General features: G+C 43.8%; 49 protein-coding genes. 42 read left to right on the top strand and 7 right to left on the bottom strand.

Annotation, left to right across the window (positions count from 1 at the left end; translation table 11 throughout):
• Window positions 1-137: 137 nt before the first annotated feature.
• Window positions 138-737: a DNA-3-methyladenine glycosylase I gene (locus CWC03_RS15730; RefSeq protein ID WP_138582697.1), complete on the bottom strand. Its 600-nt coding sequence runs from the start codon at window positions 735-737 to the stop codon at window positions 138-140.
• Window positions 738-973: 236 nt separating this feature from the next.
• Here CWC03_RS15730 and CWC03_RS15735 point away from each other — a divergent pair, with 236 nt between their 5' ends.
• From CWC03_RS15735 to CWC03_RS15875, 29 genes are all read left to right on the top strand, one after another.
• Entirely contained in the window at window positions 974-2074 is a 1101-nt protein-coding gene (locus tag CWC03_RS15735; protein WP_138582698.1) for a sensor histidine kinase, read from the top strand.
• The gene (locus tag CWC03_RS15740; RefSeq protein WP_138582699.1) at window positions 2071-3450 is read left to right on the top strand and encodes a sigma-54-dependent transcriptional regulator; all 1380 of its coding nucleotides are present in this window, start codon (window positions 2071-2073) and stop codon (window positions 3448-3450) included. Before CWC03_RS15735 ends, CWC03_RS15740 begins: the two co-directional genes overlap by 4 nt.
• A gap of 257 nt (window positions 3451-3707) precedes the next feature.
• Window positions 3708-4040, top strand: a complete 333-nt coding sequence (fliE, locus tag CWC03_RS15745) for a flagellar hook-basal body complex protein FliE (protein WP_138582700.1) — start codon at window positions 3708-3710, stop codon at window positions 4038-4040.
• A 20-nt stretch (window positions 4041-4060) separates the two neighbouring features.
• Window positions 4061-5779, top strand: coding sequence for a flagellar basal-body MS-ring/collar protein FliF (fliF, locus tag CWC03_RS15750; RefSeq protein WP_138582701.1), 1719 nt, complete (start codon window positions 4061-4063; stop codon window positions 5777-5779).
• Complete coding sequence (gene fliG / locus CWC03_RS15755; RefSeq protein WP_138582702.1) at window positions 5772-6812, top strand: flagellar motor switch protein FliG; 1041 nt, start codon at window positions 5772-5774, stop codon at window positions 6810-6812. The genes fliF and fliG overlap by 8 nt, the downstream gene beginning before the upstream one ends.
• Before the next feature lie 3 nt (window positions 6813-6815).
• On the top strand, window positions 6816-7631 hold the full coding sequence (gene fliH, locus CWC03_RS15760) for a flagellar assembly protein FliH (RefSeq protein WP_138582703.1): 816 nt from the start codon (window positions 6816-6818) through the stop codon (window positions 7629-7631).
• A 72-nt stretch (window positions 7632-7703) separates the two neighbouring features.
• The gene (gene fliI, locus CWC03_RS15765) at window positions 7704-9035 is read left to right on the top strand and encodes a flagellar protein export ATPase FliI (RefSeq protein WP_138582704.1); all 1332 of its coding nucleotides are present in this window, start codon (window positions 7704-7706) and stop codon (window positions 9033-9035) included.
• Window positions 9035-9481, top strand: coding sequence for a flagellar export protein FliJ (gene fliJ / locus CWC03_RS15770; RefSeq protein WP_138582705.1), 447 nt, complete (start codon window positions 9035-9037; stop codon window positions 9479-9481). Before fliI ends, fliJ begins: the two co-directional genes overlap by 1 nt.
• 142 nt (window positions 9482-9623) lie before the next feature.
• The gene (locus tag CWC03_RS15775; protein WP_138582706.1) at window positions 9624-11681 is read left to right on the top strand and encodes a flagellar hook-length control protein FliK; all 2058 of its coding nucleotides are present in this window, start codon (window positions 9624-9626) and stop codon (window positions 11679-11681) included.
• Between the two features lie 43 nt (window positions 11682-11724).
• Complete coding sequence (gene fliL / locus CWC03_RS15780; RefSeq protein ID WP_010369126.1) at window positions 11725-12249, top strand: flagellar basal body-associated protein FliL; 525 nt, start codon at window positions 11725-11727, stop codon at window positions 12247-12249.
• Window positions 12250-12259: 10 nt separating this feature from the next.
• Window positions 12260-13354, top strand: coding sequence for a flagellar motor switch protein FliM (gene fliM / locus CWC03_RS15785; protein WP_069018760.1), 1095 nt, complete (start codon window positions 12260-12262; stop codon window positions 13352-13354).
• Between the two features lie 72 nt (window positions 13355-13426).
• Window positions 13427-13825: a flagellar motor switch protein FliN gene (gene fliN, locus CWC03_RS15790; protein WP_069018761.1), complete on the top strand. Its 399-nt coding sequence runs from the start codon at window positions 13427-13429 to the stop codon at window positions 13823-13825.
• On the top strand, window positions 13825-14283 hold the full coding sequence (fliO, locus tag CWC03_RS15795; protein WP_138582707.1) for a flagellar biosynthetic protein FliO: 459 nt from the start codon (window positions 13825-13827) through the stop codon (window positions 14281-14283). The genes fliN and fliO overlap by 1 nt, the downstream gene beginning before the upstream one ends.
• Window positions 14276-15013 carry a flagellar type III secretion system pore protein FliP gene (fliP, locus tag CWC03_RS15800; RefSeq protein WP_138582708.1) on the top strand — a complete coding sequence of 246 codons (738 nt, stop codon included), beginning with the start codon at window positions 14276-14278 and terminating at the stop codon, window positions 15011-15013. The genes fliO and fliP overlap by 8 nt, the downstream gene beginning before the upstream one ends.
• 1 nt (window position 15014) lies before the next feature.
• Window positions 15015-15284 (top strand): flagellar biosynthesis protein FliQ, encoded by a 270-nt coding sequence (gene fliQ / locus CWC03_RS15805; RefSeq protein WP_138582709.1) that lies wholly within the window; start codon window positions 15015-15017, stop codon window positions 15282-15284.
• A gap of 2 nt (window positions 15285-15286) precedes the next feature.
• Window positions 15287-16066: a flagellar biosynthetic protein FliR gene (fliR, locus tag CWC03_RS15810; protein WP_138582710.1), complete on the top strand. Its 780-nt coding sequence runs from the start codon at window positions 15287-15289 to the stop codon at window positions 16064-16066.
• 9 nt (window positions 16067-16075) lie between these two features.
• Window positions 16076-17206 carry a flagellar biosynthesis protein FlhB gene (flhB, locus tag CWC03_RS15815; RefSeq protein ID WP_138582711.1) on the top strand — a complete coding sequence of 377 codons (1131 nt, stop codon included), beginning with the start codon at window positions 16076-16078 and terminating at the stop codon, window positions 17204-17206.
• A gap of 81 nt (window positions 17207-17287) precedes the next feature.
• Window positions 17288-19390, top strand: a complete 2103-nt coding sequence (flhA, locus tag CWC03_RS15820) for a flagellar biosynthesis protein FlhA (protein ID WP_138582712.1) — start codon at window positions 17288-17290, stop codon at window positions 19388-19390.
• Window positions 19391-19409: 19 nt separating this feature from the next.
• Window positions 19410-20885, top strand: coding sequence for a flagellar biosynthesis GTPase FlhF (gene flhF / locus CWC03_RS15825; RefSeq protein WP_138582713.1), 1476 nt, complete (start codon window positions 19410-19412; stop codon window positions 20883-20885).
• Window positions 20878-21738: a MinD/ParA family protein gene (locus tag CWC03_RS15830; RefSeq protein ID WP_010369106.1), complete on the top strand. Its 861-nt coding sequence runs from the start codon at window positions 20878-20880 to the stop codon at window positions 21736-21738. The genes flhF and CWC03_RS15830 overlap by 8 nt, the downstream gene beginning before the upstream one ends.
• Before the next feature lie 2 nt (window positions 21739-21740).
• Complete coding sequence (locus CWC03_RS15835) at window positions 21741-22475, top strand: RNA polymerase sigma factor FliA (protein ID WP_010369105.1); 735 nt, start codon at window positions 21741-21743, stop codon at window positions 22473-22475.
• A 42-nt stretch (window positions 22476-22517) separates the two neighbouring features.
• Complete coding sequence (cheY, locus tag CWC03_RS15840) at window positions 22518-22901, top strand: chemotaxis response regulator CheY (RefSeq protein ID WP_010369104.1); 384 nt, start codon at window positions 22518-22520, stop codon at window positions 22899-22901.
• A gap of 19 nt (window positions 22902-22920) precedes the next feature.
• Window positions 22921-23697: a protein phosphatase CheZ gene (locus CWC03_RS15845; RefSeq protein ID WP_138582714.1), complete on the top strand. Its 777-nt coding sequence runs from the start codon at window positions 22921-22923 to the stop codon at window positions 23695-23697.
• 13 nt (window positions 23698-23710) lie between these two features.
• Window positions 23711-25942 (top strand): chemotaxis protein CheA, encoded by a 2232-nt coding sequence (locus CWC03_RS15850; RefSeq protein ID WP_138582715.1) that lies wholly within the window; start codon window positions 23711-23713, stop codon window positions 25940-25942.
• Between the two features lie 74 nt (window positions 25943-26016).
• Entirely contained in the window at window positions 26017-27162 is a 1146-nt protein-coding gene (locus tag CWC03_RS15855) for a protein-glutamate methylesterase/protein-glutamine glutaminase (RefSeq protein ID WP_138582716.1), read from the top strand.
• A 128-nt stretch (window positions 27163-27290) separates the two neighbouring features.
• Window positions 27291-28061, top strand: a complete 771-nt coding sequence (locus tag CWC03_RS15860) for a ParA family protein (RefSeq protein WP_010369100.1) — start codon at window positions 27291-27293, stop codon at window positions 28059-28061.
• Window positions 28062-28069: 8 nt separating this feature from the next.
• The gene (locus tag CWC03_RS15865) at window positions 28070-28831 is read left to right on the top strand and encodes a chemotaxis protein CheW (RefSeq protein ID WP_138582717.1); all 762 of its coding nucleotides are present in this window, start codon (window positions 28070-28072) and stop codon (window positions 28829-28831) included.
• A gap of 24 nt (window positions 28832-28855) precedes the next feature.
• Window positions 28856-29353, top strand: a complete 498-nt coding sequence (locus tag CWC03_RS15870) for a chemotaxis protein CheW (RefSeq protein WP_010369098.1) — start codon at window positions 28856-28858, stop codon at window positions 29351-29353.
• The gene (locus CWC03_RS15875; RefSeq protein ID WP_138582718.1) at window positions 29354-29785 is read left to right on the top strand and encodes a DUF2802 domain-containing protein; all 432 of its coding nucleotides are present in this window, start codon (window positions 29354-29356) and stop codon (window positions 29783-29785) included.
• Between the two features lie 33 nt (window positions 29786-29818).
• Here the strand turns inward: CWC03_RS15875 and CWC03_RS15880 are convergent, their stop codons facing one another.
• Both CWC03_RS15880 and fliK read right to left on the bottom strand, forming a co-directional pair.
• A complete protein-coding gene (locus CWC03_RS15880; RefSeq protein ID WP_010369096.1) occupies window positions 29819-30115 on the bottom strand; it encodes an EscU/YscU/HrcU family type III secretion system export apparatus switch protein in 297 nt (98 codons plus the stop codon).
• Window positions 30116-30120: 5 nt separating this feature from the next.
• Window positions 30121-32571: a flagellar hook-length control protein FliK gene (gene fliK / locus CWC03_RS15885; RefSeq protein WP_138582719.1), complete on the bottom strand. Its 2451-nt coding sequence runs from the start codon at window positions 32569-32571 to the stop codon at window positions 30121-30123.
• 103 nt (window positions 32572-32674) lie between these two features.
• Between fliK and ccmA the strand changes: the two genes are divergently transcribed.
• From ccmA to CWC03_RS15935, 10 genes are read left to right on the top strand one after another with little or no spacing between them, the layout of a single operon-like run.
• On the top strand, window positions 32675-33298 hold the full coding sequence (ccmA, locus tag CWC03_RS15890) for a cytochrome c biogenesis heme-transporting ATPase CcmA (RefSeq protein ID WP_081489968.1): 624 nt from the start codon (window positions 32675-32677) through the stop codon (window positions 33296-33298).
• Window positions 33298-33984 (top strand): heme exporter protein CcmB, encoded by a 687-nt coding sequence (gene ccmB, locus CWC03_RS15895; RefSeq protein ID WP_010606377.1) that lies wholly within the window; start codon window positions 33298-33300, stop codon window positions 33982-33984. The genes ccmA and ccmB overlap by 1 nt, the downstream gene beginning before the upstream one ends.
• Window position 33985: 1 nt before the next feature.
• Window positions 33986-34723, top strand: a complete 738-nt coding sequence (locus tag CWC03_RS15900) for a heme ABC transporter permease (protein WP_138582720.1) — start codon at window positions 33986-33988, stop codon at window positions 34721-34723.
• Between the two features lie 2 nt (window positions 34724-34725).
• A complete protein-coding gene (ccmD, locus tag CWC03_RS15905) occupies window positions 34726-34929 on the top strand; it encodes a heme exporter protein CcmD (RefSeq protein ID WP_099030292.1) in 204 nt (67 codons plus the stop codon).
• A complete protein-coding gene (gene ccmE, locus CWC03_RS15910; protein WP_128727857.1) occupies window positions 34926-35405 on the top strand; it encodes a cytochrome c maturation protein CcmE in 480 nt (159 codons plus the stop codon). The genes ccmD and ccmE overlap by 4 nt, the downstream gene beginning before the upstream one ends.
• A 1-nt stretch (window position 35406) precedes the next feature.
• Window positions 35407-37365 carry a heme lyase CcmF/NrfE family subunit gene (locus CWC03_RS15915; protein WP_138582721.1) on the top strand — a complete coding sequence of 653 codons (1959 nt, stop codon included), beginning with the start codon at window positions 35407-35409 and terminating at the stop codon, window positions 37363-37365.
• A gap of 1 nt (window position 37366) precedes the next feature.
• Complete coding sequence (locus tag CWC03_RS15920; protein WP_138582722.1) at window positions 37367-37939, top strand: redoxin family protein; 573 nt, start codon at window positions 37367-37369, stop codon at window positions 37937-37939.
• A complete protein-coding gene (locus tag CWC03_RS15925; RefSeq protein WP_138582723.1) occupies window positions 37936-38400 on the top strand; it encodes a cytochrome c-type biogenesis protein in 465 nt (154 codons plus the stop codon). The genes CWC03_RS15920 and CWC03_RS15925 overlap by 4 nt, the downstream gene beginning before the upstream one ends.
• A 26-nt stretch (window positions 38401-38426) precedes the next feature.
• Window positions 38427-39680, top strand: coding sequence for a c-type cytochrome biogenesis protein CcmI (ccmI, locus tag CWC03_RS15930; RefSeq protein ID WP_502705373.1), 1254 nt, complete (start codon window positions 38427-38429; stop codon window positions 39678-39680).
• Entirely contained in the window at window positions 39681-40412 is a 732-nt protein-coding gene (locus CWC03_RS15935; protein ID WP_138582725.1) for an MlaA family lipoprotein, read from the top strand.
• A gap of 46 nt (window positions 40413-40458) precedes the next feature.
• Here the strand turns inward: CWC03_RS15935 and CWC03_RS15940 are convergent, their stop codons facing one another.
• Window positions 40459-42477, bottom strand: coding sequence for a TonB-dependent copper receptor (locus tag CWC03_RS15940; RefSeq protein WP_138582726.1), 2019 nt, complete (start codon window positions 42475-42477; stop codon window positions 40459-40461).
• 89 nt (window positions 42478-42566) lie between these two features.
• A complete protein-coding gene (locus CWC03_RS15945) occupies window positions 42567-43787 on the bottom strand; it encodes an EAL and HDOD domain-containing protein (RefSeq protein WP_138582727.1) in 1221 nt (406 codons plus the stop codon).
• Between the two features lie 319 nt (window positions 43788-44106).
• Between CWC03_RS15945 and putP the strand changes: the two genes are divergently transcribed.
• A complete protein-coding gene (gene putP / locus CWC03_RS15950) occupies window positions 44107-45588 on the top strand; it encodes a sodium/proline symporter PutP (RefSeq protein WP_138582728.1) in 1482 nt (493 codons plus the stop codon).
• Between the two features lie 82 nt (window positions 45589-45670).
• Here the strand turns inward: putP and bcp are convergent, their stop codons facing one another.
• A complete protein-coding gene (gene bcp, locus CWC03_RS15955) occupies window positions 45671-46144 on the bottom strand; it encodes a thioredoxin-dependent thiol peroxidase (protein WP_138582729.1) in 474 nt (157 codons plus the stop codon).
• 9 nt (window positions 46145-46153) lie between these two features.
• Entirely contained in the window at window positions 46154-46687 is a 534-nt protein-coding gene (locus tag CWC03_RS15960; protein WP_010369065.1) for a glycine cleavage system transcriptional repressor, read from the bottom strand.
• Between the two features lie 332 nt (window positions 46688-47019).
• On the opposite strand from CWC03_RS15960, the gene bamC reads away from it, so the two are divergent.
• Both bamC and CWC03_RS15970 read left to right on the top strand, forming a co-directional pair.
• A complete protein-coding gene (bamC, locus tag CWC03_RS15965; RefSeq protein WP_138582730.1) occupies window positions 47020-48078 on the top strand; it encodes an NlpB/DapX family lipoprotein in 1059 nt (352 codons plus the stop codon).
• A 64-nt stretch (window positions 48079-48142) separates the two neighbouring features.
• Window positions 48143-49513 carry a YjiH family protein gene (locus CWC03_RS15970; RefSeq protein WP_138582731.1) on the top strand — a complete coding sequence of 457 codons (1371 nt, stop codon included), beginning with the start codon at window positions 48143-48145 and terminating at the stop codon, window positions 49511-49513.
• The last annotated feature ends 242 nt before the right edge of the window (window positions 49514-49755 follow it).

Genomic DNA, 49755 nt, shown 5'->3' on the forward strand with positions numbered 1-49755 from the left:
AAAACCTGGCCTATTGCAAGCAAATTTAACGCAGTAGTAAGGGATAACAGCTGCTAGAGAACAAGTTGTTATTCCAAGTTCAGGTTACCGGCTCAACTCAACAAGGCCGCTTAATACGCGGCCTTGTGCTTTATTGCTCAAAGTCGAGTAAAATCCAAGTCTTGATAACTGGCGATAATGATTTGTTTGCAAAAACAGTTATCGGCATGGTCGTTAACCATGCCGCAAGCCTGCATATGTGCATACACGGTGGTTGAACCTAAAAACTTAAATCCACGTTTTTTTAAGTCTTTGGCAAACTTGTCGCTAAGTTCACTGGTGGCAACGGCATCGTGTTTGTCACGCATGGGGTTGATAACTGGCTTGTAATTAACAAATTGCCACTGGTATTTTGCAAAGCTGCCAAACTCTTGCTGAATTTCAATAAATCGCTTAGCGTTGTTTATCGTTGCTGCGATTTTTGCGCGGTTTCTGATAATTCCGTCAAATGCTAATAGCCGCTCCACATCTTGCTCTGTCATCTGGCTCACTTTGTGTACATCAAAATCGTGGAATGCTTTTCTATAGCCTTCACGTTTTTTCAAAATGGTATACCAGCTTAAGCCAGCTTGTGCAGATTCCAATGTGATAAACTCAAACAAGCTCTGGTCATCTAGTACAGGTCTTCCCCATTCCTTATCATGGTATTCAACATAATCGGGTTTGCTCTCGTCCACCCAGCCGCATCGTACTGTCATTGTTGGCTCTCTTCTATCTAATTGTGAATATGAATAAGCTAAATGATTTATTACGCCAACTACTCATTGCGGCATCACATTTGGCTTTCAAAAACTCTAGCATAGTGCTGTATATAAAAACAGTGTCAATAAATTGATATTGTTTAGTGTTATGTAACTATATGTTTTAAATGGAATATAAAGTTGGATCGTTTTTTGCTTTTATCCATTGAGTTTATTTTTAAGAGAGCGGAAAAATGGCATTAGCACATGTTATTAATCCACAATTTGTACCAACGACGAATCGCTACAACCCCTGTTTGCTGCAAGAAGCTTATGTCGGTGAATTAAGCGACCTTAGGCAGCAGGCGAGTTGGTTAAGTCACCTTGTTGATACTATGCCTGCAGGTGTCGTGGTACTCGATGGTCAAGGTATGATTGCCAAGGCAAATCAAATCGCGATGGATATGTTGGGTGAACCACTCGAAGGCGAAAAGTGGTTTAGCATTATTCAGCGTTCATTTCGACCACAGCAGGACGACGGTCATGAAGTCTCTCTTAAAGATGGCAGAAGAATTAAGCTAGATATTACTGCGCTAACACCAGAACCTGGCCAGCTCATTTTGATGACAGATCTCACCGAGACGCGGAGGCTTCAAAGTCGTGTTGCGCATATGCAAAGATTGAGTGCGTTGGGAAAAATGGTTGCCTCACTGGCCCACCAAGTGCGTACGCCGTTATCGGCTGCGATGTTATATGGTGCAAACCTAGGTGCAGCTAACCTTCCTTCGGCTTCTCGAGAAAAGTTTCATGACAAGTTGATGTCTCGCCTAAAAGACTTAGAAAGCCAAGTTAATGACATGCTGTTGTTCGCTAAAAGTGGTGAACAGCAAGTCGTTGAGCGAGTGTCAATGCAACAGTTATTGAGTGAAGTCAAAGCGGGTGCTGACGCTATGGTTGAGCTTAACCAAGCAAAGTTGGAAGCATTTTTACCCGAGCCAGATATCGAAATATTAGGTAATCGTACTGCGCTTGCAAGTGCGATCCAAAACCTGATCCACAACAGTATTCAAATTATTGGCAGTGCGGCACACATTGAACTTAATGCAGAGCGCGAGCCGTGTGGCGAGTATGTACGTATCTCAGTTGTTGATAATGGGCCTGGCATTGACGAAACCTTAGTAGACAAGTTGTTTGAACCATTTTTTACAACTAAGTCGCAGGGGACTGGGCTAGGACTTGCGGTGGTTAATTCGGTTGCTAACGCGCATAAAGGGTTTGCGCAGGCAGACAATATTGAAGGTAAGGGTGCGCGTTTTAGCTTGGTACTACCACTAATTGAGGCGGAGGAACTATGAGTAACAGAGTTTTAGTTGTTGAAGATGATGCTGGTTTAAGAGAAGCACTCATTGATACATTGCAGCTTTCAAATATTGAGTGCGTAGAAGCAAGTTGTGCGGAACAAGCCGTTTTATTGCTAAAGCAGGAAACCTTTTCTTTGGTGGTGAGTGACGTGCAAATGGGTGCCATGAGTGGGCTTGACTTATTAAAGACTATTAAACTCAACTATCCAGAATTACCAGTATTGATGATGACAGCATACGCAACCATTGATGATGCGGTTGAAGCGATGAGATTGGGCGCTATCGACTATATGGCCAAGCCATTTGCACCTGAAGTATTGCTCAATATGGTTGGACGCTACTTACCTGAGAAGGAAAAAGAGACTGACGGCCCCATTGTTGCCGATCCAAAGAGTATTAAACTACTTGAACTGGCTGCAAAAGTAGCTAAGTCGGATGCCAGCGTTATGGTACTTGGGCCAAGCGGTTCAGGTAAAGAAGTGTTGGCTCGCTATATTCACGATAAATCAGACAGAGCAGACGAGCCTTTTATCGCAATTAACTGCGCTGCAATTCCAGAGAATATGCTTGAAGCAACCCTATTTGGCTACGAAAAAGGGGCGTTTACAGGTGCCATTCAAGCGTGTCCTGGAAAATTTGAGCAAGCGCAAAAGGGAACCATTTTGCTTGATGAGATCACTGAGATGGATTTGGGCTTACAAGCAAAACTACTTCGTGTGCTACAAGAGCGCGAGGTAGAGCGTCTAGGCAGCAGAAAAACCATTTCACTGGATGTCAGAGTGTTGGCAACCAGTAACCGCGATTTAAAAGAAGCGGTGGATGATGGGGTATTTAGAGAAGATTTATATTACCGTCTCAATGTTTTCCCGATAGAGTGGTTGCCATTGAAAGACAGAGCGGGTGATATCGCTGTGTTAGCTGAGCATTTGTTGGTAAGGCATACGCAAAAAGCAGGCAAGTCAACACCTATACTAAGCAGCGGTGCAAAGCGTAAGCTCAGTTCGCACACTTGGCCAGGAAACGTACGGGAGCTAGACAACGTTATTCAACGCGCCCTAATTTTGTTCCAAGGTAATGAAATTCAAGAAGATGACATTTTTATCGAAAATTTCTCATCGATGGCTTTGGTTGAGTCATCTCCAATTATAAACCATGAGGCATCAGTTTTAATGGAGCGCTCGCAAGGTGATGATGAGATCATTAGCTACAAAGATGAGTTGCAGGATAAAGAGCACCAAATTATTTTAGATACGCTGGCGAAGTTTAATGGTAAACGTAAAGAGGTAGCGGAGGTATTGGGTATGAGCCCTCGCACACTTCGCTATAAGCTGGCGAAAATGCGAGATTTAGGAATTGCGCTACCCGTTTAACCTAAATTACCTGAGCTTAAAAGCAATGAGTTAACTCATTCCTTATCCATACCTCAAGTTAAATTTTATCTGCTAATTCAAGTTTAATTAGGTGCCTATAAAGATCAGGAGATCTTAGGCACCTAGTTTTCACTTCTATGTACTGCCAATTTTTCGACATGCAAAAATCTCCTTAACATCCTGAAAATTAAGTACTTTAAGTTGGCACGTTTTCTGCTTTACTTTAGGTAACTAAGAGTTATTTTGAGTAAAGCATCATGAAAGTACAATCATCAGCGCTATTTCAAGAAATGCAGGCAATGGCTGCAGAAGCGACGAGAAACACACAGCCAACAGTGCAGCCAGTTAAGACGGCAGCATCTTCGTCGGCTCAGTTTGGCGATTTACTCTCAGACGCACTTAATACAGTTCATGGCTTACAACAAGAAGCAAAACAAAAAGTCACCGCAGTTGAAATGGGTGACAGAAGCGTTTCTCTTGCAGAAGCCATGATAGCGAAACAAAAATCGTCGGTCGCTTTTGAGGCTACAGTGCAAGTTCGTAATAAACTTGTTGAGGCCTATAAAGAAATCATGAGCATGCCAGTTTAATTGAGTGACTGTGGAGAGTAATCGTGGCTACTAATCAATCAACAGATCTTACGCTTTCCGACGCAGCGCTGAATAATGACAGCGGTTCGGATGAGCAACAAGAGCAAAAATCAGGCTACTTCAGTGCGCTAAGCGGTGTTGATATGTTGCGCCAGGTTACTCTGGTTATTGCCCTTGCTATTTGTTTAGCAATCGCAATCTTTATTATCATTTGGGCGCGCCAACCAGATATGCGCCCACTTGGTAAATACCCAACAGAAGAACTCGTCGAAACGTTAGACTTTTTAGATCAACAAAAAATTGAATACCAACTCGATGGTAATACCATTTTAGTTGCTGAGTCGGACTATCAGGACATAAAACTACGGATGGCGCGTGACGGTTTTACCCAATCTCCGAGTTCTGGCACTGATATTCTGATGCAGGATATGGGTTTTGGTGTTAGCCAACGTCTTGAAAGAGAGCGTTTAAAGCATAGTCGTGAGCAACAACTTGCGAGAACAATTGAAGAGTTACAAGACGTAAATCGTGCAAAAGTGTTACTCGCAATCCCAAAAGAAAACGTCTTTGCACGTCGTGAGAAAAAGCCCTCAGCAACCGTAGTGATTACCCTTAAACGTGGCAAAACGCTTGGCGGCGAAGAAGTTGATTCAATCGTAGATATCGTGGCATCAGCGGTACAGGGCTTAGAGCCTTCACGTGTGACAGTGACTGATCAAAACGGTCGTCTACTCAACTCTGGTTCTCAAGACTCTTTAGCTGCACGCTCGAGAAAAGAGTATGAAATCGAACGTAAGCGTGAACAAGAATATCTAGAAAAAATTGATAGCATCCTGATCCCAACAGTAGGCCTTGGTAACTTTACCGCGCAGGTTGACTTAACGATGGACTTCAGCGCAGTTGAAGAAACGCAAAAGCGTTATAACCCAGACTTACCAGCGGTTCGTAGCGAAACGACGTATGAAGAAAATAATATTGGTGGTTTAGCCGTGGGTATTCCAGGAGCGCTGACTAATCAACCTCCTGTAAACTCAAATATTCCAGAGATTGCTGGGCAAGGCAGCAATGGTCAAAGTGCAACGCCAAGCAGTAACCAAAAAGAAGCAACCCGCAACTATGAGTTAGATACCACTATTAGCCATAAACGTCAGCAAACCGGAGTTATTCGCCGGATCAGTGTGAGTGTGGCCGTTGACTACCTCGCAAAGCCCGACGCTGAGGGTAATATGACAATGGCACCGCGTACGCAAGAAGAGTTAAATAACATCCGTCGTTTGTTACAAGGTGGTGTGGGTTTTGACATGCAGCGAGGTGATGCACTAGAGGTAGTGACGGTACCATTTGTGCGTGAAGACCTCACTGAAATTCAAGAGATTCCACTTTGGGAGCAAGATTGGTTTCAAAAGACAATTCGTCTTGCAGCAGGTACCTTAGTGATCATTGTGCTAATCTTAGCGGTAGTAAGACCTATGCTTAAGCGTCTAATTTACCCAGATGATACGCTTGAAGATTTTGATGAAGATGCGTTGACCAGTGGTGTAGATTTAGGTGACAGTACACTCGATATGCTAAATAACGATTTCGATGAGTCTGCGGTTGGCTTCTCTTCTGACGGTAGATTACAATTGCCAGACTTACATGGCGACGAGGACTTACTTAAAGCAGTACGTGCCTTGGTTGCTAACGAACCAGAACTCTCATCACAAGTTGTGAAAGCGTGGTTGACAGAAGATGACTGATCAAGAACAAAAACAATTGCCCGCAGCCTTTGACGTTGACAAGCTAGACGGCGTCGACAAGGCTGCCATCTTACTGCTCAGTTTAACTGAAGAAGATGCGGCTCAGATTTTAAAACACCTAGAGCCTAAGCAAGTGCAAAAGGTTGGTATGGCGATGGCCTCCATGGACGACCTATCCCAGGCTAAAATTGCAGCTGTACACAATTTGTTTATTGAACAGATTCAAAGCTTTAGTACGATTGGTTTCCAATCTGAAGACTTTATTAAGAAAGCACTAACCGCAGCGCTTGGTGAAGACAAAGCAGCGAGCCTTATTGATCAAATCGTTATGGGTTCTGGTGCAAAAGGCTTGGATTCGTTGAAATGGATGGATTCAAAGCAAGTTGCCAATATTATCCGCAACGAGCACCCGCAGATCCAAACGATTGTATTGTCTTATCTCGAGCCTGAGCAATCCGCCGAAATCTTGTCTCAGTTTCCTGAGAAAGTACGTTTAGATTTAACAATGCGTATTGCAAATTTAGAAGAAGTACAACCGGCGGCACTACAAGAACTCAACGAGATCATGGAGAAGCAGTTCGCTGGTCAAGCTGGTGCACAAGCGGCGAAAATGGGTGGCTTAAAAGCTGCTGCAGATATCATGAACTACTTAGATACCAATATTGAAGGTCAGTTGATGGATTCAATCCGAGAACATGACGAAGAAATGTCGCAACAAATTCAAGACCTCATGTTCGTGTTTGAAAACCTGATGGATGTAGAAGACAGAGGTATCCAAGCCATTCTGCGTGAAGTACAGCAAGATGTACTGATGAAAGCAATCAAAGGTGCGGACGAATCCTTAAAAGATAAGATCATGAAAAATATGTCCAAGCGTGCTGCTGAGATGATGCAAGATGACCTTGAGGCTATGCCTCCAGTACGGATCAGTGAAGTGGAAGCTGCACAAAAAGAGATTCTGGCAACGGCTAGACGTCTGGCTGATTCAGGTGAAATTATGCTTGGTGGCGGTGGTGGTGAGGAGTTCCTATAAACCATGGTCGATAAAAAGTTGTATAAAGGCCGCCCAGTCAGCACCGAAGCGCTGGATGAGTTATTAGAAAACTGGCCCATTCCAGATGTTACGGATAAGCCCGAAAAATTCCGCGGTCGTTCGACCGCATTCGGTACACCGCTTGAAGAGTTGTATACGAAAAAGCAGGCACACCCCGAACCTGAGCCACAAGAGCCTGAATTTCCTACTTTGACCATCGAAGAATTAGAGCAGATCCGCCAGGACGCCTACGACGAAGGAATAAAGCAAGGCCATGAGCAGGGCTATATTGAAGGCTTTGACAAAGGAGTTTCTGAAGGTAAAGAAGCCGGTTATAAAGAAGGCGTAGAAATAGGTAAAGAAAAGGGGCTTGAGGAAGCACAACCGCTTATTGAAGAGAGGATGAATGCGCTATCCTCTATTCTAGATGGCATGCAAACGCCACTGAAAAAGGTTGATGATGAGTGTGAAAAGCAGCTGGTGGTACTCGTCAATTTATTGGCAGAGCAAGTTATTTTTAAAGAGCTCAAGACCACGCCTGAACTCATTTTAAACGCGTTGAAAAAAGCGATGGACGCGCTGCCTGTCAAAGATCAAACGGTACGCATCCATCTGCATCCAGAAGATTTAGCCTTAGTGCAAGCCATGTACGGGGAAGAACATATACAATCACAGCATTGGCAGTTACTTCCAGAGCCGACGTTAGATAGAGGTGGTTGCGAGGTGAAAACACCACAGTCGTCCATTGATATGACGCTGAAAAATCGTATTAGCGAAGTGTTGGAATCATTTTTGCAAGATAGCGGTATAAACCAATAATACTGCACTGTTATCCAGATAGGCGAAGCAATCAAATCTAGATAACGATGCCTTCCTAAGGTAATTGCGAACATGTCGACATCTGCTGCTATGAGCGAGCGCATCAGTAAGTATCAGAAATTTATCAAACCATACGGAGTTGCAGTTGCAGGCAGCCTCACCCGTGTGGTTGGCCTTACCCTCGAAGCTAGGGGACTAAGTGCTCCCGTCGGCAGTCAATGTAAAATCGAGACGCTGGGCGGCTTTATTGATGCAGAAGTCATCGGTTTCAATCAAGAAACGCTTTACCTCATGCCAAATGATCATATCACTGGTGTTCTTCCTGGAGCACGAGTTATACCAAAAGTAAAGGATGCTGGATTACCTGTCGGAATGGGTCTACTCGGCCGCGTGGTTGACGGACTTGGTAGGCCACTAGATGGCCTTGGTGCCATTGATGCTGAGAAGCATCTGAAATTTGCCGCAGTGCCCATTAACCCACTTGCAAGGCGTCCAATCGACGCACCGATGGATGTAGGCGTGCGCGCGATAAATTCGATCGTGACAGTGGGTCAAGGTCAACGTATGGGTCTGTTTGCAGGGAGTGGTGTGGGTAAATCGGTACTGCTTGGCATGATGACACGAGGCAGTGAGGCGGATGTTATCGTCGTTGGCTTGGTCGGTGAACGTGGTCGTGAGGTGAAAGAATTTATCGATGAGATTTTGGGAGTCGAGGGTAGACGTCGCTCCGTTGTAGTTGCTGCTCCCGCCGATGCCTCACCGCTGATGCGCTTAAAAGGCTGTGAGAGTGCAGTGACTATTGCAGAATATTTTCGCGATCAAGGGTTAAATGTACTGTTGTTACTAGATTCAGTGACGCGATACGCTATGGCGCAGCGTGAGATAGCACTTGCGGTCGGCGAGCCGCCGGCCACAAAAGGGTATCCGCCTTCCGTGTTTGCAAAGCTCCCAGCATTGGTTGAGCGCGCAGGTAATGGTGGTGAAGGACAAGGCTCAATCACCGCATTCTTTACGGTATTGAGTGAAGGTGATGATATGCAAGACCCTATTGCCGATGCTGCCCGGGCGATTTTGGATGGTCATATTGTATTATCACGAGAGCTTGCCGATAGTGGTCATTATCCAGCGATAGATATTGAAAAGTCCATCAGTCGAGTCATGCCTCAAGTGGTATCAGAGGCACACATGCAGCAAGCCAGAGTGCTCAAGCAAGTCTATTCAATGTACCAGCAGAATAAAGACATGATCACCTTAGGTGCTTATCAACGTGGCAGTGACCAGATGTTAGATCAGGCGATAAATATGATGCCTGCAGTGAATAACTTCCTTCAGCAAGGCATGAAAGACGTGATCAATTATGACGAGTGTTTACAAGGCCTCGCTAAGCTACTAGGACAAGCATAATGGCAAATAACAAACTGACTTTATTGCTTAAGCTAGAAAAAGACAAAGAAGATAACCTTCGAGCGAATTTTGTTCAAGCGCAGCAGCACTTAGCAACAAACCAACAACGGCTATCGGGGCTAAACGATTTCCGTCTTGAATACAGCATGCAGCTTCATAGTAAAGCACAACTTGGTCTGTCTAGTGGCGGTTTCAATCAATATCATAACTTTATTAATAAGATTGAGCAGGCTATTGATCAGCAAGCAAAAACGGTCAATACAGCCAAGCAGGTGGTTGAACAACGCCGCAAGCTATGGTTAGCACAGCAGGCTAAAACGAAGGCAATTGAAAAACTTATCGAGAAGCAAGCCCTCGCGAAGCAAGCTCGTCTTGCTAAAGCAGAGCAAAAGATGCTGGATGAGTTTGCAACTAATCAGTTTGTGCGAAGAGAGCGAGCTTGGTAAGTTGGCTCGAAATATGCTTCGTAGTAATTAGCGTTTTATTATTTAGGTAGTTCACTCGTAAAAGTCATTAGTATTCATAATGTTGGCTTTTAACAGTGTATTACAACGGCAGGACATTGCCACTTTATGAGGTAGCTTTAAGATGAATCTAATGCTTGCATCCATGCTGCAACGAGGCAGTAAAGAGGTTGATATTAAAGAAAAATCCCAAGAGGCGGATGCTGAGGGTTTTGAAAGCGGCTCTGGGTTTAGTGCTTTAATGGCTGAGTTAGCCGAGCAAGAGAGTGTAAGCAAGCAGGTAAAAGAGTCAGCAGATCCCGCAACCTCCACGCGAATAGATAGCGAAGCCGCATCAGATGATGCTCCGCAGTCAGATAGTAAGATACAAGCCTCTTCCTCTAAGCAAGTAGGGGAAGTACCAACTTCTACTGTTAGCTACACTGACAAAGGTCAAGTAGTTGTGGACAAACCGCTTCCTGATTCACCAGATAATGACTTATATGCTCAGATCAACGCTGCAAAACAGCAGAGCACTTCATTGAGCCAAAACCCAACAGTAATTGCGCAATCAGTCAAAGAAGCATTGGGCAATGCTTATGCTGATGAAGAAGTTGTTGCTAGCGACGGTGCATCCTCTGAGGAGCAGCTACAAGATGAACCGAACTCACTAAGTCGTGGGTCGAAAGGCCAAACCGAAAACTCCGGCACTAAAACAACCTCGTTATTACAGCAGGCTGTTTCTTTGGACAGCCAAGACTCAGAAGGTGAGGTTGCTAACCCTTCGTTATTGAATGACAGTGCAGAAGCGGAGGAGCAAACATTGCCGCCTAAGCAGCAAAAGGATGCAAGCACTCAAGCTGTGGTTACCAATACAAACATAGAACAACGGGATCCAGGTGCTAAAAAGTCAGTTGGGTCTCAAGTTGAAAGTGAGTCTGAAACAGCGCAACTTAAAGAACTCTTAGACGCCAAGAAATCAGAGTCTGCTCAATCTCTTTCCTCATCTGAAGCTAAGCAACCTGAGGCTAGTACACAAACTGTGAAAGACAAAAATTCAGTGGGTACAAAAAGCACTACTGATGTGCAAGCCATGGTGGAAAAGTTGACTGTACAGCAACAACAAGAATTAAAAGCTGTGATAGCTGGTAAGCTGGATATTTATGATGCGTCACCGGCTGTACAAAAAACCGTAGCTCAGTTAATTGGTAAAGGTGCTGATATCGCAAATGTACAGCCGTTTAAAGCGTTTGTGTCATCCTCTGTCGTAACACAAACTTCAACAAACACGCCGCAAGAAGCTGCTACGGATGTTAAAAATACTACTCAGGCGTCTTTTAACAACGTAAATAGCACGCAAGAAAAGTCTAACAATAGTGAGCAGCAGGCTGTGGTAGGCAAAGAGAGTGAACGTGCTGAAAAAAATATAGCTGTAAATAAATTGACTAGCGATGAAAAGTTGGCTGCAGCGAAGCAAAGTTCAGAAAAACAGAACTTAGAAAAACAAATAAGTGAAAAGGTAGTTGATAAAGAAAATAGTAAGCTGATGCAAGCGGAAGCAAGCATCGCGAAAGAGGCTGTCAAAAATGAGCGTCAATCGGCCAATGCCGCAACAGCGATACCAGCTCCAGTCAAGCCTGAAGCAAGCCCTGTAAGTGCATCGCAAGACACAAGCTCACTAAACCAAACATTGAAAGAAGTTCAGCAAATTCAACAGTCTCAGCCAACAAACCACAGTACAACACAGACAAAACAAGCAACAGATGCTAATCTTCAACAGGCGATTAACATAGCGCGTCAAGATGCTGCTAAAGAGCTTCATCAACGGGTAGGGCTGATGCTTAACCTTAACAATAAAGAAGCTGAAATTCGCTTAGACCCGCCAGAGCTTGGCGCAATGCAAATTCGGATAAAAACCGATGCAGAGCAGGCTCAAGTAAATATTGTGGTGCAAAATCAGCAAGCTAAAGAATTGTTAGAGCAATCACTCCCAAGACTAAGAGAAATGTTAGCTGAGCAGGGGATTGAGCTGGGTGACAGCCAAATATCACATCAGCAAGGTGGAAATACTGAATCAGAGTCGCAAACTGCTGGTGGCAATACGAGTGAACAGCAAACTCTAGGTGATGAATTGGAGATTTCTGATAATTTACAATCGCCGCAAAAGAGAAATACTGATTCTGCAATAGATTACTATGCCTAACACCTGCTATTATTGTAATTAATAAAGATCATAAGGGCTTGCTATGGCTGAAGAAACCGACTTAGAAATAGAAGAAACGGGTGGTTCTAAGAAAAAGCTGATTATCATTATTGCCGCTGCAGTATTGATACTTGGCGGTGTCGCAGGGTTTTTCTTATTTTCAGGCTCTGATGCACCAGAAGAATCCTTAGCAGAAGAGACGACAGCGAGCGAAGTTAAAGCGGAGCAAGGTAGCGCTGCGCAAATGGGCAGTGCACTGTACGTTGCTATGCCTCGCCCTTTTGTTTTTAATGTACCTGGTGCAAGTCGCGATAGAATTGTGCAAATTAAAGTTCAGCTGTTGGTTCGCGGTGATGTTAATGAAGAAGTAGCAAAGAAGCATATTCCCTTGATTGAAGGGACTTTACTTAGCGTGTTTTCAACGACTACTGCTGACGAGCTAAGCACAAGTGCAGGTAAAGAGACGTTGCGTTTAACGGCGCTAGATAAAGTCCAGGCTGCGATGGAAGGGGTTGAAGGTAGCAAAGTAATCGAGCGTGTGTTGTTTACTGGCTTTGTAATGCAATAAGGTAGTATTTGTGAGCGATTTATTATCCCAAGACGAAATTGATGCGCTACTCCATGGTGTAGATGAAGTCGAAGAAGACGAAATCGGCGATGGTGATGACGGCGAAGGTGCTGGTGCCTTACAGTACGACTTTTCGTCTCAAGATAGAATTGTGCGTGGGCGGATGCCGACGCTTGAAATCGTTAATGAACGATTTGCCCGCCATATGCGGATAAGCCTTTTCAACATGATGCGCCGTACCGCTGAAGTGTCTATTAATGGCGTACAAATGCTGAAATTTGGCGAATATATCCATACTCTATTCGTTCCGACTAGCTTAAATATGGTGCGCTTTAGACCGCTAAAAGGTACTGGCCTGATAACCATGGAAGCTCGGTTAGTCTTTATTCTTGTGGACAACTTTTTTGGTGGGGATGGTCGTTATCATGCCAAGATCGAGGGGCGTGAGTTTACACCAACAGAACGTCGTATCGTGCAGATGCTACTTAAGATCATCTTTGAAGATTACAAAGAAGCCTGGGCGCCGGTGATGGATGTTTCGTTTGAATACCTCGACTCAGAGGTTAACCCTGCGATGGCGAATATTGTGTCACCTACAGAAGTGGTGGTTATTAGTTCTTTTCACATTGAATTAGATGGTGGAGGGGGCGATTTCCATATTTCATTGCCTTATTCTATGTTGGAACCTATTCGAGAGTTACTTGATGCTGGTGTTCAATCAGATACTGAAGATACCGATCTGCGTTGGAGTAAGGCGCTTCGTGATGAAATTATGGATGTCGAGGTCGAGATCTCTTCCCAGTTACTAGAAGTTGACTTATCACTTGAGCAAATAATGAAGCTTCAAGCTGGTGATGTTATTCCAGTGGAAATGCCAGAGCATGTCACTGTTTTTGTTGAGGAATTACCAACTTTTAGAGCGAAGATGGGCCGTTCTCGTGACAATGTTGCATTACAGATCAGTGAAAAAATCAAACGTCCAGAATCAGTTAAGTCTGAGCTTCATGTATTTACCAAAGGTGGTAAAAAGCTCGATTCAGACGCTGAACTGGCAGAATTAGAAGAAGATCTGCATCTTTCCGAAGGTGTAGATTTAGATTGGTAGTCGCGGATTTGCATACGCAATTTCGTGAGGCTAATTATGGACAACAAATTAACTTAATCAGGTAGTAATCCAATGAGCGATGATCAAGATACTATGGACGAATGGGCAGCAGCACTAGCTGAAGCCGAAGGTGCCGAAAGTGGCAGTGAGCCAGAAGTTGCAGAGTTAGATGAACTCAAAGATTCAGCGCCTGCATTATCGTCAGATGAAAAACGTAAACTAGATACTATTTTAGATATTCCAGTCACCATTTCTATGGAAGTTGGCCGTTCTAAAATTAATATTCGTAATTTACTGCAGCTAAACCAGGGCTCTGTTGTTGAGCTTGATCGTGTGGCTGGTGAACCGTTAGATGTGCTTGTTAACGGTACGTTGATAGCGCACGGTGAAGTGGTTGTAGTAAACGACAAGTTTGGTATTCGCTTAACAGACGTTATTAGTCAGGTTGAGCGTATCAAAAAGCTACGTTAATGCACTGGGGTTGGTCTTTAGCAGTGTTTGGCGTCGCTTTTTATACACGGGCTGTCACTGCAACAACCTCAGAGGCAGTGTCAAAATCTTCTGTAGGGGAAGGTACCGCGGGGTTGAGCTCAGAGCTACTTTCCATGGGGTTGTCTCTGGTGTTGGTGATCCTACTTATTTTAGGCTTAGCGTTCGCCTTAAAACGCTTAAATCCCAACATGGTAAACCAGAAAGACTTTAAGGTGATCCGCAGTATATCGCTTGGTACGAAAGAACGTTTGCTGGTTATCGAATTAGATGAAAAGCAGCATTTGCTTGGAGTAACACCAAATAATATCAACTACTTATACCAGTTAGAAATACCGTTAGATGACGTTAGCCGAACGCCATTTGCAAACGAGTTACAAAAGTTTTTAGCGGGCAAAGGGCAAACCGCCAATAACCATAATAAGAAAAGTCATGATTAGATTGCTGATACTCTGTTTTTTACTGTTTTCTGGGGTAGCTTCTGCGGAAGGGATAGAGGCAATAAACGTCACAACAAACCCTGATGGCTCTCAAGAGTACTCAGTGACACTTCAAGTACTCGCCATTATGACAGCGCTGAGTTTTATTCCAGCTGCTGTTATCATGATGACATCGTTTACTCGAATAATTGTTGTGCTTGCTATCTTAAGACAAGCGATTGGTCTGCAGCAGTCGCCATCGAATCAAATTTTACTCGGCTTATCGTTGTTTTTGACATTATTTATAATGGCACCCATATTTTCGCAGATAAATGATGAGGCGGTGCAGCCGTACATAAAGGAGGAAATTACATCAATCCAAGCACTTGAACGTGCTAAAGAACCGATGAAAGCCTTTATGCTATCACAAACTCGAATTAAAGACCTTGAAACCTTTGCCAAGATAGCGGGGTATGACAAGCTTGATAGCCCTGAGGACACGCCGTTTATCGTTATTATTCCGGCCTTTGTGACATCCGAGCTGCAAACAGCTTTTATTATTGGCTTTATGTTCTTTATTCCATTTTTGATAGTCGACTTAGTCGTAGCCAGTGTTTTGATGGCCATGGGTATGATGATGTTATCTCCAATGATAGTTTCCTTGCCGTTTAAGATTATGCTATTTGTACTCGTCGATGGTTGGAGTTTGGTCATGGGGACACTGGCCAGAAGCTTCGGATTGGGGGTGTAATGTGGAACCAGAAGTCTTTGTTGATATCTTAAGTGATGCGTTGTTTTTAGTCATCAAGCTGGTAGCGGCGATTGTGGTACCGGGGCTTCTAGTTGGTTTAGTCGTTGCTGTGTTTCAAGCTGCAACATCAATTAATGAGCAAACATTAAGCTTTTTACCGCGTTTAATTATCACCATTCTGGCCCTGATTTTTGGTGGCCATTGGCTTACTCAAGAGCTGATGGACTATTTTAACATTGTGGTCATGCGAATTCCTGAAATTGCAGGCTAACCATGGAGTTCACCTTTGCGGTAATCCTGCAGTGGCTGAGTGATTTTTTACTTCCACTGGTGCGGATAAGTTCAATGATAATGGTAATGGCGGGGCTTGGGGCACAAAGTGTGCCGGCCCGAATTAAGTTTGCACTCGCTGTGGTCGTTACTTTTGCCGTGGTGCCTGTTTTACCCAAATCAGAATTTACCGATTTGTTCTCCTTCTCAATGATTTTGGTGGTTATTCAAGAGTTGATGACCGGAGTTGCAATTGGTTTTGGCTCTCTATTACTTTTAAATACTTTTATCATTGCGGGACAAATTCTTGCGATGCAAACCGGTCTTGGTTTCGCGTCTGTCGTAGATCCTGCTAATGGACTAAGTGTACCTGCTGTTGGCCAGTTCTATTTAATATTAGCGACATTACTGTTCTTTGTTTATAACGGCCATTTGATGATGATACAAATGGTAGTGTATAGCTTCGAAAGCTTTCCCATAGCCGGTAATTGGTGGGCGGTAGACAACTTCTGGCGAATTGTTAATTGGGGGGGCTGGATGTTTTCTACGGCTCTTGCACTTGCGTTAGCTCCGCTAACAGCAATGTTGATTATCAATATCTCGTTTGGGATCATGACCAGAGCCGCGCCTCAGATGAACATTTTCTCTGTTGGTTTTGCTTTTACCTTAGTTGCGGGTCTTACCATTATCTGGGCGACACTGGGTAACTTCTTAGCACAATTTGAGTTTCAATGGCTCAAAATGACAGAGCTGATGTGCGATTTAATTGGTTGCACGGTTTAGGAGTTTGAAATGGCAGAAGATTCAGGTCAAGAGCGCACCGAAGAACCCACCTCCAAGAAGATAAGTGATGCGAGGAGTAAAGGCCAGGTAGCTCGTTCAAAGGAGTTGGGAACTACATTTGTCTTGTTGTTTTCTGCTATTGCTTTGCTTATGTATGGTCCCGGTATAGGTAAAGCGCTTTACAACGTGATGGGGCGAATGTTGTCGCTTAATCGCAATGAAACCTACGATACAACCAAAATGTTTGCTGTGTGGGGGGATATTGGCGCTGAGCTGTTATTCCCAATGGCTATGTTCGTTTTTATTATCGCAATTGCCGGAATAGTGGGGAATACGTTACTCGGTGGCTTTAACTTTTCTTGGCAAGCGGCCGCGCCTAAAGCAAGTAAAATGTCACCTATGAAGGGACTGAAGCGAATGTTGGGCCCACAAGCGGCCATTGAGCTATTGAAGTCCGTTCTTAAGTTTGTATTGGTTGCAGGCTTTGCAATCTTGCTTATCAATATGTATTTTAAAGAAATATTACACTTGAGTATTGAGCAAATCCCATCAAGTATCGAGCATGCTTTAGAAATCATTGCGTGGATGTTCTTAGCACTTAGCTGCACCATGATCATAATTTCGGCGATTGATGCCCCTTATCAAAGTTATAACCATCATAAGCAGCTAAAAATGACGCTGCAAGAAGTCAAGGATGAATACAAAAACTCAGAAGGTGACCCTCAGATAAAAGCGCGGATCCGCCGAACACAACGAGAAATGTCGCAACGACGTATGATGCAAGATGTACCCGATGCCGATGTTGTTGTGACTAACCCTACTCACTATTCGGTTGCCCTTAAATACGATACTGAACGAGCGGGGGCGCCTATTGTTATTGCAAAAGGGGTTGATGAGCTTGCGATGCAAATTAGAAAAATAGCCAAAGGAAATGAAGTACCGATTGTGGAGTCACCTGTATTGACTCGTTCACTTTATCATACAACCGAAGTAGGTGATCAAATCCCTGAACAATTGTTTACTGCGGTTGCACAAGTACTTGCTTATGTGTTTCAGTTGAATCGCTTCCAAAAGGGTAAGGGGAAAAGACCTGTTGCACTTACTCGAGATTTACCAATCCCAGACGATTTAAAGCATTAAAATTGCTCTCGTAAAAAAGCTATTAATTGGAACGCATATTGCAATTGATACTGTGTGTCAATTTTTTGCTTGTGTTAAATTATGGAATTTAAAGCAGTTTTACAACAACTCAATCGAGATAAGAAAGAGTATGCTAAAGGTGTAGGTACTCCTTTGTTGGTGCTTGCAGCACTTGGCATGGTTATTCTACCGTTACCTCCTTTTTTGCTTGATATTCTATTTTCCTTCAACATTGCATTGGCACTTGTGGTGCTATTGGTGACTGTTTATACCTTGAAGCCACTCGAATTTGGTATGTTTCCGGCAGTACTACTGATCGCGACTATCATGCGATTGGCACTAAACGTAGCGAGTACTCGCGTTGTATTGCTTGAAGGTCATAATGGTGGTGATGCGGCAGGTAAGGTGATCGAAGCCTTTGGTAGTGTTGTTATTGGTGGTAACTACGCCGTCGGTTTAGTTGTATTCCTTATTCTTATTATTATTAACTTTGTCGTAATTACCAAAGGTGCGGGCCGTATTTCTGAGGTGTCTGCGCGTTTCACCCTTGATGCTATGCCAGGTAAGCAAATGGCCATTGATGCGGACTTAAATGCCGGTTTTATCTCTGCAGATGACGCTCGAGCTCGTCGTGAAGAAGTGACTCGAGAAGCCGACTTTTACGGTTCAATGGATGGTGCAAGTAAATTCGTTAAAGGTGATGCTATTGCTGGCATTGTGATCCTCGCCATTAATATAATAGGTGGCCTTTTCGTTGGCATGATCCAGCATGATTTAAGCTTTAGTCACGCGATGGAAGTATATACCATGTTGACAATTGGTGACGGGCTGGTCGCGCAAATTCCTTCTCTTTTACTCTCAATTGGTACTGCAATTGTCGTAACGCGCCAAAATGAATCGCACAACATGGGCGATCAGTTTAAAAACCAACTGGGTAATGAAAAGTCGCTGGCTATTGCTTCAGGTATACTGATCACCATGGGACTTGTCCCAGGCATGCCACATGTTGCCTTCTTGGGATTAGGCATATTACTTGGTTATATCGCTTATTACACGAGTCAGCAAAAGAAAAAGGCGGAGTTAGAGCAGGCGGAACAAGCCGCGAAAGGACCTGCCACAAAAGGTGGTCAGCAACAAGATCAAAAAGAGCTTGGTTGGGATGATGTACAACCTGTTGATGTAATTGGTTTAGAGGTGGGTTATCGCCTAATTCCTCTGGTAGACCAAGCTCAAGGTGGGGAGCTTCTAAGCCGTATTAAAGGGGTGCGTAAAAAGCTATCTCAGGAACTGGGCTTTTTAGTACCGCCGGTACATATTCGCGATAACCTAGAATTAGATCCAAATGCATACAACATTACTTTAATGGGAGTGGGCTCTGGAACAGGTGAATTGAAGCATGGTGATGAGCTTGCAATCAATCCAGGTCAAGTATTTGGGCCGATTAAAGGAATAGAGACTAAAGATCCTGCATTTGGCTTAGATGCAGTATGGATTAAACCAGATCAAAAAGATGAAGCGCATTCACTTGGCTATACGGTAGTAGATGCTGCAACTGTGGTGGCAACACACATTAGTCAATTATTGACGAATAATGCGTCACTATTGCTTGGTCATGAAGAAGTTCAAAATCTATTGGACATGCTTGCGAAAAGTCACCCTAGATTAGTTGAAGGCTTAGTGCCTGATATTTTACCGCTCACTACCGTGGTAAAAGTGCTACAAAATCTGCTTAATGAGGGCGTTGCAATTCGAGATATGCGCTCGATTGTACAAACCTTAGTTGAGTACGGACCACGTAGCCAAGACCCTGATGTATTAACGGCTGCGGTCAGGATTTCATTACGCAGATTGATTGTTCAAGATGCCGTTGGAAGCGAAGAAGAAATTCCTGTCATTACATTGGCGCCTGAGTTGGAACAGATGTTGCATCAGTCACTTCAGAACGCAGGTGATGAGGGGGCAGGTATTGAACCTGGCTTGGCTGAGAGGCTTCAAGAATCATTAAGAGAAGCACATCACAACCAAGAAATGCTAGGGGAACCTTCCATCTTATTAACCTCAGGTATGTTAAGAAGTGTACTGTCTCGATTTGTTAAACATACAATTCCAGGTCTTAGAGTGATGTCATATCAAGAAGTGCCGGAAGAAAGACAAATAAAGATAGTGAGCTCGGTTGGACAATAGAGGATAAAGGGGCTGTAACATGAAAATTAAACGTTTCTTCGCAAAAGATATGCGTACGGCTTTAAATGAAGTAAAAGAAGAGCTTGGTGCAGATGCTGTCATTATGTCTAACAAAAAGTTAGCAGATGGTGTTGAAATCGTCGCAGCAGTTGATAATGACCGTGCTGCTGCACCTGTTAAGCAAGCTCCAGCTGCCCGTGCGACTGCCTCAAGCGAGGCTCCGACTCGCTTTGTCCGTCCTGAGCCTCGCCAAGCGCAGCCAGCAAAACAAGCACAAGTTGCCGATAGCTTAGCAGCATTGCTTGAGCGTCAAGCGCCGCGTCCTCGCTCCCCTGAACTTGCTTCAATGTTCTCCCAGTCGGGTATTGATACTGAGCAAATGTTAAGTAGTCAACGTAAAACACAAACTGCTGCACCGACACACCAACCGAAGCCTCAGCAATCTCGTCGCCAATCTTTTGACTTTGATGATGATGCATTTGAGCAGTCACAGCATTGGGGCGAGTCGGATGAGTTAGACAACGGTTTTGGTGATGATTTACCTGAGTTAAATGCCAAGCATGACGAAATGAGTGCAATGCGTGAAGAAATGAACGCTATTCGTCAATTACTTGAACATCAAGTATCTGGACTTATGAAGCAAGAAATGGCTCGTCGCGATCCAACCCGAGCGTGTCTTGTAGATCGTCTGGAAGGAATGGGCATCGACAAAGACGTTGCTGAGCAAATGGCATGTTTTATCCCTGATGATGTGTCTCGTAAAGAAGCCTGGGACGCGCTGTTGAATATGGTAATTAACCAAATGCACACCACCAACAATGACATTCTTCGTCAAGGTGGCGTATTTGCAATGGTTGGTCCAACTGGTGTTGGCAAAACCACAACGGTTGCGAAATTAGCGGCATTAGGTGCACAAAAATACGGTGCAGATAAAGTGGCGCTAATAACCACCGATACCTATAGAATTGGCGCTTACGAGCAACTAGCTACCTATGGTAGAATCATCGGTTGTCCGGTTAAACAAGTTAAAGATGCAAATGAACTTGCAGAAGTGCTTTATCATTTGCGCAATAAGCGTCTAGTATTAATAGATACGGCGGGAATGAGTCAAAGAGATTTGCGCTTAACTGAACAGTTAAATACACTTATGCGTAGCGCGAGAGTAGATATTCGCAGCTATTTAGTGTTGAGCGCGACAGCACAGATGAATGTGTTACAAGAGACAGTAAGACACTTCAAAAAAGTAAATTTAAGTGGCTGTATTTTCACAAAACTTGATGAAAGTCTAAGTTTAGGTGAGATAATTAGCATAGCGATTCAAAATCGCTTGCCAATAGGGTATCTTACCAACGGTCAGCGAGTGCCAGAAGACATTCGCGTAGCAAATGCTCAAAAGCTAGTAAAAAAGGCTGAGCAATTGTATTTGAAAAGAATAAAAGCACAGCACTCTCGACGTGTACCTGTAGCGTCAGAGTCAGTAGGAATGTATGATTAACACAGTTTTAGATCAAGCAAGTGGCCTGCGTAGAATGAGTCAAAATAGCAACCAGGGTGTAAAAGTAATAGCCGTGACCGGTGGAAAAGGCGGGGTGGGTAAAACTAATGTCTCGCTCAATACTGCCATCGCTATGGGCCAACAAGGACAGCGAGTGCTCGTTTTAGATGCGGACTTGGGCTTGGCAAACTGTGACGTGATGTTAGGGCTCCGAGTAGAAAAGAACCTTTCACATGTGTTGTCGGGTGAATGTGAACTAGATGAGATTCTCGTAGAAGGTCCCGCCGGTATCAAAATTGTGCCAGCTACTTCAGGTTCCCAAAGCATGGTGGAGTTGACTCCCGCTGAACATGCAGGACTTATTCGCGCATTTAGCGAGCTAAACACTCAATTTGATGTTTTGATTGTTGATACCGCAGCCGGTATCTCAGACATGGTTCTGAGCTTCTCTCGAGCCGCACAAGATGTGATGGTTGTTGTGTGTGATGAACCGACTTCCATTACAGACGCTTACGCGTTGATCAAAGTGTTAAGCAGAGAACATGGTGTCTATCGTTTTAAAATTGTTGCCAATATGGTCCGCAGTATGCGTGAAGGGCAAGAATTATTTGCTAAACTTTCAAAAGTGACAGACCGTTTTCTTGATGTAGCACTGGAATTAGTGGCCACCGTACCGTTTGACGAAAACATGCGTAAATCTTCTCGTAGACAAAGAGCTATCGTGGATTTGTTTCCGAGTTCCCCTGCGGCGATTGCGATTAAGGGGCTTGCTGCTAAGGCAGTCAAATGGCCAATTCCGCATCAACCTTCTGGGCATCTAGAATTTTTCATTGAACAACTTGTAAACGGGTGATTATGGCTTCTCCGGTCAATAGAGCTGCGGGATATCAAACTTCAGACCACATTCATAAGGTGGTTGAACGGCATGCTCCACTTGTCAAAAAAGTGGCGTGCCACCTGATTGCTCGGCTTCCGGCAAGTGTGCAACTCGACGATCTGATCCAGTCAGGTATGATTGGATTGATTGAAGCATCTAAAAATTTCGATGCAACTAAAGGAGCTAGTTTCGAGACTTTTGCAGGGATCCGTATTCGAGGCGCAATGCTTGATGAAATCCGTCGAGGTGATTGGGCGCCTCGTTCTGTTCACAAAAATAGCAGAATGGTTGCTGAAGCTATCTCCGAGTTAGAATCTCTCCTTGGTCGAGAACCAAAAGACACTGAAATCGCTGAAAAACTTGATATATCTCTAGATGAGTACCATCATATTTTACATGATGTAAATGCAAGTAAAGTCATCGGGATTGAGGATCTTGGGGTTGATGAAGATGTGATAACCCCAGCAAACAGCGATTTTGCGCTAGACAAACCGTTTAATAACGTTAAAAATGAACGTTTTAACGAGTCTTTAGTAAATGCTATCAAAGCGCTACCCGAGAGGGATGCTCTGGTTTTATCGCTTTACTATAACGACGAAATGAATTTAAAAGAGATTGGTGCCATCCTTGATGTCAGTGAATCTCGAGTAAGCCAAATTCACGGTCAGGCAATGATAAAGCTCAAAGCTAAAATCAATGACTGGATAAATTAGAGTACATAAAATAGTTGGGTTCGAACCTCACTGGAGGAAGTTTTGGATAAGAACATGAAGATTCTCGTGGTTGATGATTTCTCTACTATGAGAAGAATAATCAAAAACCTATTAAGAGATTTAGGCTTTACCAATGTTCAAGAAGCTGATGATGGTAGTACAGCACTTCCGATGCTACAAAATCAGGAGTTTGACTTTGTAGTAACTGATTGGAACATGCCGGGCATGCAAGGTATTGATCTGCTGCGTGCAATACGCGCAGATGAAAAGCTTAAGCACATTCCAGTGTTGATGGTTACCGCTGAAGCGAAAAAAGAACAAATTGTTGCAGCAGCGCAAGCTGGGGTGAACGGATATATTGTTAAGCCGTTTACTGCAGGTACGCTCAAAACTAAGCTTGAAAAAGTATTTGAGCGACTAGGCTAACAGCAAGGGGATATGGCCTATGTCTGTAAATGCTGCGCCTCAAATTACACTTGAACAAGCTAAGCAACTTGTTGAGCTTCTAGAGCAAGGTGAACAAGAAAAAGCTGACCAGCTGATTTTAGAAGCTGCTAACAAAGAGCAATCGGAGTTATTTGCAGAAGTCGGAAAGCTTACTCGCCAATTACACGAGTCCTTGAAGAACTTTGAGTTGGATACTCGCCTCGCAGATCTCACAACAGAGGCTATTCCTGACGCCAAGCAGCGCCTCAATTACGTTATGGAAATGACAGAAAACGCTGCTAATAAAACGATGGACGCGGTTGAAGAAAGCTTACCTCTTGCGCAGAATCTTGCGGATGAGTTAGCACAAATAAAGCCCACTTGGGATCGGTTGATGAGCAGAGATATTCAACTCGGTGAGTTTAAATCTCTGTGTCATGATCTTGACAGCTTTATGCAGACTTCAAAGACACGTACAGACGAATTACAGGGTTTAATGACTAACGTGCTGATGGCTCAGGACTACCAGGATTTGACTGGGCAGGTTATTCGGCGCGTCATTGAGCTTGTGAGAGAAGTAGAAGATAGTCTCATTCACCTCCTGACTGTTTTTGGTACTTCAGATGAAGCGCCTTCAGCAGCAGTGAAAACGAATGAAAACGAAATAAAAACAACTGAGACTATCAGTGATGAATTGTCTGGACCTGAAGGTCCAATTATTGACGCTGAATCGCGAGATGACGTGGTTTCTGGTCAAGACGAAGTCGATGACTTGCTATCTAGTTTAGGCTTCTAGTTGGAGAGTGTGTATGAGCTTTGAAGTCGATGAAGATATCTTGCAGGACTTTCTTGTTGAAGCAGGCGAAATATTAGAACTGTTATCTGAACAGCTTGTTGAACTAGAAAATAATCCTGAAGATAAAGAACTTCTCAATGCGATTTTCCGTGGCTTCCATACCGTAAAAGGTGGGGCTGGCTTTCTAGGTATGACCGAACTGGTTGATGCCTGTCACGGCGCGGAGAACGTGTTTGATGTACTACGACAAGGGCAACGAAAAGTAACTTCCGAATTAATGGATGTTATTTTGCAGTCTTTGGATACGATCAACGAAATGTTCGCTTGTATTCAAAACCGTGAGGAACCTGAAGCTGCCGATCCTGTGCTGCTTGAAACACTCCACAAACTTAGCCAGCCTGCATCTGAAGACGAAGTCAGTGAGGTGGTTGACGAATCTGATTCTGAACCTGAACCAGAGGCTGTGGTGCCAGATTTAAGTGCGGATGATATTTTATTCGACGCGGATGTTGGCTCCGGCGATGATAGTGGTTCCAGCATCGATGAGATAACAGAAGAAGAATTTGAAAATCTATTAGATGAATTACACGGCTCAGGTAATGCGCCTGCTGTTGCTCCGGCAACTAAACCTGAAGCTGTATCAACATCAGATGATGGTGATATCACCGATGATGAATTCGATAACCTTTTAGATGAACTCCATGGTGTTGGTAAGTTTGGTGGAGCACCAAATGCAGAAGATGCTGTTGCCCGAGAAGCCAGTGAACCTAAGGCTAAACCAACCTCGCCAGCAACCTCTAGTGGGTCTACTGGCGATGAAGAAATTACCGACGATGAGTTTGAAGCTTTGCTGGACGAGCTTCATGGTAAAGGCAGTGCACCTAAAGCGGTAAATGAATCACCAGTAGATATCCCAGAGCCTAAGGCTGCTCAACCTGAGCCTGTTAAAGCAACGCCAGCGCCGAAACCCGCTTCAAAGCCTACGCCTAAAGTTGAAACTAAACCTGCGACTCCAGCACAGCAAAAAGAGCCAGAGGCTGCAAAAGCTTCCGCACCAGCCGCAGCGAAGAAACCTGCGGCGCAAGCTGAGACCACGGTCCGAGTTGATACTAAACGTCTTGATGAAATCATGAATATGGTTGGTGAATTAGTGTTGGTTCGTAATCGTTTGGTTAGCTTAGCGAATAACACTAACAGCGAAAGCATGGGGAAAGCTATTTCGAACCTCGATGTAGTCACCGCGGACTTGCAGGGCGCTGTGATGAAAACGCGGATGCAGCCAATTAAAAAGGTGTTTGGTCGCTTTCCTCGAGTAGTGAGAGACCTTGCTCGCAGCTTGAAAAAAGAAATCAATCTAGTTTTACAAGGCGAAGAGACGGATTTAGATAAAAACCTTGTTGAAGCGCTTGCAGATCCATTGGTCCACTTAGTAAGAAACTCAGTAGATCATGGCATTGAAATGCCTGACGTACGTGAAGCGTCGGGTAAACCAAGAATGGGTACGGTCACGTTGTCAGCATCTCAGGAGGGGGATCACATCCTTCTCACAATTCGAGATGATGGCGCCGGTATGGATCCTGAGAAACTTAAGAAAATCGCTATAAATAAAGGTGTTATTGACTCCGATCAAGCAAGCCGACTGTCCGATACCGAAGCCTATAATTTGATCTTTGCACCAGGGTTCTCAACAAAAGAACAAATTTCAGATATTTCTGGCCGTGGTGTTGGGATGGACGTTGTTAAAACGAAGATTACTCAGTTGAATGGCTCGGTGAACATCCAATCAGAATTGGGGGTAGGTACTGTATTAGAGATAAAAGTACCGCTTACACTGGCTATTTTGCCAACTCTGATGGTGATAGTCGGAGAGCAAACGTTTGCGTTACCACTTGCTGGTGTGAACGAGATATTCCATTTAAATTTGACTAAAACGAATGTGGTTGATGGTCAGTTGACTATCATAGTGAGAGAAAAGGCAATTCCATTATTTTATCTTGAGCATTGGTTGGTAAAAGGTGCGAACCGGAGTAAGAGAAAGGCTGAAGGTCATGTTGTCATTGCGCAAATTGGTACCAAACAAGTCGGTTTTGTGGTTGATTCTCTGATAGGCCAAGAGGAAGTTGTAATTAAACCACTAGATGCGTTGTTACAGGGTACACCAGGTATGGCCGGTGCGACCATCACATCTGATGGTGGTATTGCGCTAATCCTTGATGTCCCCAACTTATTAAAACACTACGCTTAATTTTACTAGGCGTGGTTCGAATTCTAGAGCAGCATTTGCTGCTCTGCTGTAGAGCAAATTAAAGAGCGTTGCCAATGGCAGTTAAAGTGTTAGTCGTAGACGATTCAAGTTTTTTCCGTCGTCGAGTCAGTGAAATTTTAGAAAAAGACAGTGAAATCAAAGTTATAGATTTTGCAGTTAATGGAAAGGAGGCGGTTGAAAAGGCCGCTTCATTGCGTCCAGACGTAATTACGATGGATGTAGAGATGCCTGTGCTTGATGGGATCAGTGCGGTAAAGCAGATCATGCAGGCCACGCCGACCCCAATCTTAATGTTCTCTTCATTAACGCGTGAAGGAGCCAGTGCTACGTTAGATGCTCTGGATGCTGGCGCTGTAGATTTCTTACCGAAAAAGTTTGAAGACATCGCTCGTAATAGCGAAGAAGCAATCAAATCATTACAAAATAAGGTAAAGGAAATTGGCCGCCGGCGCGTTAGCCGTTTTACCCGCCCTACTATTGCGACCCCGCCAAAGCGCGTCGAGTCTAGAGCAACTCGCGCTGATACAGGACGAGCAACGATCCCTCAACCGGATAGAAGCTTTCAGAGGCCGATATCTGGTGGTACGTCTAGTGCTGCGGGTGCTAGAGCATCGGGTAAGAAATATGGAATGGTTGCAATTGGTACATCAACAGGTGGACCCGTTGCACTGCAAACAATACTAACTCAGCTGCCTGCAAACTTTCCTCATCCAATTTTACTTATCCAGCATATGCCAGCCGCATTTACACCTGCGTTTGCAGCAAGATTAAATAGTTTATGTCAGATTAAGGTTAAGGAAGCGGAGCAAGGTGATAGATTAATGCCGGGTGTGGCCTATTTAGCGCCTGGTGGTAAGCAAATGCTGGTTGAAAATCGCGGTGGCAGTAAGACACTAAAAGTGTTTGAAGATGATAGTCCAAGGATCACCTATAAACCCAGCGTTGATGTGACATTTGCAAGTGTTGCAAAAGCTTATGGCGGCGACACGTTAGCGATTGTCTTAACGGGAATGGGCGCAGATGGCCGAGATGGTGCTCGTATGTTAAAACAGGTGGGGGCAACTATTTGGGCGCAAGATGAAGCGACTTGTGTTGTTTATGGTATGCCTCAGGCTGTCGCTGGCGCTGGACTTTCGTCGGATAGTATCGCCCTACAAGACTTTGCTGCGAGAATTAATAAAGAAGCGGGTAGCCAATAGACCAAGTCATTTACTTGGTTGCTTTGCTTGAAGCTTGTAAATATCAAACGTCTAAAAAGAATGAATAACACTGAGTTGGTATAGTATCTATTGAACGAAATCAATAGTGATAAGCGAAGGAATATAGAGTGAAAATTTGGACAGTAGCAAATCAAAAAGGTGGCGTGGGTAAAACCACGACGACGGTGAGCTTAGGAGGCATTCTTGCCGAACAGGGGCACCGAGTTTTGCTTATTGATACTGATCCACATGCTTCACTGACATATTACTTTGGTATTGATTCTGAAGAGCTAGAAGTCAGTGTGTATGACATTTTTGCACGCGGCAGCAGTATGACGAGTGAGGAAATTTTACAGTCTCTTTGTCCATCAACCATAGAGAACCTTGATATTTTGCCTGCCACTATGGCCATTGCTACACTTGATCGTAGTATGGGTAATAAAACGGGTATGGGACTTATCTTAAAGAAATCGCTCGAAAAAATAGCGGATCAATATGACTATGCTATTTTAGACTGCCCACCAGTCCTTGGGGTACTGATGGTTAATGCATTGGCAGCGAGTGAACGAATTTTAGTACCGGTCCAAACTGAGTTTTTGGCTTTGAAGGGACTAGATAGAATGATGCGCACAATGGAGCTGATGCAGTCTTCACAGCAGAAACAGTATCAATATACTATCATTCCAACTATGTATGATAAACGGACCAAAGCGTCGTTGGAGGCGTATAAAACGTTGCTAGCAACATACAAAGAGGCCGTTTGGCCAGGTGTGGTTCCTGTAGATACCAAATTTAGGGATGCGAGTCTTGCACAGCAAGTCCCGGTACAATTTTGTCCTAAATCACGAGGCGTGTTCGCTTATCGTGCACTTTTGGACTATTTAAAGCAGTTAAGCTAGAGAGCATAATGAGTAAGCATTTATTTGCAAATGAAAAGGTGATGAAGCAGTATCTTGGCGCCCTATTACAAGAGGAGCCAGAGATTGAACAATGCGAATTATCACCGGTTGCAAAGCTACTTGAACAAGTAAAAGAGCCGGAATCCGAACTTGAGGATACAGACCTTCCAGTTGTCGTTGCAACAGAGCGACAGGAGTCGGTGAGTGAAGTTATTGAAGAACAACCGAGTAAATTAGCTCAAGATCTTGAAGTCACTGAAAATACATCTATTATCAAAGAACAGACAACGATAGAATCTGTTTCTGCAAGGGAAGCCTATCAAGAAGGTGAATTTCAGGCATTGTTTTTTGAAGTTGCAGGCTTAACTCTGGCGGTTCCGCTTAAATCACTTGGGGGAATACACCAACTGGGTGAAGTCAATCAACTCTTTGGTAAACCTAAATGGTTTAAAGGCGTGATGCTAAATCGTGAAGAAAAGCTTAATGTTGTTGATACTGCGCGATGGGTAATGCCTGAGAAGTTAACACCAAAATTAGAAGATGCTCTGGATTACCAGTATTTGATTACGCTTGGGGATAGTAACTGGGGACTGTTAGCGGAGAAGCTAGTCAACAACTTAACACTCAAGCCTGAAGATATAAAGTGGCGCACAGCAGATGGTAAACGGCCTTGGTTGGCTGGGGTGATTAAAGAGAAAATGTGCGCGCTGATTGATGTAGAGAATTTAAACCGTTTGCTAGAACAAGGCCTCGATAGTCGAGAGCAGTAACTAGTATATTGATGGAGTGAAACCATGAGCCAAGATAGACTACTTTCTGCAGACAAAAATGCTGATAGTAATGATGAAGTATTGCAATGGGTTACTTACAAGCTTGAAGAGGAAACTTACGGTATCAATGTAATGCAAGTGCAAGAAGTATTGCGTTATACCGAAATTGCACCAGTCCCAGGTGCGCCAAGCTACGTACTCGGGATCATTAATCTGCGTGGTAACGTTGTAACGGTTATAGACACGCGAGCTAGGTTTGGTCTGCAAAGTGCAGAAGTAACGGATAATTCAAGAATTGTGATTATCGAAGCCGAGAAGCAAGTTATTGGTATTTTAGTAGATAGCGTTGCTGAGGTAGTTTACTTACGTAGCTCGGAAATTGACAGCGCGCCAAACATTGGCACCGAAGAAAGCGCTAAGTTTATCCAAGGCGTATCAAATCGAGAAGGCGAGCTATTGATTTTAGTCGATCTTAATAAGCTATTAAGCGATGATGAATGGGATGAGCTGAGTCATATCTAGATGTCTGAAGTAGTAAACGCACAAACCGTTTTACTCGTCATATCAATAACCTCAAGCATACTTGCATTAGTATGCTTGAGGTTTGTTTTTGTGCTGGGTAAAAAATTACAGAATGCGCAGGGCCAAACAACGCAACTTTCGAGCTCACTACAAGGTGCTGAGCAACAAATAGCAATATTACGCAGCGAAGTTGCAGAGTTACGCGCCAGTATCATGAGTATTGGTAAGCGGGTGGTCGCGACCGAGCAAGAATTAAATGATGTTGCGAATCAGCAAGCGGCACAGAAATATGATGACCCTGACGCAAAAATGTATTCTCGTGCCGTGAAAATGGTGGAACTTGGCGCTGATATTGAAGAGGTGATGCGCGAGTGTGAGTTGCCAAGAGCTGAGGCTGAGCTGCTCATGTCGTTACATAACAAATCAAAATAATCGTCTAGCAAGTAGCAAGCTAGAAAATTTTGGCTATGCCTTGATATCTAGCTTGCCACGAAAACCTTCCCAGCCAGGTGGAAACTTACCACGCATAATATAAGAAAAAGCGATGAGTTCAGCAATCACATAGTAGAGCTCCCTTGGGATCTCTTGGTGTAACTCAAGCGCACTGAGTGTTTGTGCTAATGATTCATCTTCATGGATCATGATGTTTTTCTCTTTTGCCAGCGCAATAATTTCCTCTGCCAGCTCGCCATATCCTTTAAAGGTGACCTGAGGTGCGCTTCCTGCTTCATATAACAGTCCGATAGCAGATTTTTGTGTCATCTTTTTTACACCTTAATGTTGATAATTGCGTGTTCATTAAAGAACTTATCTTGAAAGCTGGCTTCTTCCCTAAGGCCTATCTCTGCGACTTGTAGTCCATGAGATGCTAACTTATGTCTGAGCATTGCTAAATGTGGCTCTGCGAGCTGCTTGACCTGACTGGAGGTAGCTACTAATGCACATTCTAGGGCCTTATCCATCAGCTCGGCTTGGGCATGGATCTGACCTTTTTCTGCAAAATCAAAACAAAGACGAATAAACCATACAGACTTCTCTGGCATGCCAGGTTTGGGCGACTTTTTATATTCACCTATTTGTAATTGTGTTTGCTGTTGCTCTTGTCCTACTTTAGTGGGGAAGAGTAGGTTAACAATCAACTGCGCTTCGCTGTCTTGTTTTGCAGAGTTGGTCGCTGTAGTGTGTGATTGTTGCGGTTGTAATTGGTTGTGCAATTGCCCCAATTCGTTTAACAGCTCTTTTGCTTGTGGTTGTTGAAGCGCGTCAGCTGTTTGCTTGGGGGAAAGCTGCTTCAGCTGTGGTAGCAGCGCATCCAGCAAAGCTTGTATTTTTTGCGGTGCTTGCTCATTGCTCTGAACTTGATTTGCCACCTGACTACCTAATAGTGACACAATTAAACGCTCCAACATTTGTGTAAAGCTCGATTGAGCTAAACTTGTTGGCGTGTTAGTAAAGGTTGCCATGCCCAGTTGGCTTTCTAACTGGTTTTTAACGGTAAGCGCGTTGACTGAACGGTCATCAAGCAAGCGTGTAAATGCTTGGTTGACTAATTTCTGTAATTCAGGCGCTTGTTTGAATGTATCTGCTTTTACGAGCTTTTCGATGGTTGCAGAAGCTTGGCGTAACATGTTTGGTGTGTTTTCTTTTTGCTCGGGTTTAGCCATGGGCAGTGTAAGCAGGGCTTCAATTATCCCTTTAATTTGATTGCTAATAGACTGTGGCGCTGGGGAAGGCGTAGCGGTTATTTGTTTGCCTTGTGATTGTGTAGATTGCAATTGGGATATTTTAGCAGAATCTACAGGTGTAGAGCTCGCTTTACGATAAAGCGGCCGCGCTAAGACTTGTGTCAGCTGTTCAACTTGCTTATTGTTAAGCGATTGTTTACCTGTGAGAGTGTCCAATAATAAGGACAGAGCCTTTTGTTTCACCTCAAAATCGACTGGTGGCGCTTGATATTTTGGTGTCGCTGCGAGCTGTTGTTGTAAATAGTGAGCAATAGAGTTGGCTAACTTTTCGCTTTGCAAAGGTACGTGACTTTTTTGCAGTGGTAACGGTTGCTTTGCCATCAGCTCTGTAAGATTAAGTTTTATTTGGTTTGTGAGTTGTTGCAGTGGCGTGCTTGGCTTATTTTCGTTGTGAGCACTCACTATCTCACTTTGCGCAAACAATCTTGAGGCCGAACGTTTCGATATATCACTTTGGTCGTCTTTAAGCGGAGAGTTCGTGGATTGATTGAGCTGACTTGTGAGTGGCTTCCCAAAAGGTCTTCCGATCAGGACTTGCAGTGCTTTTGCTACTGTTGACTTAATTTGTTGCAAATTGACTTCAAATAACGGCTTGTCATACGCCAGCGTATGTACTGATGCTAAGCGTGACTCAAGCGGTGATTGGGCTTCCTTACTAACCGCGCTTACCTGTTGCAGCAAAGCGCTAAGCGGCTTTATGGTTTCTACTTTTACTTGCTGCGCAGGTTTAGTGATATCAATCCCATTGAAAGCCGTTTTTACTTCGCCCTTTTGCCATGTGGTGGCAGCCGGCCAGTTACTGCTAATTGGCGATAAGATTACAGGACGGTCATTAATTTTAAGTGTTAATCCGCTTGGCTGCGGTTTTATCTCAACGCTGCTAAGTTGACTAGAGATAAGTTTTGCAATCATTGACTTAGGTAAAGCCGTATTAAACAGCAAGTCTTTAAATTGATTGACAACTTGCAAGGAAACATTACTTTGTTGAGCATTAAGATGCGCAATGAGTTTGTTTTCACTTGCGAGCAATTGTGCTACGGCTTGTGGAAGCGGTACTTTTAAATCAAGCGCCTTGATGTGTAATGTGGTGTCTGGCAACGTGGTTGCTGAAGACTGTACTACTGGGTTTGGCGTATGCGTCTTTAGCGTCGTTAATATATCAAAAAGCTGTTTTGTCAGCGTTACTTGCGCTTGTAATTTGGGCGTTTGAAAGGTGACCACCTTGCCAGTTTCATCGATACTAACCTGTGCTTCTGGAAGCTGATTGGGCTGAGTTGGAGGCTTAAGCGCAAGTTGGATAGTTTGCCAGCGGCCATCAATTGCCACATCCATTTTTAGTTTATCGTTACTAATTTGGATATTCTTTGCTGCAAACGGTTGGTTTTTGGCTAAGTCTAATCTCGATACTTCGCTATTATCTGTGCTTATCACAGATGCTGTCGTCGTATTTGTCGTAATTGGCAGCTTATTCATTATTTTAAATCAAATTTTCGCTAATCGGTCGCATCGGATTATTCGTATTACCATACCATTATGTTAGACTAACGCCCAATTTTAGGTAAAGAGAAGCCCAAGTTTGCTAGAGATAGACGCCGTCACTTGTACCAAACAAGATAGATGCTTGTTTGACTCATTAAGTTTCACTCTCCATGCGGGGCAGATCATGCAAATTGAAGGCCCAAATGGTGCCGGAAAAACCTCTTTGTTGAGGATCATTGCTGGATTCGCTAGAGCGGACGAAGGGCAGATCCGCTACAACAGCACTGATATCCGTGATGATTATGATTCATTCGCAGCCGATTTATTATTTATTGGTCATAAGACAGGTGTCAATCAACAACTTAGTGCCTACGAAAATGTCCAACATTGGCTTATGGTTCACGGCGCTCAGGCAGATGAAGAAGAAGTTTATACATTGCTTGCTAAGCTCGGCTTAATCGGACTTGAAGATGTACCTGTGCGAACGTTATCTGCGGGTCAGCAGCGCCGTGTAGCGTTAGTACGTTTGTGGCTAAATCAAGCCAAGCTTTGGGTGCTAGATGAACCATTTACTGCGCTGGACAAAAAAGGGGTCGCCATGTTGCAAACCCAATTTCAGTCTCATCTCGACAAGGGGGGCGCCATTTTATTGACGACCCACCAAGATCTCACCGCACACTTTGCACAGTTACAAACTTTGGCGTTGGAGTACCGTTTGTAATGCAGACTCAACATTCTTATTGGTTAGCTTTTAAATCGGTTTATGCCAAAGATGTGACCTTGGCTTTTAGACAACGCGCTGAGATAGTCAATCCGCTGTTGTTTTTCTTAATCGTGATCACCTTATTTCCGTTAGCAATTGGGCCCGAACCTGCGCTGCTTACCAGAATGGCACCGGGTATTATTTGGGTAGCGGCGCTTTTATCGACTATGTTAGGTCTAGATAAATTATTTAGGGACGATTACAACGACGGCTCATTAGAGCAATTGATTGCTTCACCTTATCCTTTATCGCTATCAGTATTAGCAAAAGTAGCAGCGCATTGGACAGTCAGTGGTTTGCCAATGGTGGTGCTTGCGCCCTTGTTCGCGCTGTTAATGAATCTCGAGTCGCAGTCTCTTAATGCGACTGTATTGACCTTACTGATAGGTACACCGTTATTAAGTTTTATTGGGGCTATTGGCGCAGGACTCACCGTTGCATTGCAAAAGGGTGGCATTTTAATGAGTTTACTCGTCCTTCCGCTTTATATCCCCGTATTGATTTTTGCAACGTCCGCCATAGATACCAGTAGCATGTCTTTAGCGTATGGTGGTCAACTTGCAATCCTTGGTGCGATGCTTGCCGTCGCAATTGTCGCCGCACCAATTGCCATATCGTCAGCTTTAAGAGTGAGTGTAAGTTAAAATGTGGAAGTGGTTACATCCTTATGCCAAAGCGGAGCGTGCTTACCAACTGTGTAACACCTTGCTTCCTTACTTTGCCGTGATTGCGATAGTGGGCTTAATTGTTGGATGGGTTTGGGGGTTAGCCTATGCGCCAGCCGACTACCAACAAAAAGATAGCTATCGTATTATCTTTATTCATGTGCCATCGGCTATCTGGTCGATGGGTGCATACTCTTCTATGGCTATTGCAGCTATTGTTGCCTTGGTATGGCAAATTCGAAATGCTGAACTGGCGGTAATTGCCATTGCGCCAATTGGTGCGGCAATGACCGCAATTGCGTTAATCACTGGTGCTGCTTGGGGTAAACCAATGTGGGGCGCTTGGTGGGTCTGGGATGCAAGATTGACGTCAGAGCTTATCCTTTTGTTTTTGTATTTTGGTGTTTTGTCTCTATATCACGCCTTTGAAGATAAAAAATCAGGTGGTCGAGCTGCCTGTATCCTTGCCATTGTCGGGGTTGTTAATCTGCCTATTATTCATTTCTCAGTAGAGTGGTGGAATACGCTGCATCAAGGGTCAACTATCACCAAATTTGATACTTCAGCGATTGATCCTTCCATGTTGTGGCCTTTGCTTATCAACATAGTGGCGTTTGCAGGTGTGCTTGGCGTGGTTACGCTAATTCGTTTGAAAAATGAAATATTACGAAGCGAGCAACATCGTCCTTGGGTCCGCGAATTAGTGAATAGGGGTTAATCATGCAGTTTGAATCCTTCAGTGAATTTTTAGCCATGGGTGGCTATGGCTTTTATGTTTGGCTCTCATTCGGCTCATGTGCATTAATACTTGCTGGTATTTTAGTCGGCTCTATCTTGGATGGTAAGAAGCTAAAGCAAGCAGTTAAAGCGCAAATGGCAAGAGAAGCACGCATTAAAAAAGCAAAAGAGGAGTCGCAAGCATGAATCCTAGACGCAAAAAAAGATTATTCACCGTTATAGCCGTTATCTTTGGTATTGGCGCGGCGGTCGGGCTTACGCTTTACGCACTACAAGAAAATATTAATCTGTTTTACACGCCGAGCGAGCTTGTTGAAGGTAAAGGTGAGTTAAAAGAAATACCGCAGATAGGTCAGAAACTGCGTATTGGTGGTATGGTTGTGCCAGGTTCCGTGGTGCGTGATGAAACGTCTTTAGATGTGTCATTTAAACTTATCGACACCGGTCCTATGGTTACTATTCGTTATAAAGGCATTCTTCCTGATCTGTTCCGTGAAGGCCAAGGTATCGTAGCACAAGGTACGTTAGTTGAGTCTAATGTAGTTGAAGCGTTTGAAGTGCTAGCCAAACACGATGAAGAGTATATGCCATCAGAAGTGGCAGAAGCCGTGAAAGGCATTAAGCACGAAAAGCCAAAATATAATTTAAACAGCGAGAACTAAGATGGTCCCAGAAATAGGTTACTTCGCCTTAGTTCTGGCGATGGCATTGAGCTTATTACTTTGTATTTTTCCATTGTGGGGTGCTTATACGGGTAATTTAAGACTGATGAAAGCTGCCCCTTCACTGGCTGTTGGTCAGTGTATCCTCGTGGTATTTTCATTTTTGGTGCTGATTTACATCACATTAATGAATGACTTTACAGTTGAATATGTGGCACATCATTCAAGTAGCACCCTGCCTTGGTATTATAAAATCACTTCAACTTGGGGTGGGCATGAAGGTGCAATCTTACTTTGGTTGGTGATGCAATCCATGTGGACCATGTTGGTTGCAGTGATGTCAAAATCGTTGCCATGGGTATTGCGAGCGCGTGTGCTAGGTGTACTCGGCTTTTTAGGTGTGGGTTTTATGCTCTATACCCTTTGGATGTCGAGCCCGTTTGAACGTTTGCTTCCTTACTTCCCTGTTGAAGGGCGTGATTTGAACCCATTGCTGCAAGACCCCGGCATGATCATTCATCCGCCACTCCTTTACATGGGTTATGTGGGCTTATCCGTGTCTTTCTCTTTTGCAATTGCTGCGCTTTTAACCGGTGAACTTGATAACACTTGGGCTAAATGGTCACGTCCTTGGACAATGGCTGCATGGGGCTTTCTTACGCTAGGCATTACCATTGGCAGTTGGTGGGCGTACTCAGAGCTAGGCTGGGGTGGTTGGTGGTTCTGGGATCCAGTAGAGAACGCTTCACTGATGCCTTGGCTTGTTGCAACTGCTTTATTGCATTCACTCGCAGTAACAGAAAAGCGTGGTGTGTTTAAGTCTTGGACAGTGCTACTTGCTATCACTGCATTTAGTTTATGCTTACTTGGCACCTTTATCGTTCGTTCTGGGATCATCGTTTCGGTGCATGCGTTTGCAACCGATCCTGACCGTGGTTTGTATATCCTGTCCTTCTTAGCAGTGGTTGTAGGTGGTAGTTTAGCGCTATACGCAATGCGCGTAGCTCAAGTGTATAGCGAAGGGCGTTATCAATTCATTTCGCGTGAAGTGGCGCTGTGGATCAACAATATCTTCTTAGTGGTTGCGACCTTGATTGTATTATTGGGCACGTTATTGCCTATGATCCACAAAGAGTTGGGCTTAGGCTCTATTTCTATTGGCGTACCTTTCTTTAATCAAATGTTTGCGATATTAATCGTTCCGTTCGCGATTCTGCTGGGTTTAGCGCCTATGTTGCGTTGGAAACAAAATAAGATGCCGCCGCTGGTGAAAAAGTGGGCTGTGTTGATTGCGGTTAGTTTAGTGCTCACAGCGACCTGGTTGTACTCAAGCTATGAAGTGGTGGCACCACTGACATTTGTTGCGACCGCTTTAGCTGTGTGGATAAGTGTGGCTACTGCCGCTGACTTATTTAATAAAGTGACCGTTCACCCAAGTGTAGCAATCGGTTTTAAAAAGCTAGGGCTGAGCTATTGGGCAATGGTGCTCGGGCACGTTGGTATTGCTTTTGTTATCGCGTCGGTGACGTTAACTTCCGCATACTCTGTTGAACGCTCTGTAAGCATGAAACCCGGTGAAACGGCGAAGCTAAACGAGTACGAATATCGCTTTGATGGCGTAAAAGAAATTCGAGGCCCGAATTATGGTGGGCATGCAGGCGTAGTGACGGTATTCAAAAATGGTAACAAGGTTGTCGAGTTATACGCGGAAAAACGTCGCTATGATATAGGGATGCAGTTTATGACCGAAGCCGCGATTGATGATGGCTTCTTCCGTGACTTATATCTTGCTCTAGGCGAGCCGCTTTCTGCAGGTGCTTGGTCACTGAGGATTTATCACAAACCCTACGTGCGTTGGATGTGGCTTGGTGGACTACTCATCTCTTTTGCCGGCTTCATTGTGCTTGCGGATAAACGCTACCGCAGCCGCGTGAAAAAATCATCTCAAGTGGAGGCTTAACATGAACCGTAAGTTATTAGGTTTAGTGCCTTTTTTGATATTTATTTTTCTTTGTGTGTTTTTATATCAAGGACTCTTCGGTAATCCAAGAGAACTTCAGACAGGCCGTTTAGGGCATACTATGCCTGAGTTTTCATTACCCGATTTAATGGATAGTGATAAAATCTGGACGGCCGACTCGCTTAAGGGTGAAGTCTACTTAATGAACGTATGGGGCACTTGGTGTCCAACGTGTATCGCTGAGCTGGGTTATTTAACTGAGCTTAGAGCGCGCGGCGTGAAAATAATTGGTCTATATTACGAGCAGGCTTATGATCCAGATTTTGGCGACCAGTTTGATATCAATGCTCTAAGACAAGATGTCAATAATATGCTGATTCGTGCAGGTAACCCATACCAATTTAATATTCTCGATTTGGAGCGTACATTAGCGCTGGATTTAGGGGTTTCAGGCGCGCCAGAGACTTTTTTGGTAGATAAGCAAGGTAAGATTTTGTTGCATCATACTGGCGATATCAATGAACGCGTATGGCGCACTAAGTTTGCGGCAATCTATCAGGAGTTAACGCAATGAAATATGTAATTGTTTTGCTTTTAATGATGATTACCGCAGCAGCACAAGCAACGGAAGACAAATATAATTTTGCTACAGCGGAACGTGAGCAAACTTTCCGAGAGCTGACACATGAGCTACGTTGCCCGAAATGCCAGAACCAAAACATTGCAGATTCAGATGCCGTCGTTGCCAAAGATCTGCGCGACAAAGTTATTGCTTTGGTTAATGAAGGTCAGTCTAAGCAAGAGGTTATTGATTATATGGTCGACCGCTATGGCTATTTCGTTCATTATCAACCACCTGTTACGCCTGCAACAATCGTGCTTTGGGTACTACCAGTGGCAATCATTATTTTAGGCTTCGGCTTTATTGTATTTCGTCAAAAACGTGCTGCGAAAAAGCAAGATTGGAATGCAGCGGACGAACAAAAGCTGGCTGAGCTCATTAACCAATATCAACGTCAGGAGCGTGAGCAGTGAGCGAATTCTCGACAGATTTAACCCAAATGTGGTTTTTATTTCTTCTGCTGGGCATATTTGCCGGTCTCTTTGTAGTTTTTCCGTTTATAAAAAAGGAAAAGCGTATCACGGTTGATCACGATGCAAATGCCGAGCGTATCGATATTTACCATCAGCGTTTGGAAGAATTAGCAGAAGAGCTTGCTAATCAGCGTATCGAAAAAGACAGTTATAATGAATCTTTGATTGAGTTAAAACGTCGCTTATTGAATGAGTTATCGCCTGAACAATCATTGACGAGTCGCGGAGACAACCGTGTGTTGGCGCTGACAGGTATTGCTTTTATGGTTCTGGTGACCGGTGTTTTTTACTACTACACGGGGAACCACAGGCAAATAGCGAGTTGGAATGAAGCCATTGAAAAGTTACCTGAGTATGGTGAGCGCGCAGTAATGCAAACAGGTGAGCCGCTGAGCGCTAATGAATTACAAGCATTTGCACTGGGACTAAGAACCAAACTAGCAACTGCTGGCGATGATGCGGTGGCATGGATGTTACTTGGTCGTGTTGCAATGTCACTCAATGATTTTGAGATGGCCATGCAGGCTTTTGACAAAGCCCTTGTGATGCAGCCTAATAACAATAATGTCTTAGTGAACTATAGCCAAGTGTTATTGATAGAGGGTTCAGAGCCTAGTATGAATCGCGCGGCAAAAATGTTATCAAAAGTGCTTAAGAATGATCCGACTAATGTTGATGCGATAAGTTTGTTAGCGCTAATTGCTTATGAACGCCAAGATTGGAAAGAATCGAAAGCCGCATTTGAAGTCTTGTTGTCGCAATTGGCTCAAGACGATCCGCGTTATGAAATGATCGCAGGACGGATTGCGGAAATCGACCAACAGCTAGGTCAATATTCTGAAGAGACTGTGGCAGCTAACGCCAGTATTGTCGCTACGGTAACTATTTCAGCAGAGCTACAGAACAATATTCCTAAAAACAGTACATTGTTCGTTTTTGCAAAAGCTGCTGAAGGACCCACAATGCCATTGGCGGTAGCCAAAATTACAAACTTTAACTTGCCAATGACAGTAAACCTAGATGATAGTATGGCAATGATGCCTGAATTAACCTTGTCGAAATTTTCTCAAATTACGGTCACTGCTCGTATTTCTAATGATGGTTCAGTAATGCCTTCAGATGGAGAACTTGAGGGTGTTTCAAGCGTAATTGAGCTTCAACAGGGCGAAAATCAGCTCACTGTCGAGATTAGTCGTGTCTTAACAAATACAGGGAATTAAATGCTTAAAGCCGTGCTTACGGGCTTACTTGCGCTGACCATTGTCGGTTGTGCGCAAGTACCCGAAGAGAAAAAGGATCCACGAGATCCATTTCAATCACTTAACCGCCCACTCTATGATTTCAACATGGATGTGCTGGATGCCTATATTTTACGCCCTGTTGCTAAAGGGTATGTTGCGGTGACTCCCGCTCCGGTACGCAGTAGTGTTGTTAATTTCACCACCAATATCGCCGCACCTACCGATGCGGTAAACGCGGCGCTGCAGGGCAAGCCTGACCATATGGCAATCAATGTTGCTCGCTTCTTAGTCAACTCTACCGTTGGTATTTTTGGTCTATTTGATGTCGCGAAAACCCTAGGTCTTGAACTAAAAGATGAAGACTTTGGCCAAACTTTGGGGGTATGGGGCGTTGGCGATGGTGCATATATTATGCTCCCAGGTATGGGACCGACGACCGCGAGAAACTTAACGGGTGATGTAGTCGATAACTTTGTGTTGCCAGAAATCGCACTCACTACGCCACAAACGGTATTAGTATTTGCTCTGCGTGCGGTTGAAGCAAGAGCGGCTTTGATGTCGCAGGAAAAGCTGCTAAATGAGTCGCTTGATCCATACACTTTTTTGAAGGATGTCTATTATCAACGCCAGTTGTACGAGCTATTCGATGGCAATCCGCCAATAGAAGAAGAGCCGGATGATTTTGATGAGAACTTTTTAGAGAACTTGTAAAAACAAGGTCGGCAATCGCCGACCTTTTGGTTATCTGAGTATACGGTTAAAAGCGCCAGTTGAGATTTGCCCAGAGCGTTCGTCCAGGTTCATTGACTCGGTCAATCTGGTCAAAGCCACTTACCGCGGCGCCGGAGCGGCTTAAATGCTCGGCATAGGTTTTATCGAGTACATTATCTACTCCTGCACTGAGCTGTAATGCATCGCTATATTGATAATTGGTATTGAGTGAAAGCGTGCCAAAGCCTGCCGTCTCAGTGACGTCCTGCCCTGCAATATTCCCTTGTCCAATCGCTACTCTGTGTTGATGTTGTACTAATCTTACTAATCCGCCTAGTTGCCACTTATCGCTTAGTTGGTAATTGCTCGCAATACGCAGTTGTAGGGGCGGTTGCTGAGCTAATGCGAGATTGTCAGTAAGGTTATTACCCTTTACGTAGTTGATACTACCAGTGAGTTGTAGCGCTTTGCTCGCTTGCCACATTACTTCCCCTTCAAAGCCGAAGGTTTCCGCGTCAATATTTCTGGTCACTTTTGACATCATATTCATCTTTTTAAACATATCGTCTATCAGTAAATAGTCGTCAATTTGGTTATAGAACGCCGAGAAATTGAAGTTAACGTCTGTGAACTGCTTTATCAATCCAGCATCTAATTGCATGGTCTTTTCGGTATCGACATTAAAGGCGGAAATAGATGTTTCACTTCCTCGGCTGCCACCAACCACTTCCCAATAATCGGGAAAGCGCTCTGTAACGCCGAAGCCGACAAAATAGCTGCTGTTTTCAGTTTGCGCTTGATAACGGCTAAATCCGCTTAATAACGTATCGTCTCTTGTTTGTAGGGCGGTTGGGTTTGGTTTCATTGACATCATTGTGTTTAACATGGTGCGATGATCTTCACTTTGCCAATCATCAATGCGCAAACCGCTAACCCATTGGCTGGAGCGACTCAATTGATATTCGAACTCGGCAAATACACCGAGTTGTCTAAATTCAGCATCTATTTGGCGAGGCATCGTTTCTACCGGGTTGTTGAATTGATCTCGGCTGACTCGATTACGGTGCTCGTTTGCTTGATAATCGACACCGTAGACAAAAGTATGCTGGGTATTGATCTCTGAAGTTAATGTGAGGTTCGCGCCATATGTTTTACGGTCAGGATTGGAGGAGGTTGGGGCTTTCATCATCATGTTAGCAACAAAAGGACGCAAGCTATGATTGTCCATAATATGGTCAACATAATTATAATAAGCGTTAAACTTTAATTCTTCAATCAGTGATGAAAAGGAAGATAGCTTGATATTCAGGCCAATATTTTCACGGTCGAAGAGACTGCCATCCATCATACGATCGGCATAGGCAACTTCTCCATCACTCACCCCGTAAGTCATGGAGTAGAAGGCGTCATCGTTGGGAGTGTAAGCGAACTCGGTGTCAAGATTCCAGCGCTCGTAAGCCGAGTGAACTTTGGTACCATTGCCATCTTCATAATCATCGGCATCACTGTAATTTGCAGCGAACCGGGCGTAGCCGTGTTCATTACCAGCTTTGATATCGCTATTAATACTATGGCGACCTTGGCTTGAAAGCACCGCATTGGCGAAACCGATTACTTCAGACTTAGCAAGACGTTCATTCTCACGCTCAAACACCACAGTCGCAGCACTGTTGCCAGGACCATATAGCACAGTTTGTGGGCCTTTGATGACCTTTAAGGTGTCATAGGATTGTGGCGTAATATATGCCGTCGGCGGGTCCATGCGGCTACCGCAACCGCCAAGCGTTTGACCATTATTGGCGATAATGGCTATTCTAGAGCCTGCCATGCCACGAAACACAGGGTCTGCGCTTGCGCCGCCTTTTTTAATTAGTGAAAACCCCGTAATTGAAGAAAGTAAATCCGCACCATCTTGTGCGGGTAGAGGTTGGCGTACTGCTTTCGCGTCCGTTGCAAGCGTGATTGGTGTTTGCATCGGTGCGATAACAACGATTTTTTCAATTTCATCAGCATGCGTTATGGATGATAAGGAAGCAATAGCAAGAGAGAGCAGAGTGCGTTTCATATGTTCACTTTGAAGTTGTTTTAGTGAACTTATTTTATCGCTATCAGGCGTTTAGCGGGATGCGACAGATTGTCGCATCCTTTGGCTGGTTACTCTATCGCTTTTATTTGGGCATCACTCCAAATTTGCGATTTTTGATATAGCTCTGCGATATTTTCGCTGGTTACACCAAGAGATTTTGACATGGTTTCAACGCTATCCCAGTCACCTTTTTCCATAGATTCAGCAAGGTCCAGATAGATACCAAAAGCACTCGGCTTTTTCAGCAGAGTTGATTTAATTTCTTGAGATAAGGGTAATTTCGTTAATAAGCTTGCCATATCGTCATCGAGAATGGCGTCCATCAGTGACATCATGCCAACCAAAAATGTACTTCCAGTATCGGAGATTTTATTGGCCTTGGTTGCTATTGCCTCCATAAAATGTGCGCGCAATAATGAGAGTGAAAGTAGCTCTTTGGGCTTTTCAGTATTGAGCTGTGAAGCAAACAATAATGAGATCAGACGTTTAAGCTCATCGCTCCCGAGTACAACCAAGGCCTGTTTAATCGTCGATATCTCTGCTCGGCGTTTAAATACGGCACTATTTGCATAACGAAGAAGTTTGTAACTTAGATTTACATCGCGTTCAAAGACCTGAGTGATCCTAGTAAGATCGGGCTCAACGCTCGAAGTCTCATAAAGCAATTCAGCCATGGCTAATTCCGAGGGGGCTAGTGCTTTGGTTTTGACCATTTCGGGCTTGGCAAAAAAGAAGCCTTGAAAATATTTGAATCCAAGCGACTTGGCGAGTTCAAATTGCTCGTAGGTCTCTACTTTCTCAGCCACTAAATCTATATTAGGGAAATCCTGTATCGCGGTTTTAATGACATGGATTTGTTCTAGGTTAGTTGCCAAAAAATCGACTTTTATCTGGTCAATATAGGGAAAAAAATGGCGCCACACATTCTGGTGATTGTAATCGTCAAGTGCAAGCGTATAGCCTTGCTCTTTTAGCTCTTTTACACACGCTAAAAGTCGCTTTCCCGGTTGCACTGTTTCTAATATTTCGACGACGACTTGTTCTGGCGCTAACATTTGCACATAGCCTTTTGCTAGCGTCTCTAGGGTAAAGTTAATGTAAGCAGGGCGTTGATTTGTGAGATCATCAAGGCCAAAAGTAAACTGGCTGCCTTCAACCAAGCGACTTGTTGCTTCATCACCGTCAATTTCGGGAAATACATTATTTAGACCATCACGAAATAAAAGTTCGTAGCCAATCAATTCCCTTTGGACATCAAAAATTGGCTGGCGAGCCGCGTAAAAGTACATAGATACTACCGTCCAAACAAAATGCTATTGGCTTTAATATAAGGTAAAAGTGCAACCAGGTCACGTTGGGAAATTGAGTTTACAGAATATGGGTAAATACAGAACATAGGGTGAACGATAATTAACCTGTTGAATTAGGTACGAATCAAATGCTGTTTTGATCAATGGTCGCAGGTGGTTGGGTGTATGGTTTGTGCGTGTTATAGTGGGTTCTTTATGTTTTTGGCTTTTATTCAAAGTGAGTTAGAAATCGAATAACTAAGTGATAGAAAAAGCTCACATTTGGAGAAGAGCCCAACGAACAATTTAGGAGGCTAATTTGGAGATAGGTACGATAATCTCTCTCGCACTGTATTTTATTGCGATGTTGGGAATTGGGTTATACGCATATAAAAAGTCGACCAGTGATGTGTCGGGCTATATGTTGGGCGGTCGTAGCTTACCACCAAGTGTAGCGGCGCTTTCAGCGGGTGCATCCGACATGAGCGGTTGGATCTTAATGGGTCTACCTGGCGCCATGTTCTTGTATGGTTTTAGCAGTACATGGATTGCAATTGGCCTTGTGATCGGTGCTTGGCTTAACTATTTATTGGTTGCACCACGCCTACGTGTTTATACCGAGTATGCAAATGATGCGATCACCATTCCTGACTATTTTGCAAATCGTTTCGAAGATAAAGGAAACGCGTTAAGAATAGTCTCAGCGTTGGTGATCATTGTTTTCTTCACGCTTTATACCTCTTCTGGTGTAGTTGCCGGTGGTAAACTGTTTGAAAGCTCATTCGGCTTGAGTTACGAGAGTGGTTTATACATCACCACCAGCGTGGTTGTGCTTTATACTTTGTTTGGCGGCTTTTTAGCGGTAAGTCTGACTGACTTTGTTCAAGGTTGCATCATGTTTATCGCCTTGATTTTAGTGCCTTTAGTTACCTTCTCACTGCTCGATAATCCGCTATCTCAGACCCTAAATGAGTTAAATCCAACGATGTTAACTTGGGTTGGATCGGCTGGTGCAATAGGCATTATTTCAGCCATGTCTTGGGGGCTTGGCTACTTTGGTCAACCTCATATTATTGTGCGCTTTATGTCTGTTCGAAGTGTGAAAGACATGCCAACGGCACGACGCATAGGTATGAGCTGGATGATAGTCGCAGCTCTCGGTGCTGTGGGTACTGGTTTGTTTGGGGCAGCTTACGCACACGAACGTGGGATTGTTGTGGATGATGCCGAGACCATTTTCTTGATTTTATCTCAGCTGTTGTTCCACCCACTAATTGCAGGTTTTTTACTTGCAGCTATTCTTGCCGCAATTATGAGTACTATTTCTTCACAGCTGTTGGTGAGTTCGAGCTCGTTAACGGAAGACTTTTATAAGATTTTCTTGAATAAGAATGCGTCGGATAAGGAACTGGTGCTTGTTGGTCGTACTAGCGTGTTAGTTGTAGCGCTTGCTGCAATTTATCTTGCATATGACAGAGATAGCTCGATTCTAGATCTTGTAAGTAATGCTTGGGCTGGTTTTGGTGCGGCATTTGGACCACTGGTGTTGATAAGCTTATTCTGGTCTCGCATGAACTTTGCTGGAGCACTTGCTGGTATGGTATCTGGTGCGGTGACTGTGTTGGTATGGATCTATGGTCCGTTTACTTATAATGGTGAGCCGCTTAGTGCGACATTATATGAAATTGTCCCTGGGTTTATTGTCGCGACAATCGCTATCTTTGCGGTCAGCCTACTGACCAAGGAGCCAAGTAAAGAGATCACGACCCTATTTGATAAAGTAGAAAAAGCGCTTGATTAAAGTCAGTTGAAGCGATAAAAACGGAGCATTTGCTCCGTTTTTTATTTCTTAAATATACGTAAATACGGTTTGGCCAGTTACTTTAAGCGCTTTCTTTCAAGTAGTTAATCACAACTTCGTGGTGATCTTTGGTTTTGAACTTATTGAACACGTGCTTGATGGTACCGTCTTGACCGACTAAGAAAGATAGGCGATGAATGCCATCATATTCTTTACCCATAAATTTCTTTAGTCCCCACACACCAAACTCGTCGGCTACCGCGTGATCTTCATCCGAAAGTAAGTCAAAGTTAAGTTCTTTTTTATTTTCAAAGTTCTTTAACTTTTTCACAGGATCTGGACTGATGCCAACGGCTACGGTGTTTAATCCAGCTAGTTCAGCTTTGTGGTCGCGTAGATTTTCGGCCTGAACCGTACAGCCCGGGGTCAATGCTTTAGGGTAAAAATAGACTAAGACTTGGTGAGACTTTAATAAAGTCGTAAGTTCAACGGTCTCGTCGTTTTGGTTTTGCAGTGAAAATCGTGGCGCTTGATCACCAACTTTTAAAGTATTCATAGTAAATCCTTAGCGAATGCGTCTAAATATATAGTCTACGTTTAAGGAGTGAGAAAGATCTTCGAACTGAACTTTAAAGTTATCAATATCCACATCCACTGGAATATTAAACTCAAGCTCGCAGCGCATATGTAGCTCGTCTTCTTGCTCAAAGGTATCTGACTTCAGTGAACAAATATTCACTCCTTGGGCTGCAAAATAGCGCGTTACTTTGCTTAATGTACCGGGAGTATCTAGTCCTTCATATTCCAAAGTATAACCTGCACTGTATTCGCCTTGCTGATGGCTTGACGTGCGTTTCATCATGGTTAAGAGGCCGAGTTCCATCCCTTTGGCTGGTAAGGTATGTTCTACACGACTAATAGACGCCATGTCACCGGCGAGTAACATAATAAAGGTAAATTCATTTCCCAATATTGCGATACGACTGTCGATAATATTACAGTTGCAGTCACTTACAAGCTGTGTCAATTCGCCAACAATACCAGATCTGTCTTCTCCTATTGCGGTTAAGACAAGTTGATGGTTTGCATGCATGGTCATTTTGGAACCTCTGATTTCACGTAATGCGCTCAAGGTTAATAGTTAACGCGAAATACTACCATATCTGAGTTTTAGCGCTAGCGCGTTGTAATAAAAAATAGAATTAGGGTTGCGCGGCATGGTTGCTTGTTTTTCTAATGTATGACAAGTAACATAAGGCAAAATTTTGGCTATGAGATACGTGTTCCCAGTATAGTACGTGGAATATTTGATACCATAGCGTTATTAATTCAGAGATTGTCAATTTTTGGCAACTTTGTGTGAACCAATTCGGCAATCCTAAATCATAACTTTGATTCGAATAATAATAGGGTTTGCTAAGGAGTAAATGAGTGCAGTATTGGATCCCAAAATCACTGGTTCTTGGAATTGCCGTGAGTCTAAGCGGCTGTAGTATTTTCACAAATGATGCACATCATGAAAGAAATTATCGTGCAAATGCACCGGTGAAAGCCCCAGAGGGGTTAGCTCAGCCTTATCGAGACCCAGAATTCGCAATGCCAGTCGGCCAATATGAAAATACAGCTGAACCGGTAAGTTACCGTGCCCCGCAACAGGTACTAACAGTTGCGCAAGGCAGTTGGGTAGAGCAGGGCGAAGAAGCTGCAAGGATCTTTTTTGATAAGAATGACGGTATAGAAGATTTACCGGCATTTATTTGGCGCGCTGTGGATGGCGTTGTGGCGATGCACAATGCCGGACTTGAAAGCGATAACAAGGCACAAGGCTCAGTGACCACAACCTGGTATTCTCTGATCAAAGCAAAAGAAGGTTGGTTTTGGGAAGAAGCGACAGAGCCGTCCAAGCAAAAGTTTAAATTTACCTTGGAGCAAAAAGAGCACCAGCGCACCGCATCACTTCGTGCGGAGTTGGTCGATTATCAAGGCGATGGTGAGTTAACTGCGCTTCAGAAAAACCACCTCGAAGTTCGGGCACTGAACGAAGTTGTTTCAGAATTTGACTATCAATATCGTCTACTGCAAGTTGAAATGCGTAAGCGCCAAGGGGTACTGGCACTTGAACTTGGGTTTGACAAGAATGGTGATTCGGCGCTACTGACTGAAAAAGGTCAGGAAGCGGTGCTTGATCGCTTCTCAAACTTCCTTGAAAGAAGTAACTTTACGGTTGTTCGTGTCGATAGAGAAAAGCAGGAAGTTTTGGTTCGTTACGAAGCGCCTGAAAGCAGCGTTTGGGACTCTATTTGGGGTGAAGAAGCGGTTGTGTTGCCAATTGACAATGGTGATTACACGATAAAGATCGCGCAAGCGCAGGATACGCGTACTTCAATTACCTGGAAGGATAGCGAAGGTAACGTACTTGATGCAAACACCATGAATAACCTGCATCAAGCCTTGATCACTTTGCTTAGACAAAAAGGTCTAACAATCTAATAAATATAATAATTTAAAAACGAAAAGAGCTTCGGCTCTTTTCTTTGTTTTTGTGGAAGTAAAAATGACAGAGAGCACTATGACACCACGCTCCACCTTACAAACGTGGTTTGCGTTTATCGTACCGTCATTGATTGGTATCTTTTTATTTATGACGCCAGTGGCGGTGGGGGAAGCAATGACTATCCCAATCGCTGTTATGGCGAAGTGGTTACAAGCGCAAGTCGCTCCTTTTATTAACGACATGATTGTCGCAATAGTATGTATTACCGGGATCATGAGTTTGGTGATGAAGCTCCTAAGACCCCAAGCGCTATTAAAAATAACCATAATAAAGCACTTATTTGACGTTAGCTGGGTTTGGTTGATAACCCGACTAATTGGGATGGTGTTTATTGTGCTTACCTTCAATGGTGTTGGTCCAGAAGCGATCCATTCAGAAAATACAGGAGCACTAGTGCTGAATGACTTGCTACCTGTACTCTTTTCTGTCTTTATTCTTGCCGGCTTGTTATTGCCATTACTACTTAACTTTGGTCTACTAGAGATGGTTGGCACACTCTTAACCAAAGTGATGCGTCCGTTATTCGGTGTGCCAGGGCGTAGCGCGGTAAACTGTGTCGCTTCTTGGCTTGGCGATGGTAGTGTAGGTATCTTGATGACTGCTCGCCAATACGAAGATAAGCATTACACACAACGAGAAGCGGCAATCATTGGTACTACATTCTCTGCGGTTTCCATTACTTTCTGCTTAGTTGTTATTGGTCAAGTTAAACTCGAACACCTGTTCGCCCCTTTTTACCTCACCGTATGTGCAGCTGGCTTTGTTGCAGCAATTATAGTGCCGCGCTTACCACCGCTAAGGTTCAAAAAGGATATCTACGTAGATGGTAGCGATCACAATCAGGATTCAGAAGCGGTGCCAGAAGGAAAAGGCCTGTTAGGTCATTCTTTGGATATTGCGCTTGCTAAGGCTAAAACAGCACCAGGGCTTAAAGGAACATTAGAAGAAGGCCTGCACAATGCGTTAGATATGGTATTTGCTGTACTTCCCGTGGTTATGGCCGTTGGTACTTTTGCCCTGATCATCGCTGAATACACCCCTGCATTTCAATATTTAGGTACTCCTTTCGTTCCTTACCTTGAACTACTCAATGTAGCAGAAGCCGAAAAAGCAGCACAGACGATCGTGGTAGGCTTTGCTGATATGTTTATTCCGTCAATCCTCGCAGCAGGTTCTATTGAAAGTGATACCACTAGATTTATTGTTGCCGCAATGAGTGTTACCCAATTAATTTACATGTCTGAAGTTGGGGCATTACTGCTTGGTAGTAAAATCCCAGTGAATTTGTGGGAGCTATTCCTTATCTTTATTTTAAGAACGCTTGTTACGTTACCTGTTATCGTCTTTATGGCGAAATGGTTAGTTGGCTAAAATAACCCCCCTTCTATGCGAGGGGGTTTTATTTCTATAGCTAAACTTTTAGCTAATATATCTTCTAAAGAGAGTACTTTTCTTATCATTACTTTACTTAGTTATACCAGTTGTATTAAGTAAATGATCTATCTTGAAGCGGGGAAATAGCTTTAGTAGCAAGGCAAAAATTTTGCTATTTAGTTGTTCTAAATGAGAAATTTTTAACGAAGCTAATATGGTATTTCACCCTTCAAATTGAT

Source organism: Pseudoalteromonas sp. S2755 (assembly GCF_005886535.1).
Classification (GTDB): domain Bacteria; phylum Pseudomonadota; class Gammaproteobacteria; order Enterobacterales; family Alteromonadaceae; genus Pseudoalteromonas.

Coding starts and splice junctions, on each gene's coding strand:
- CWC03_RS15730 (WP_138582697.1), bottom strand. CDS start 737: ATGACAGTACGATGCGGCTGGGTGGACGAGAGCAAACCCGATTATGTT.
- CWC03_RS15735 (WP_138582698.1), top strand. CDS start 974: ATGGCATTAGCACATGTTATTAATCCACAATTTGTACCAACGACGAAT.
- CWC03_RS15740 (WP_138582699.1), top strand. CDS start 2,071: ATGAGTAACAGAGTTTTAGTTGTTGAAGATGATGCTGGTTTAAGAGAA.
- fliE (WP_138582700.1), top strand. CDS start 3,708: ATGAAAGTACAATCATCAGCGCTATTTCAAGAAATGCAGGCAATGGCT.
- fliG (WP_138582702.1), top strand. CDS start 5,772: ATGACTGATCAAGAACAAAAACAATTGCCCGCAGCCTTTGACGTTGAC.
- fliH (WP_138582703.1), top strand. CDS start 6,816: ATGGTCGATAAAAAGTTGTATAAAGGCCGCCCAGTCAGCACCGAAGCG.
- fliI (WP_138582704.1), top strand. CDS start 7,704: ATGTCGACATCTGCTGCTATGAGCGAGCGCATCAGTAAGTATCAGAAA.
- fliJ (WP_138582705.1), top strand. CDS start 9,035: ATGGCAAATAACAAACTGACTTTATTGCTTAAGCTAGAAAAAGACAAA.
- CWC03_RS15775 (WP_138582706.1), top strand. CDS start 9,624: ATGAATCTAATGCTTGCATCCATGCTGCAACGAGGCAGTAAAGAGGTT.
- fliL (WP_010369126.1), top strand. CDS start 11,725: ATGGCTGAAGAAACCGACTTAGAAATAGAAGAAACGGGTGGTTCTAAG.
- fliN (WP_069018761.1), top strand. CDS start 13,427: ATGAGCGATGATCAAGATACTATGGACGAATGGGCAGCAGCACTAGCT.
- fliO (WP_138582707.1), top strand. CDS start 13,825: ATGCACTGGGGTTGGTCTTTAGCAGTGTTTGGCGTCGCTTTTTATACA.
- fliP (WP_138582708.1), top strand. CDS start 14,276: ATGATTAGATTGCTGATACTCTGTTTTTTACTGTTTTCTGGGGTAGCT.
- fliR (WP_138582710.1), top strand. CDS start 15,287: ATGGAGTTCACCTTTGCGGTAATCCTGCAGTGGCTGAGTGATTTTTTA.
- flhB (WP_138582711.1), top strand. CDS start 16,076: ATGGCAGAAGATTCAGGTCAAGAGCGCACCGAAGAACCCACCTCCAAG.
- flhA (WP_138582712.1), top strand. CDS start 17,288: ATGGAATTTAAAGCAGTTTTACAACAACTCAATCGAGATAAGAAAGAG.
- flhF (WP_138582713.1), top strand. CDS start 19,410: ATGAAAATTAAACGTTTCTTCGCAAAAGATATGCGTACGGCTTTAAAT.
- CWC03_RS15830 (WP_010369106.1), top strand. CDS start 20,878: ATGATTAACACAGTTTTAGATCAAGCAAGTGGCCTGCGTAGAATGAGT.
- CWC03_RS15835 (WP_010369105.1), top strand. CDS start 21,741: ATGGCTTCTCCGGTCAATAGAGCTGCGGGATATCAAACTTCAGACCAC.
- CWC03_RS15845 (WP_138582714.1), top strand. CDS start 22,921: ATGTCTGTAAATGCTGCGCCTCAAATTACACTTGAACAAGCTAAGCAA.
- CWC03_RS15850 (WP_138582715.1), top strand. CDS start 23,711: ATGAGCTTTGAAGTCGATGAAGATATCTTGCAGGACTTTCTTGTTGAA.
- CWC03_RS15855 (WP_138582716.1), top strand. CDS start 26,017: ATGGCAGTTAAAGTGTTAGTCGTAGACGATTCAAGTTTTTTCCGTCGT.
- CWC03_RS15865 (WP_138582717.1), top strand. CDS start 28,070: ATGAGTAAGCATTTATTTGCAAATGAAAAGGTGATGAAGCAGTATCTT.
- CWC03_RS15870 (WP_010369098.1), top strand. CDS start 28,856: ATGAGCCAAGATAGACTACTTTCTGCAGACAAAAATGCTGATAGTAAT.
- CWC03_RS15875 (WP_138582718.1), top strand. CDS start 29,354: ATGTCTGAAGTAGTAAACGCACAAACCGTTTTACTCGTCATATCAATA.
- CWC03_RS15880 (WP_010369096.1), bottom strand. CDS start 30,115: ATGACACAAAAATCTGCTATCGGACTGTTATATGAAGCAGGAAGCGCA.
- fliK (WP_138582719.1), bottom strand. CDS start 32,571: ATGAATAAGCTGCCAATTACGACAAATACGACGACAGCATCTGTGATA.
- ccmB (WP_010606377.1), top strand. CDS start 33,298: ATGCAGACTCAACATTCTTATTGGTTAGCTTTTAAATCGGTTTATGCC.
- CWC03_RS15900 (WP_138582720.1), top strand. CDS start 33,986: ATGTGGAAGTGGTTACATCCTTATGCCAAAGCGGAGCGTGCTTACCAA.
- ccmD (WP_099030292.1), top strand. CDS start 34,726: ATGCAGTTTGAATCCTTCAGTGAATTTTTAGCCATGGGTGGCTATGGC.
- ccmE (WP_128727857.1), top strand. CDS start 34,926: ATGAATCCTAGACGCAAAAAAAGATTATTCACCGTTATAGCCGTTATC.
- CWC03_RS15915 (WP_138582721.1), top strand. CDS start 35,407: ATGGTCCCAGAAATAGGTTACTTCGCCTTAGTTCTGGCGATGGCATTG.
- CWC03_RS15920 (WP_138582722.1), top strand. CDS start 37,367: ATGAACCGTAAGTTATTAGGTTTAGTGCCTTTTTTGATATTTATTTTT.
- CWC03_RS15925 (WP_138582723.1), top strand. CDS start 37,936: ATGAAATATGTAATTGTTTTGCTTTTAATGATGATTACCGCAGCAGCA.
- ccmI (WP_502705373.1), top strand. CDS start 38,427: ATGTGGTTTTTATTTCTTCTGCTGGGCATATTTGCCGGTCTCTTTGTA.
- CWC03_RS15935 (WP_138582725.1), top strand. CDS start 39,681: ATGCTTAAAGCCGTGCTTACGGGCTTACTTGCGCTGACCATTGTCGGT.
- CWC03_RS15940 (WP_138582726.1), bottom strand. CDS start 42,477: ATGAAACGCACTCTGCTCTCTCTTGCTATTGCTTCCTTATCATCCATA.
- CWC03_RS15945 (WP_138582727.1), bottom strand. CDS start 43,787: ATGTACTTTTACGCGGCTCGCCAGCCAATTTTTGATGTCCAAAGGGAA.
- bcp (WP_138582729.1), bottom strand. CDS start 46,144: ATGAATACTTTAAAAGTTGGTGATCAAGCGCCACGATTTTCACTGCAA.
- CWC03_RS15960 (WP_010369065.1), bottom strand. CDS start 46,687: ATGACCATGCATGCAAACCATCAACTTGTCTTAACCGCAATAGGAGAA.
- CWC03_RS15970 (WP_138582731.1), top strand. CDS start 48,143: ATGACAGAGAGCACTATGACACCACGCTCCACCTTACAAACGTGGTTT.